Origin of the sequence: Streptomyces sp. NPDC058741 (assembly GCF_042746715.1) — a bacterium.
Lineage (GTDB): Bacteria > Actinomycetota > Actinomycetes > Streptomycetales > Streptomycetaceae > Streptomyces.
The window spans coordinates 1-56,522 of the sequence record NZ_JBHYQH010000008.1; the positions used below are offsets into that span (position 1 = coordinate 1).

51 protein-coding genes and 5 pseudogenes (1 of these 56 running past the window's edge) are annotated in these 56,522 nt (G+C 72.3%); 17 read left to right on the top strand and 39 right to left on the bottom strand.

Features of this window, described 5'->3' with window-relative positions:
• Positions 1–91: 91 nt before the first annotated feature.
• The 3 genes from ACFW6P_RS08810 to ACFW6P_RS08820 all read right to left on the bottom strand — a co-directional run bounded on the left by ACFW6P_RS08810 (position 92) and on the right by ACFW6P_RS08820 (position 1,620).
• Positions 92–655, bottom strand: coding sequence for a two-component system response regulator (locus ACFW6P_RS08810; protein WP_386353700.1), 564 nt, complete (start codon positions 653–655; stop codon positions 92–94).
• Between the two features lie 125 nt (positions 656–780).
• A complete protein-coding gene (locus ACFW6P_RS08815) occupies positions 781–1,131 on the bottom strand; it encodes a chorismate mutase (RefSeq protein ID WP_386353698.1) in 351 nt (116 codons plus the stop codon).
• Positions 1,132–1,176: 45 nt separating this feature from the next.
• On the bottom strand, positions 1,177–1,620 hold the full coding sequence (locus ACFW6P_RS08820) for a GNAT family N-acetyltransferase (protein ID WP_386423260.1): 444 nt from the start codon (positions 1,618–1,620) through the stop codon (positions 1,177–1,179).
• A 129-nt stretch (positions 1,621–1,749) separates the two neighbouring features.
• Between ACFW6P_RS08820 and ACFW6P_RS08825 the strand changes: the two genes are divergently transcribed.
• Entirely contained in the window at positions 1,750–2,637 is an 888-nt protein-coding gene (locus ACFW6P_RS08825; protein ID WP_386353694.1) for a hypothetical protein, read from the top strand.
• Between the two features lie 97 nt (positions 2,638–2,734).
• Here ACFW6P_RS08825 and ACFW6P_RS08830 read toward each other — a convergent pair whose 3' ends face one another.
• From ACFW6P_RS08830 to ACFW6P_RS08840, 3 genes and pseudogenes are all read right to left on the bottom strand, one after another.
• Entirely contained in the window at positions 2,735–4,390 is a 1,656-nt protein-coding gene (locus ACFW6P_RS08830; protein WP_386353692.1) for a cytochrome bc complex cytochrome b subunit, read from the bottom strand.
• Between the two features lie 119 nt (positions 4,391–4,509).
• Positions 4,510–5,244: a vWA domain-containing protein gene (locus ACFW6P_RS08835; protein WP_386353690.1), complete on the bottom strand. Its 735-nt coding sequence runs from the start codon at positions 5,242–5,244 to the stop codon at positions 4,510–4,512.
• 13 nt (positions 5,245–5,257) lie between these two features.
• Positions 5,258–5,520: pseudogene (locus ACFW6P_RS08840) on the bottom strand (ATP-binding cassette domain-containing protein); the annotation flags it as partial.
• Positions 5,521–5,539: 19 nt separating this feature from the next.
• On the opposite strand from ACFW6P_RS08840, the pseudogene ACFW6P_RS08845 reads away from it, so the two are divergent.
• Positions 5,540–5,968, top strand: a pseudogene (locus ACFW6P_RS08845) (ABC transporter ATP-binding protein); the annotation flags it as partial.
• Positions 5,969–6,085: 117 nt separating this feature from the next.
• Here the strand turns inward: ACFW6P_RS08845 and ACFW6P_RS08850 are convergent.
• The 3 genes from ACFW6P_RS08850 to ACFW6P_RS08860 form a co-directional block, all read right to left on the bottom strand.
• Positions 6,086–7,549: a glutamate synthase subunit beta gene (locus ACFW6P_RS08850; RefSeq protein ID WP_386353688.1), complete on the bottom strand. Its 1,464-nt coding sequence runs from the start codon at positions 7,547–7,549 to the stop codon at positions 6,086–6,088.
• Positions 7,542–12,149 (bottom strand): glutamate synthase large subunit, encoded by a 4,608-nt coding sequence (gene gltB / locus ACFW6P_RS08855; protein ID WP_386353686.1) that lies wholly within the window; start codon positions 12,147–12,149, stop codon positions 7,542–7,544. The genes ACFW6P_RS08850 and gltB overlap by 8 nt, the downstream gene beginning before the upstream one ends.
• 412 nt (positions 12,150–12,561) lie before the next feature.
• Complete coding sequence (locus ACFW6P_RS08860) at positions 12,562–13,293, bottom strand: VIT1/CCC1 transporter family protein (RefSeq protein ID WP_386353684.1); 732 nt, start codon at positions 13,291–13,293, stop codon at positions 12,562–12,564.
• Positions 13,294–13,521: 228 nt separating this feature from the next.
• Between ACFW6P_RS08860 and ACFW6P_RS08865 the strand changes: the two genes are divergently transcribed.
• The 3 genes and pseudogenes from ACFW6P_RS08865 to ACFW6P_RS08875 form a co-directional block, all read left to right on the top strand.
• Positions 13,522–14,568 carry an ADP-ribosylglycohydrolase family protein gene (locus ACFW6P_RS08865; RefSeq protein ID WP_386423262.1) on the top strand — a complete coding sequence of 349 codons (1,047 nt, stop codon included), beginning with the start codon at positions 13,522–13,524 and terminating at the stop codon, positions 14,566–14,568.
• 94 nt (positions 14,569–14,662) lie between these two features.
• Positions 14,663–15,880: pseudogene (locus ACFW6P_RS08870) on the top strand (ADP-ribosylglycohydrolase family protein); the annotation flags it as partial.
• Positions 15,861–16,292, top strand: a pseudogene (locus ACFW6P_RS08875) (aldolase/citrate lyase family protein); the annotation flags it as partial. The pseudogenes ACFW6P_RS08870 and ACFW6P_RS08875, both read left to right, overlap by 20 nt.
• Before the next feature lie 63 nt (positions 16,293–16,355).
• On the opposite strand, the gene lgt reads toward ACFW6P_RS08875, so the two are convergent.
• From lgt to hisI, 11 genes are all read right to left on the bottom strand, one after another.
• Positions 16,356–17,339 carry a prolipoprotein diacylglyceryl transferase gene (gene lgt / locus ACFW6P_RS08880; protein ID WP_386423264.1) on the bottom strand — a complete coding sequence of 328 codons (984 nt, stop codon included), beginning with the start codon at positions 17,337–17,339 and terminating at the stop codon, positions 16,356–16,358.
• A gap of 84 nt (positions 17,340–17,423) precedes the next feature.
• Positions 17,424–18,200: a DsbA family protein gene (locus tag ACFW6P_RS08885; protein WP_386423266.1), complete on the bottom strand. Its 777-nt coding sequence runs from the start codon at positions 18,198–18,200 to the stop codon at positions 17,424–17,426.
• 86 nt (positions 18,201–18,286) lie between these two features.
• Positions 18,287–19,105, bottom strand: coding sequence for a tryptophan synthase subunit alpha (gene trpA / locus ACFW6P_RS08890; RefSeq protein ID WP_386353676.1), 819 nt, complete (start codon positions 19,103–19,105; stop codon positions 18,287–18,289).
• On the bottom strand, positions 19,102–20,388 hold the full coding sequence (gene trpB, locus ACFW6P_RS08895) for a tryptophan synthase subunit beta (RefSeq protein WP_386353674.1): 1,287 nt from the start codon (positions 20,386–20,388) through the stop codon (positions 19,102–19,104). Before trpB ends, trpA begins: the two co-directional genes overlap by 4 nt.
• Positions 20,389–20,444: 56 nt before the next feature.
• Positions 20,445–20,660, bottom strand: a complete 216-nt coding sequence (trpM, locus tag ACFW6P_RS08900; RefSeq protein ID WP_386353672.1) for a tryptophan biosynthesis modulator TrpM — start codon at positions 20,658–20,660, stop codon at positions 20,445–20,447.
• Between the two features lie 21 nt (positions 20,661–20,681).
• On the bottom strand, positions 20,682–21,491 hold the full coding sequence (trpC, locus tag ACFW6P_RS08905) for an indole-3-glycerol phosphate synthase TrpC (protein ID WP_386353670.1): 810 nt from the start codon (positions 21,489–21,491) through the stop codon (positions 20,682–20,684).
• 139 nt (positions 21,492–21,630) lie between these two features.
• Positions 21,631–22,065: a DUF2752 domain-containing protein gene (locus tag ACFW6P_RS08910; protein ID WP_386353668.1), complete on the bottom strand. Its 435-nt coding sequence runs from the start codon at positions 22,063–22,065 to the stop codon at positions 21,631–21,633.
• Positions 22,066–22,144: 79 nt separating this feature from the next.
• Positions 22,145–22,396: an HGxxPAAW family protein gene (locus ACFW6P_RS08915; RefSeq protein ID WP_386353666.1), complete on the bottom strand. Its 252-nt coding sequence runs from the start codon at positions 22,394–22,396 to the stop codon at positions 22,145–22,147.
• Positions 22,397–22,503: 107 nt separating this feature from the next.
• Entirely contained in the window at positions 22,504–23,145 is a 642-nt protein-coding gene (locus tag ACFW6P_RS08920; protein ID WP_386353664.1) for a TIGR02234 family membrane protein, read from the bottom strand.
• A 41-nt stretch (positions 23,146–23,186) separates the two neighbouring features.
• Complete coding sequence (locus ACFW6P_RS08925) at positions 23,187–24,668, bottom strand: anthranilate synthase component I (RefSeq protein WP_386353662.1); 1,482 nt, start codon at positions 24,666–24,668, stop codon at positions 23,187–23,189.
• A gap of 11 nt (positions 24,669–24,679) precedes the next feature.
• Positions 24,680–25,072: a phosphoribosyl-AMP cyclohydrolase gene (hisI, locus tag ACFW6P_RS08930; protein ID WP_386353660.1), complete on the bottom strand. Its 393-nt coding sequence runs from the start codon at positions 25,070–25,072 to the stop codon at positions 24,680–24,682.
• A 121-nt stretch (positions 25,073–25,193) separates the two neighbouring features.
• Here hisI and ACFW6P_RS08935 point away from each other — a divergent pair, with 121 nt between their 5' ends.
• Entirely contained in the window at positions 25,194–25,829 is a 636-nt protein-coding gene (locus tag ACFW6P_RS08935; RefSeq protein WP_386353658.1) for a TIGR03085 family metal-binding protein, read from the top strand.
• Between the two features lie 47 nt (positions 25,830–25,876).
• Here the strand turns inward: ACFW6P_RS08935 and hisF are convergent, their stop codons facing one another.
• The 8 genes from hisF to hisD are packed head-to-tail and all read right to left on the bottom strand — an operon-like array spanning position 25,877 to position 31,572.
• On the bottom strand, positions 25,877–26,632 hold the full coding sequence (gene hisF, locus ACFW6P_RS08940) for an imidazole glycerol phosphate synthase subunit HisF (protein WP_386353656.1): 756 nt from the start codon (positions 26,630–26,632) through the stop codon (positions 25,877–25,879).
• A complete protein-coding gene (locus tag ACFW6P_RS08945) occupies positions 26,629–27,033 on the bottom strand; it encodes a RidA family protein (protein WP_386353654.1) in 405 nt (134 codons plus the stop codon). The genes hisF and ACFW6P_RS08945 overlap by 4 nt, the downstream gene beginning before the upstream one ends.
• Entirely contained in the window at positions 27,030–27,755 is a 726-nt protein-coding gene (priA, locus tag ACFW6P_RS08950) for a bifunctional 1-(5-phosphoribosyl)-5-((5-phosphoribosylamino)methylideneamino)imidazole-4-carboxamide isomerase/phosphoribosylanthranilate isomerase PriA (RefSeq protein WP_386353652.1), read from the bottom strand. The genes ACFW6P_RS08945 and priA overlap by 4 nt, the downstream gene beginning before the upstream one ends.
• Entirely contained in the window at positions 27,752–28,396 is a 645-nt protein-coding gene (gene hisH / locus ACFW6P_RS08955) for an imidazole glycerol phosphate synthase subunit HisH (RefSeq protein ID WP_386353650.1), read from the bottom strand. Before hisH ends, priA begins: the two co-directional genes overlap by 4 nt.
• Positions 28,393–28,557, bottom strand: a complete 165-nt coding sequence (locus ACFW6P_RS08960; protein WP_386353648.1) for a hypothetical protein — start codon at positions 28,555–28,557, stop codon at positions 28,393–28,395. Before ACFW6P_RS08960 ends, hisH begins: the two co-directional genes overlap by 4 nt.
• Entirely contained in the window at positions 28,554–29,147 is a 594-nt protein-coding gene (gene hisB, locus ACFW6P_RS08965; RefSeq protein WP_030248649.1) for an imidazoleglycerol-phosphate dehydratase HisB, read from the bottom strand. The genes ACFW6P_RS08960 and hisB overlap by 4 nt, the downstream gene beginning before the upstream one ends.
• A complete protein-coding gene (locus tag ACFW6P_RS08970; RefSeq protein ID WP_386353646.1) occupies positions 29,144–30,250 on the bottom strand; it encodes a histidinol-phosphate transaminase in 1,107 nt (368 codons plus the stop codon). Before ACFW6P_RS08970 ends, hisB begins: the two co-directional genes overlap by 4 nt.
• Positions 30,247–31,572 (bottom strand): histidinol dehydrogenase, encoded by a 1,326-nt coding sequence (gene hisD, locus ACFW6P_RS08975; protein ID WP_386353644.1) that lies wholly within the window; start codon positions 31,570–31,572, stop codon positions 30,247–30,249. Before hisD ends, ACFW6P_RS08970 begins: the two co-directional genes overlap by 4 nt.
• 177 nt (positions 31,573–31,749) lie before the next feature.
• Here hisD and ACFW6P_RS08980 point away from each other — a divergent pair, with 177 nt between their 5' ends.
• The 4 genes from ACFW6P_RS08980 (at position 31,750) to ybaK (ending at position 35,744) form a co-directional block, all read left to right on the top strand.
• Positions 31,750–33,327 (top strand): oxidoreductase, encoded by a 1,578-nt coding sequence (locus ACFW6P_RS08980; RefSeq protein WP_386423268.1) that lies wholly within the window; start codon positions 31,750–31,752, stop codon positions 33,325–33,327.
• 121 nt (positions 33,328–33,448) lie between these two features.
• On the top strand, positions 33,449–34,483 hold the full coding sequence (locus ACFW6P_RS08985; protein WP_386353640.1) for a hypothetical protein: 1,035 nt from the start codon (positions 33,449–33,451) through the stop codon (positions 34,481–34,483).
• A gap of 11 nt (positions 34,484–34,494) precedes the next feature.
• Positions 34,495–35,235 (top strand): LON peptidase substrate-binding domain-containing protein, encoded by a 741-nt coding sequence (locus tag ACFW6P_RS08990; protein WP_386423270.1) that lies wholly within the window; start codon positions 34,495–34,497, stop codon positions 35,233–35,235.
• Positions 35,236–35,243: 8 nt separating this feature from the next.
• Positions 35,244–35,744 (top strand): Cys-tRNA(Pro) deacylase, encoded by a 501-nt coding sequence (ybaK, locus tag ACFW6P_RS08995; RefSeq protein ID WP_386353636.1) that lies wholly within the window; start codon positions 35,244–35,246, stop codon positions 35,742–35,744.
• Positions 35,745–35,777: 33 nt separating this feature from the next.
• Here the strand turns inward: ybaK and ACFW6P_RS09000 are convergent, their stop codons facing one another.
• From ACFW6P_RS09000 to ACFW6P_RS09015, 4 genes are all read right to left on the bottom strand, one after another.
• Entirely contained in the window at positions 35,778–36,479 is a 702-nt protein-coding gene (locus ACFW6P_RS09000; RefSeq protein WP_386353634.1) for an AAA family ATPase, read from the bottom strand.
• A gap of 56 nt (positions 36,480–36,535) precedes the next feature.
• Positions 36,536–37,357 (bottom strand): ABC transporter permease, encoded by an 822-nt coding sequence (locus ACFW6P_RS09005; RefSeq protein ID WP_386353632.1) that lies wholly within the window; start codon positions 37,355–37,357, stop codon positions 36,536–36,538.
• Between the two features lie 92 nt (positions 37,358–37,449).
• On the bottom strand, positions 37,450–38,424 hold the full coding sequence (locus ACFW6P_RS09010) for an ABC transporter ATP-binding protein (RefSeq protein WP_386353741.1): 975 nt from the start codon (positions 38,422–38,424) through the stop codon (positions 37,450–37,452).
• Between the two features lie 122 nt (positions 38,425–38,546).
• Entirely contained in the window at positions 38,547–39,749 is a 1,203-nt protein-coding gene (locus tag ACFW6P_RS09015; RefSeq protein ID WP_386353630.1) for an NYN domain-containing protein, read from the bottom strand.
• A 221-nt stretch (positions 39,750–39,970) separates the two neighbouring features.
• Between ACFW6P_RS09015 and ACFW6P_RS09020 the strand changes: the two genes are divergently transcribed.
• Positions 39,971–40,135: a hypothetical protein gene (locus tag ACFW6P_RS09020; protein ID WP_386353628.1), complete on the top strand. Its 165-nt coding sequence runs from the start codon at positions 39,971–39,973 to the stop codon at positions 40,133–40,135.
• Positions 40,136–40,239: 104 nt separating this feature from the next.
• Here ACFW6P_RS09020 and dnaE read toward each other — a convergent pair whose 3' ends face one another.
• Positions 40,240–43,779, bottom strand: coding sequence for a DNA polymerase III subunit alpha (gene dnaE / locus ACFW6P_RS09025; RefSeq protein ID WP_386353626.1), 3,540 nt, complete (start codon positions 43,777–43,779; stop codon positions 40,240–40,242).
• Between the two features lie 268 nt (positions 43,780–44,047).
• Between dnaE and ACFW6P_RS09030 the strand changes: the two genes are divergently transcribed.
• The 4 genes from ACFW6P_RS09030 to ACFW6P_RS09045 all read left to right on the top strand — a co-directional run bounded on the left by ACFW6P_RS09030 (position 44,048) and on the right by ACFW6P_RS09045 (position 48,830).
• Complete coding sequence (locus ACFW6P_RS09030) at positions 44,048–45,376, top strand: DUF2252 domain-containing protein (protein WP_386353624.1); 1,329 nt, start codon at positions 44,048–44,050, stop codon at positions 45,374–45,376.
• A gap of 69 nt (positions 45,377–45,445) precedes the next feature.
• The gene (locus tag ACFW6P_RS09035; protein ID WP_386353739.1) at positions 45,446–46,141 is read left to right on the top strand and encodes a hypothetical protein; all 696 of its coding nucleotides are present in this window, start codon (positions 45,446–45,448) and stop codon (positions 46,139–46,141) included.
• 96 nt (positions 46,142–46,237) lie between these two features.
• Positions 46,238–47,062 carry a thioredoxin domain-containing protein gene (locus tag ACFW6P_RS09040; RefSeq protein WP_386353622.1) on the top strand — a complete coding sequence of 275 codons (825 nt, stop codon included), beginning with the start codon at positions 46,238–46,240 and terminating at the stop codon, positions 47,060–47,062.
• 97 nt (positions 47,063–47,159) lie between these two features.
• Complete coding sequence (locus ACFW6P_RS09045; RefSeq protein WP_386353620.1) at positions 47,160–48,830, top strand: alkaline phosphatase D family protein; 1,671 nt, start codon at positions 47,160–47,162, stop codon at positions 48,828–48,830.
• Between the two features lie 33 nt (positions 48,831–48,863).
• On the opposite strand, the gene ACFW6P_RS09050 is transcribed toward ACFW6P_RS09045, so the two are convergent.
• On the bottom strand, positions 48,864–49,433 hold the full coding sequence (locus tag ACFW6P_RS09050) for a dienelactone hydrolase family protein (RefSeq protein WP_386353618.1): 570 nt from the start codon (positions 49,431–49,433) through the stop codon (positions 48,864–48,866).
• A gap of 107 nt (positions 49,434–49,540) precedes the next feature.
• On the opposite strand from ACFW6P_RS09050, the gene ACFW6P_RS09055 reads away from it, so the two are divergent.
• Entirely contained in the window at positions 49,541–50,713 is a 1,173-nt protein-coding gene (locus tag ACFW6P_RS09055; protein WP_386353616.1) for a mechanosensitive ion channel family protein, read from the top strand.
• A gap of 64 nt (positions 50,714–50,777) precedes the next feature.
• On the opposite strand, the pseudogene ACFW6P_RS09060 reads toward ACFW6P_RS09055, so the two are convergent.
• The 5 genes and pseudogenes from ACFW6P_RS09060 to ACFW6P_RS09080 form a co-directional block, all read right to left on the bottom strand.
• Positions 50,778–51,353: pseudogene (locus tag ACFW6P_RS09060) on the bottom strand (cation:proton antiporter); the annotation flags it as partial.
• 18 nt (positions 51,354–51,371) lie between these two features.
• The gene (locus ACFW6P_RS09065; protein WP_386353614.1) at positions 51,372–51,842 is read right to left on the bottom strand and encodes a GNAT family N-acetyltransferase; all 471 of its coding nucleotides are present in this window, start codon (positions 51,840–51,842) and stop codon (positions 51,372–51,374) included.
• Positions 51,839–52,783: an RluA family pseudouridine synthase gene (locus ACFW6P_RS09070; RefSeq protein WP_386353612.1), complete on the bottom strand. Its 945-nt coding sequence runs from the start codon at positions 52,781–52,783 to the stop codon at positions 51,839–51,841. The genes ACFW6P_RS09065 and ACFW6P_RS09070 overlap by 4 nt, the downstream gene beginning before the upstream one ends.
• A gap of 85 nt (positions 52,784–52,868) precedes the next feature.
• Positions 52,869–53,495, bottom strand: coding sequence for a signal peptidase II (lspA, locus tag ACFW6P_RS09075; protein ID WP_386353610.1), 627 nt, complete (start codon positions 53,493–53,495; stop codon positions 52,869–52,871).
• Between the two features lie 89 nt (positions 53,496–53,584).
• Positions 53,585–54,805: a TraR/DksA C4-type zinc finger protein gene (locus tag ACFW6P_RS09080; RefSeq protein ID WP_386423272.1), complete on the bottom strand. Its 1,221-nt coding sequence runs from the start codon at positions 54,803–54,805 to the stop codon at positions 53,585–53,587.
• Between the two features lie 606 nt (positions 54,806–55,411).
• Here ACFW6P_RS09080 and ileS point away from each other — a divergent pair.
• Positions 55,412–56,522 carry the 5' end (the start) of an isoleucine--tRNA ligase gene (gene ileS / locus ACFW6P_RS09085; protein ID WP_386423274.1) on the top strand. It continues 2,033 nt past the right edge of the window, so 1,111 of the gene's 3,144 nt are visible here — the first part of the coding sequence; the start codon lies at positions 55,412–55,414; its stop codon lies off the right edge, out of view.

Below are 56,522 nucleotides of genomic sequence, written 5' to 3' on the forward strand. Positions count from 1 at the left end.
TCAAGAGGGTGTTCAGGTCTTGCGTCACAACATGATCTTGAACGCCCTCTCTTCATGCCCGCGCACCAGCCCAGACATAGGACTCACTCGTCTAGGTGCGGTCCTTTTCGAACTCCCCGGCGTGCGCTCCGGCGGGGCGCTGGGGCGGCACGCGCGCGTCCGGGTGCGGCAGCGCGGGGCGCGGGGGGTGTGCGGTGGTCTCGGCGTGCTCCCGCTCCTGTTCCCGGACGAGTGTGCGCAGCCGGCGTATCTCCTCCTGCAGGGCGAGGTGGCGGCGGTGGCTGTCGTACAGGTAGCGGACCTTGGTGCGCAGGGCCCAGGGGTCCACGGGTTTGATGAGGAGGTCGGCGACGCCGAGGCCGAGGGCGGCGGTGGTCAGTTCGTGGTCGGCGCCGAAACCGGTCAGCAGGATGACCGGAATGTGCTGGGTCTGCTCGACGCGCCGCATGTAGCGCACGACCTCCAGGCCGCTGATGCCCGGCATGCACACGTCGAGCAGCACCAGGCCCACCTGCCCGCGCAGGACCTGTTTGAGCGCCTGGTCGCCGCTGGTGGCCCGGTCGAGCCGGTGGCCCAGCGGGGCCAGGGCGCTCTCCAGTGCGTACAGCGTGTCCTCACGGTCGTCGACGATGAGGATCCTGGTATCCGACGGCATGGCCCGACGCCCCTCCCTCGTGGAGGACCAGAGTAGTCCGGGACACTGACGCGCAGTGCTCGTCAGCTGACATGCTGTGCACAGCGCAGCATGCCGCGCGCGGGCCGCCTTGTCACGCCCCCTGGTCAGCCGCCGGCCGTCGTGGAGCCGTTGAGCGTCTCGTCGGCGATGCGCTCGTGGTGGCGGATGACCTCGGCGACGATGAAGTTGAGGAACTTCTCGGCGAACGCCGGGTCGAGCTTGGCGTCCTCGGCGAGTGCGCGCAGCCGGGCGATCTGGCGGGCCTCGCGGGCCGGGTCGGCGGGCGGCAGGTGGTGCTCGGCCTTGAGGTGGCCGACCTGCTGGGTGCACTTGAAGCGCTCGGCGAGCATGTGGACGACGGCCGCGTCGATGTTGTCGATGCTGTCGCGCAGCCGGGCGAGCTCCGCGCGGACGGCGGGGTCGACGTCGCCGGTACCGGTGTCGCTGGTGGTCATGGGTCGTCAGCCTAAGGGGATCACGGCGGCCGGCAGCGGGCCGTCTCACACCTCGGCCGGGCCGAGCCGCTCGTCGAAGTACGCGTCCTCGTGCCCGCCGGGTACCCCCTGGATCCGGGCGTTCTCCCGGTAGCCGGGCCGCGGGCAGAAGCCGGGCACCTGGAAGGTGTACGTGGAGACGATCATGTCGGTGCAGCCGCACCGGACGGCCTCGTCCTCGGCGGCGCGCATCAGGCGGCTCCCCCAGTCGGCGTGCCGCTGGTCGCCGCGCACCCACGGCATGTCGACCGAGCACGGGGTGCCCCAGGTCCAGGCGGTGAGCCCGCCCAGCAGCTCGACGGCCGCGTCGGTGACGCGCACCGAGAGGGGCTCGGTGGTGGCGCCGTCGGCGGCGGCGGTGTTGTACGCGGTCAGCTCGTCGTCGAGCCGCCGGTCGAGGTCGTCGTCCCCGGCCGCCCACCCGCAGGGAGGCGGCGGCCTCCGGCTCACCGTTCACGGCCCGGACTGTGCCGGTGCCCGCGGGCAGCGGCGACCGGTTTCGGCCGCGTCCGGGGCCGCCCGCCGCGGGCCCGGCGCTCGTACAGTGGAACCGGGTTCTGGGCGTCCTGGGGGTGACGCGTGACGAACGACGGGCCGGTCGAGCACGGCTACCCGCATCTGGAGACGGTGCGGGCGGCCATCACGGCGCTGTACAGGCGTCTGTCGTACGACACGATCCACACGTTCTCGACGAGTGTGCTCCCCGCCGACGTGGCGTTCTGCGACACGGACGACCTGTATCTGGGGGCGCAGCGGGTGGCGCGCGAGCTGGTGCGGCACTACCGGCTTCCCGAGGCCCGCCTGATCGTGAGCTTCCGGGAGATGCGGCACGCGGCGAACGTCGAGCTCGCGGCCGGCCCGGAGTACTTCGTGGAGCTGAACGACCGGTTCCGTACGCATCGGCGGGACATCGGGGCGGCGCTGGCCCACGAGGTGATGCACGTGTACCTGCACCGTCTGGACCTGTCGTTCCCGGGCGTGCGGGACAACGAGGTCCTCACCGACACGGCGACGACGTACCTGGGCGCGGGGTGGCTGCTGCTGGACGCCTTCCGCCAGGACGCGACGTCGTCGCAGAAGCTGGGGTATCTGACCCCGGAGGAGTTCGGGTACGTGCTGGCCAAGCGGGCGCTGCGGTTCGGGGAGGACCCGTCGGTGTGGTTCACCAGCCCGCAGGCGTACACGGCGTACGTCAAGGGCCGGGAGCTGGCCCGGCGGGACGGGGAGCAGCCGCCGCTGACCGCGGCCGGATGGGCGGGGCGGCGCCGGTACGCCCGGGACCGGCGGCACGCGCCGTCGGGGCCGCCGCAGCCGGGGGTGCGGTACGCGTTCTCGCCGGACGGGGTCGGGCGGCTGCGGGTGTCGTTCCCCTGCCCCACGTGCCAGCAGCGGATCAGGGTGCCGGTGCGCGGCAGGGTGCGGGCGCGGTGCGCGCTGTGCCGGAGCGTGCTGGAGTGCGACACGTAGGGGGGCGCCGGACCGCGTGCCGGTCGGGCTGCCGGTGGGGCCTCAGTGGGGCTGGAGGAGCGCCGCACCACACACCGGCCCGGCTGCCCGCCGGCCATCAGGGGGGGTGGTCGCCGCCGGTGATCTCCCGGTACTCCTCCACCGTCGGTTTCCCGATACGTGCGTCGGGTCCGTACATGGCGTGCGCGAGGCGGGCGCGCAGCCGTTCGGACAGCTTGGTCCTGCGGCGGACGCCCCGCGCGTCGGTCTCGGGCCCGATCTCGTACGGCGGGGGCTGCTCGTGCTGGGTGAGGGTGAACAGCTGCGCCTGGGAGAGGGGCTCGTACACCTCGATGTACTCGCCCTGCGGCAGCCGTGTGACGGTGCCCGTCTCCCTGCCGTGCAGCACCTTGGCCTTGTCGCGGCGCTGGAGGCCCATGCAGGCCTTCTTGGTGACGATGAAGGCGGCGACCGGCAGCACGAACACGCCGATCCGCACGCACCAGGTGATCACGTTGATGGACAGGTGCAGGTGGGTGGCGATGATGTCGTTGCCGCCGCCGATCAGCAGGACCGCGTACAGGGCCAGCCATGCCACGCCGAGGCCGGTGCGCACGGGTGCGTTGCGCGGCCGGTCGAGGAGGTGGTGCTCGCGTTCGTCGCCGGTGATCCACGCCTCGATGAAGGGGTAGACGCCGAGGGCGAGCAGGACCAGCGGGAAGAGGGCGAAGGGGATGAACACCCCGAGGACCAGGGTGTGGCCCCACAGGTTGATCTCCCATCCCGGCATCACCCGGATCAGGCCCTCGGAGAATCCGAGGTACCAGTCGGGCTGGGCCCCGGTGGTGACCAGGTCGGGGCGGTAGGGGCCGAAGGCCCACACGGGGTTGATCTGGGCGATGCCGCCCATGATCGCCAGGAGGCCGAAGACGAGGAAGAAGAACCCGCCTGCCTTCGCCATGTAGACCGGCAGGAAGGGCATCCCGACCACCGAGCGCTCCTTGCGGCCGGGGCCCGGGAACTGGGTGTGCTTGTGGTAGAAGACCAGGATCAGGTGGACGGTGACCAGGCCCAGCATGATCCCGGGCAGCAGCAGCACGTGGACCGGGAAGAACCGCGAGACGATGTCCTCGCCCGGGAACTCCCCGCCGAAGAGGAAGAACGCCACGTACGTCCCGACGAGGGGGATCGACAGGATCGCGCCGTGCGCGAAGCGGACGCCGGTGCCGGACAGCAGGTCGTCGGGGAGGGAGTAGCCGGTCAGGCCGGTGATGATGCCGAGCAGCAGCAGGGTCCAGCCGACCACCCAGTTCAGCTCGCGCGGCTTGCGGAAGGCGCCCGTGAAGAACACCCGCATCATGTGCACCAGCATGCCGGCGATGAAGACCAGCGCCGCCCAGTGGTGGATCTGCCGGATGAGCAGCCCGCCGCGCACGTCGAAACTGATGTCCAGGGTGGATGCGAACGCCCTGGACATGCGCACGCCGTTGAGTTCGGTGTAGGAGCCGTTGTAGACGACTTCCTGCATGCTCGGCTCGAAGAACAGGGTGAGGTAGACGCCGGTGAGGATCAGGACGACGAAGCTGTAGAGCGTGACCTCGCCCAGCATGAAGGACCAGTGGTCCGGGAAGACCTTGCGCAGGTTGGCCCTGGCCAGGGTGTAGAGCCCGAGCCGGCCGTCCGCCCAGTCGGCGAGCCGCTCGCCCTTGCCCGGGGCCGGCTCCCCGCGTGCGGAGGCCGTCCCGTACACCCGTCGTGCGCCGTCGTCGCCCATGCGTCGTCACCTCCCCGTCGGATTCCTCCCCAGCGTGGCACGGTGCGGCGGCCGTGCAAGCGGGGCGTGCCGCCGTCCGGGCCAAGGGGCGGGGTGGCCGGGTCGGGGGAGCCGGCGGCTCAGCGGCCGCCGCCGTCCCGGACGATCCCTTCGGCCCTGGCGGCCGCGAGCCACTGCGGGAACTCCCCCACCAGCCGGTCGTACAGCTCGGCGTCGGAGACCTTCCGCGGGTCCTCACCCGCGTGGAAGAACCCGGCGTTGTCGACGACCCGCTTGCCGGGCACGGCCAGCTCGTCGAGCGTGCGCAGGAAGTCGAACTGCTTGCTGTGGGGGTCGCCGAAGCCGACGAACTGCCAGAACAGGGGGAGCCGGGCCGCCTTGCAGAGGTAGCGTTCCGCGGCGAGCTTGTTGATCGGGCCGCCGTCGGTCTGGAACACGACCAGGGCGGGCTCGGCCGTCCCGCTGTCGAGGTAGTGGTCGATGACGGCGTCCATGGCCAGGTGGTAGCTGGTCCTGCCCATGTGCCCGAGCCCGGCGACGATCCGCTCGATCCGCCCCTGGTGGCCGGCGAGCGCGATGTCGGTGACGGCGTCGACGTCGGTGGAGAAGAACACCACCGGCACGGTGCCGTCGTCGTCGAGGTGCGCCGACAGCCCGAGCACCCGGTCGGCGAGCGCCTGCACGCTGCCGTCCTTGTAGTAGGGCTTCATCGAACCGGAGTGGTCGACCACGAGGTAGACCGCGGCCCGTGTTCCGTGGAGGCCGTGCTTCGTGAGGGAGACGCCGGCGGTCTTGTAGAGGTTCACCAGGGCGGGGGCGGTCTCTTCAACTTTGCGCAGACTGATCGCGGTCATGGCCCCCACCCTCTCACCCCTCGACGGCCACTCCGTCACTCAGTTCCAGCACCCGGTCGGCCAGAGTGAGGAACTGGGGGTCGTGGGCGGCGACGAGGGCCGTGACGCCCTCGCTGCGGACGACCGCCCGCAGCAGCTCCGTCACGGCCGGGCCGGTGGCGGCGTCGAGCTGCCCGGTCGGCTCGTCGGCGGGCAGCAGCGCCGGGCGGTTGGCCGGGGACGGGCGATGGCGACCCGCTGCTGCTGCCCGCCGGACAGCTCGGCGGGCCGTCGCGCCTCGTGTCCGGTCAGACCACAGCGCGTCGCGATCGCCGTCGCCCTCGCCAACTCCCGCGCGGTGCTGCTCGCCGACGAGCCGACCGGCGGACTGGACTCGGCGACGGGGCAGCAGCTCTTCGCGGCGTTCCGCCGGGCCGACGAGGAACTGGGCACCACGACCGTCATCGTGACGCACGACCAGGCGGTCGCCGGCGAGGTCCGCCGTACGGTCGCCCTCCGCGACGGCCGCACCTCGACGGAGGTGCTGCGCCGCACGGAGGTGGACGGCACGGGACAGGAGTCCCTGATGGCGCGTGAGTTCGCGATGCTCGACCGTGCGGGCCGCCTCCAGCTGCCGTCCGAGTACACGGCCGCCCTGGACACGGCGGACCGGGTGCTGCCGGAGCTGGCGGAGGACCGCATCCAGGTGTGGCCGGACGCCGGACGCCGGGACGCGGGCGGCTGAGCGGAGGACGGCCGCGGACGTGCGACAGCGCCTGCCCGGTCGTCCGGTCGGGGACAGTGGGGCAGACGCTGCCTGTGTTCCGTACGCCTTTGTACGGGACGTCTTCTCGCCGGGCCGTCAGACCGCCAGGGCGCGGTCCGTCGGACGGATCGGCGCCGGCAGCTCGCTGACGCCGGTGAGGTGGCGGTCCACCCCGCGGGCGGCCGAGCGGCCCTCGGCGATCGCCCAGACGATGAGCGACTGGCCGCGGCCGGCGTCACCGGCGACGAACACGCCCGGCACGTTGGTCTGGAAGTCGGCGTCGCGGGCGATGTTGCCGCGCTCGTCGAGCTCGAGGCCGAACTGCTCGACCAGGCCGTTGTCGCGGTCGGTGCCGGTGAAGCCCATGGCGAGGGTGACCAGCTGGGCGGGGATCTTGCGCTCCGTGCCCGGCTTCTGGGTCAGCTTGCCGTCGACGAACTCCACCTCGGTGAGGTGCAGCCACTGCACGTTGCCGTCCGCGTCGCCCTCGAAGTGGGTCGTCGAGACCGAGTAGACGCGCTCGCCGCCCTCCTCGTGGGCCGAGGTGACCTTGTACAGCAAGGGGAAGGTCGGCCAGGGCTGGCTGACGGGGTGCCGCTCGTCGTTCGGGCGGGGCATGATCTCCAGCTGCGTCACGGAGGCCGCGCCCTGGCGGTGGGCGGTACCCACGCAGTCCGCTCCGGTGTCGCCGCCGCCGATGACCACGACGTGCTTGCCCTCGGCCGAGATCGGGGGCGCCACGAAGTCGCCCTCCTGCACCTTGTTGGCCAGCGGCAGGTACTCCATGGCCTGGTAGATGCCCTTGAGCTCGCGGCCGGGCACCGGCAGGTCGCGGGCCGTGGTCGCGCCGACGGCCAGGACGACCGCGTCGTAGCGCTTCTTCAGGTCCGTGGCCTTCAGGTCGCGGCCGATCTCGACACCCGTGCGGAAGCGGGTGCCCTCCGCGCGCATCTGCTCGATACGGCGGTTGATGTGCCGCTTCTCCATCTTGAACTCGGGGATGCCGTACCGGAGGAGGCCCCCGACGCGGTCCGCGCGCTCGTAGACGGCGACGGTGTGGCCGGCCCGGGTCAGCTGCTGGGCGGCGGCCAGGCCCGCCGGGCCCGAGCCGACGACGGCGACGGTCTTGCCCGACAGGCGCTCCGGGATCTGCGGGGCGACGTCCCCGGTCTCCCACGCCTTGTCGATGATCGAGACCTCGACGTTCTTGATGGTGACCGGCGGCTGGTTGATGCCGAGCACGCACGCCGACTCGCACGGAGCGGGGCACAGGCGGCCGGTGAACTCCGGGAAGTTGTTCGTCGCGTGCAGGCGCTCGGAGGCCGCCGCCCAGTCCTCGCGGTAGGCGTAGTCGTTCCACTCGGGGATGAGGTTCCCCAGCGGGCAGCCGTTGTGGCAGAACGGGATGCCGCAGTCCATGCAGCGGCTGGCCTGCTTGCTGATGATCGGCAGCAGCGAGCCGGGGACGTAGACCTCGTTCCAGTCCCGGACGCGCTCCTCGACGGGGCGGGACGTGGCGACCTCGCGCCCGTGGTTCAGGAAGCCCTTCGGGTCAGCCATTGATCGCCGCCTCCATCATCTTCTCGTGGGTCTCGGTCTCGGAGAGACCGGCTCGCTCGGCGGCGTCCTTGGCGGCGAGCACTGCCTGGTACGTGCTGGGGATGATCTTGCTGAAGCGCTCGACGGCGGTGTCCCAATCGGCCAGGAGCTTCTCGGCCACGGTGGAGCCCGTCTCCTCCTGGTGGCGGCGGACCACGTCGTGCAGCCACTGCTTGTCGGTGTCGTCCAGCGCCTGGACGGCGTCCAGGTTGCCGGCGTTGACGCTGTCCCGGTCGAGGTCGACGACGTAGGCGATGCCGCCGGACATGCCGGCCGCGAAGTTGCGGCCGGTCTCGCCGAGCACCACCGCGTGACCGCCGGTCATGTACTCGCAGCCGTGGTCGCCCACGCCCTCGGAGACGACCGTCGCGCCGGAGTTGCGGACGCAGAACCGCTCACCGGTCTTGCCGCGCAGGAACATCTCGCCGCCGGTGGCGCCGTAGCCGATGGTGTTGCCGGCGATGACGCTGTACTCGGCGAGGTGGTCGGCCGCTCGGTCCGGGCGGACGACGATCCGGCCGCCCGAGAGGCCCTTGCCGACGTAGTCGTTGGCGTCGCCCTCCAGGCGCAGCGTGACGCCGCGCGGCACGAACGCGCCGAAGGACTGGCCGGCGGAGCCGGTGAAGGTGATGTCGATGGTGTCGTCGGGCAGGCCCGCGCCACCGAACTTCTTGGTCACCTCGTGGCCGAGCATGGTGCCGACCGTGCGGTTGATGTTGCGGATCTGCACCTGGGCGCGCACCGGCTGGGCCTCGGTGGCGTCCGAGGCGGCCAGGGCGTCCGCGGCGAGCTTGATCAGCTCGTTGTCGAGCGCCTTCTCCAGGCCGTGGTCCTGCGCGACGACCTGGTGGCGCACGGCGCCCTCGGGCAGCGCGGGCACGTGGAACAGCGGCTCCAGGTTCAGGCCCTGCGCCTTCCAGTGGTTCACCGCGCGGGTGACGTCGAGGGCCTCGGCGTGGCCGACGGCCTCCTCGATGGAGCGGAAGCCCAGCTCGGCCAGGATCTCGCGGACCTCCTGGGCGATGTACTGGAAGAAGTTGACGACGTACTCGGCCTTGCCGGAGTAGCGCTCGCGCAGCACCGGGTTCTGGGTGGCGATGCCGACCGGGCAGGTGTCGAGGTGGCAGACGCGCATCATGACGCAGCCGGAGACGACGAGCGGCGCGGTCGCGAAACCGAACTCCTCGGCGCCGAGCAGCGCGGCGATGACCACGTCGCGGCCGGTCTTCAGCTGGCCGTCGGTCTGCACGACGATGCGGTCGCGCAGGCCGTTGAGGAGCAGCGTCTGCTGGGTCTCGGCCAGGCCCAGCTCCCAGGGGCCGCCCGCGTGCTTCAGCGAGGTGAGCGGGGAGGCGCCGGTGCCGCCGTCGTGGCCGGAGATGAGCACCACGTCCGCGTGCGCCTTGGAGACACCCGCGGCGACCGTGCCGACGCCGACCTCGGAGACCAGCTTGACGTGAATACGCGCCTGGGGGTTGGCGTTCTTCAGGTCGTGGATCAGCTGGGCCAGGTCCTCGATGGAGTAGATGTCGTGGTGCGGCGGCGGCGAGATCAGGCCGACGCCGGGCGTCGAGTGCCGCGTCTTGGCGACCCACGGGTAGACCTTGTGGCCGGGCAGCTGCCCGCCCTCGCCGGGCTTGGCGCCCTGGGCCATCTTGATCTGGATGTCGTCGGAGTTGACGAGGTACTCGCTCGTCACGCCGAACCGGCCGGACGCCACCTGCTTGATGCTGGAGCGGCGCGCCGGGTCGTAGAGGCGCTCCGGGTCCTCGCCGCCCTCACCGGTGTTGGACTTGCCGCCCAGCTGGTTCATGGCGATGGCGAGGGTCTCGTGCGCCTCCTGCGAGATGGAGCCGTACGACATGGCGCCCGTGGAGAAGCGCTTGACGATCTCGGAGACCGGCTCGACCTCCTCGATGGAGATGGGCTTCCGGTCGGACTTGAAGCCGAACAGGCCGCGCAGCGTCATCAGGCGCTCGGACTGCTCGTTCACGCGCTCGGTGTACTTCTTGAAGATGTCGTAGCGGCCGGAGCGCGTGGAGTGCTGGAGGCGGAAGACCGTCTCCGGGTCGAACAGGTGCGGCTCGCCCTCGCGGCGCCACTGGTACTCGCCGCCTATGTCGAGCGCGCGGTGCGCCGGGGCGATGCCGGAGGCCGGGTAGGCCTTGGCGTGCCGGGCGGCGACCTCCTTGGCGATGACGTCGATGCCGACGCCGCCGATCTTGGTGGCCGTGCCGTTGAAGTACTTCGCGACGAAGGCGTCGTCGAGACCGACGGCCTCGAAGACCTGGGCGCCGCGGTAGGAGGCGACGGTCGAGATGCCCATCTTGGACATGACCTTCAGCACGCCCTTGCCGAGGGCGTGGATGAGGTTGCGGATGGCCTGCTCGGGCTCGATGCCGGGCAGGAAGGTGCCGGCGCGGACCAGGTCCTCGACGGACTCCATCGCCAGGTACGGGTTGACCGCGGCGGCGCCGTAGCCGATGAGCAGGGCGACGTGGTGGACCTCGCGGACGTCGCCGGCCTCGACCAGCAGGCCCACCTGGGTCCGCTGCTTGGTGCGGATGAGGTGGTGGTGGACGGCCGCGGTGAGCAGCAGCGACGGGATCGGCGCGTGCTCGGCGTCGGAGTGCCGGTCCGACAGGACGATCAGGCGGGCGCCGTTCTCGATGACGGCGTCGGCCTCGGCGCAGATCTCCGCGATCCGCGCGGCCAGCGCGTCCCCGCCGCCGTGCACCCGGTACAGGCCGGACAGGGTCGCGGCCTTGAAGCCGGGCATGTCGCCGTCGGCGTTGATGTGGATGAGCTTGGCCAGCTCGTCGTTGTCGATGACCGGGAAGGGCAGCAGGACGCTGCGGCAGGAGGCCGCGTTCGGGTCGAGCAGGTTGCCCTGCGGGCCCAGCGACGAGCGCAGGGAGGTGACCAGCTCCTCGCGGATCGCGTCCAGCGGCGGGTTGGTGACCTGTGCGAACAGCTGCGTGAAGTAGTCGAAGAGCAGCCGGGGGCGGTCCGACAGGGCGGCGATCGGCGAGTCGGTGCCCATCGAGCCGATCGGCTCGGCGCCGGCCTTGGCCATCGGGGCGAGGAGGACGCGCAGCTCCTCCTCGGTGTAGCCGAAGGTCTGCTGGCGGCGGGTGACCGAGGCGTGGCTGTGGACGATGTGCTCGCGCTCGGGCAGGTCGGACAGCTCGATCTCGCCGGCTTCCACCCACTCCTGGTAGGGGTTCTCGGCGGCGAGCTCGGCCTTGATCTCGTCGTCCTCGATGATGCGGTGCTCGGCGGTGTCCACGAGGAACATGCGGCCGGGCTGCAGGCGGCCCTTGCGGACGACCGTGGAGGGGTCGATGTCCAGCACGCCGACCTCGGAGCCGAGGACGACGAGGCCGTCGTCGGTGACCCAGTAGCGGCCGGGGCGCAGGCCGTTGCGGTCGAGGACCGCGCCGACCTGGGTGCCGTCGGTGAAGGTGACGCAGGCCGGGCCGTCCCAGGGCTCCATCATCGTGGAGTGGAACTGGTAGAAGGCACGCCGGGCCGGGTCCATGGAGTCGTGGTTCTCCCACGCCTCCGGGATCATCATCAGCACCGAGTGGGGCAGGGAGCGGCCGCCGAGGTGGAGCAGCTCCAGGACCTCGTCGAAGGAGGCGGAGTCGGAGGCGTCCGGGGTGCAGACCGGGAAGATCCGCTCGATGGCCTTGCCGTCGGAGCCGAACAGGTCGGAGACGAGCTGCGACTCGCGGGCCACCATCCAGTTGCGGTTGCCCTTGACGGTGTTGATCTCACCGTTGTGCGCGACGAAGCGGTAGGGGTGTGCCAGCGGCCAGGACGGGAAGGTGTTCGTCGAGAACCGGGAGTGCACGAGCGCGATCGCGGAGGCGAAGCGGCGGTCGGACAGGTCCGGGAAGAAGGGCTCCAGCTGGCCGGTGGTCAGCATGCCCTTGTAGACGATGGTCCGCGCGGACAGCGACGGGAAGTAGACGCCGGCCTCGCGCTCGGCGCGCTTGCGCAGCACGAAGGCCTTGCGGTCGAGGGCGATGCCCGTGGCGGGCGCCGCGGCGGGGTCGGCGACGAAGAGCTGCCGGAAGGCGGGCATGGTCGAACGGGCGGTGGCGCCCAGCAGCTGGGGGGCGACCGGCACCTCGCGCCAGCCGAGGACGGTCAGGCCCTCGTCGGAGGCGATCGTCTCGATCCGCGAGACGGCCTCGGCGGCGGAGTCCTCCGGCAGGAAGGCGATGCCGACGGCGTAGGCGCCGGCCGTGGGCAGTTCGAATCCGGCCACGTCGCGGAAGAAGGCGTCCGGGACCTGCGACAGGATGCCGGCGCCGTCGCCGGAGTCGGGTTCGGAGCCGGTCGCACCGCGGTGTTCGAGGTTGCGCAGAACGGTCAGAGCCTGTTCGACCAGCGTGTGGGACGCCTCGCCGGTAAGGGTGGCGACGAAGCCGACGCCGCAGGCGTCGTGCTCGTTGCGGGGGTCGTACATACCCTGCGCAGCAGGGCGAGCATCCATGAAGGACCAGTTCCGGCCATTCGCGGAGTGCTGGGACGGCTGGCGCGGCGTACGCATCGGCTCTCCCGTCGTCGTCAGGTGGCTGGGGGCACCTCCCAGGCCGTTGAGGCGCTGGGGGAGCAAGTGCCGAGGGACGACGTTGGCCCTCGCGTGATCGCAAAATTTCGTGCAGGTTACATGATGGAGCGGTTCTCGGAAACCAAGATAATCCGTTCCAGCATGCGGACACTGCGGGTTCGCGGTGGGGGTTCCGCGCCAGCACTGGAAGCTGTGGAGGGACCGCCCGGAGTGATCGGTCGGATCTCTTTCCGTCGGCCCTGGGGGCGGGAGGGGCGCCTTCGCCCACCCCGCCGAGGTGCACGGTGAGCCTCGTTGCCCACAGTGCTTACGGCTCATGCCCGGTGGTCACGCGTCTGAAACCAGCGGGTAACGTCCGTTCGTACGGCTCAACGCAGGAGTGCGAGCCGCGCTATCCTACGGCCGTTCCGAACAGGCCGCCCAGGGCGTACGTCACACCGGCCGCCGCGCCTCCCAGCAGAAGCTGCCGCAGACCGCTGTACCACCAGCTGCGCGCGGTCACCCTCGCCACCAGCGCACCGCACAGGAACAGCCCGAGCAGCGCCATCAGCACGGCGGGCCACAGACTGCTCCCGCCCAGCAGGTAGGGCAGCACCGGGACCAGCGCGCCCAGCGCGAAGGAGCCGAAGCTGGACACCGCGGCGACGGTGGGCGAGGGCAGGTCTCCGGGGTCGATGCCCAGTTCCTCCCGGGCGTGGATCTCCAGGGCCTGCTCGGGGTCCTTCGACAGCTGCCGGGCGACCTCCCGGGCCAGCCGCGGCTCGACGCCCCGCGCCTCGTAGAGCGCGGCCAGCTCGGCCTCCTCGTCCTTGGGGTGCTTGCGCAGCTCGCGCCGCTCCACGGCCAGCTCGGCCTCGACGAGCTCGCGCTGCGAGGCGACGGAGGTGTATTCTCCGGCGGCCATGGAGAAGGCGCCGGCGGCCAGGCCGGCCAGTCCGCTGAGGACGACGGTCTGCTGACCGACCGCGCCGCCCGCGACACCGGTCATCAGGGCCAGGTTGGAGACCAGGCCGTCCATCGCCCCGAACACCGCGGGACGCAGCCAGCCGCCGTTCACGTCCCGGTGGGTGTGGTTGTCCCGGTGCGCCTCGTGCAGCGTCGCCTCGGTGTCGATGATGGCCATGAAAGATCCCCACTCCCCGCCGCCGGACACGGCACTTTGGACAAGTTCCAGTTTTTTATAACTCTCAAACTACGCCGCTGATTCCCGGGCCGCCAGCAAGGAAAGGCTGCGCTAAGCTGGGGTTTTACCGTTGTCCGCTCAATTGATCATTATGCTGCCCAGATGTCGACCGGGTGATGCTGGGGCCCGTGAGGCTCGGGGCCGTCGCCGGGGTGGGACACATGCCGTATGGCATCGACCGCCCGCATCTCCTCCGTACCGGCGCCCGGCGGCGCCACCGGACTGCGCGCCCGGGGGCGGGGCGCCCTGCTGGGCCTGGCCGTCGGCGACGCCCTCGGGGCCCCGGCCGAGAACCTGAAGCCCTCCGAGATCCGCGCCCGCTGGGGGCGCATCACCGGGTACGTGGCGCAGGAGCCCGCGGGCACGGACGACACCGAGTACGCGATCTTCTCCGGCCTGCTGCTGGCCCGCCACGGCTCCGCCCTCACCCCGGCCCATGTGGAAGCGGCCTGGCACGAGTGGATCGCCGACCGCGACGAGGGTCCCTTCCGCGGGGCCGGCTTCAGTGAGCGCGGCACGCTGGAGAACCTCCGCCGGGGCCTGGCCGCGCCGATCTCCGCCCAGCACCGGCACGCCTGGAGCGACGGGCTGGCCATGCGCGCGGCCCCCTTCGGGGTGTTCGCGGCGGGCCGCCCCGCCGAAGCGGCCCGGCTCGCCGCGATCGACGGCTCGGTGAGCCACGACGGCGAGGGCATCTACGGCGGTCAGGCGGTCGCGGCGGCGATGGCGGGCGTCCCGACCGTCGCGGTGGTGGCCGCGGCCCTCGCGGCCGTCCCCGACGACTCCTGGACGGCCCGCAGCCTGCGCCGCGCGGTGACGGCCGCCCACCGCGGCGAACGCGCGGTGCGCTCGGCGGCCGTCATCGGCGGCTACCCCTGGACCGACCTGGCCCCCGAGGCGGTCGCCCTGGCGTTCGGCGCCTACGCGGCGGCCGACGGCGACTTCGCGCAGTCCGTGCTGACCGCGGTGAACATGGGCCGCGACGCGGACACGACGGCGGCGGTGGCGGGGGCCCTGGCCGGCGCGACCCGGGGCGTCTCGGCGATCCCGCCGGCCTGGGCCGCCCCCATCGGCCCGGTCCGCGGCCGCTGCCTGCCGGCGATGGCGGGCTACCACGTCCTGGACGTGGCGGACCTCCTGACGCCGGCCGAGGACGCGTGCCCGTCCCCGGCGGACTTCGTCCTGGCGCCCGACGGAACGGAGACGGCGGGATGACGGCACACGAACCGGCGGCCGCCAGCGGCGAGAACCCTCCCCGGGAGAGCAGGCCCCCTCGGGCCACGGTCACGGGCAGAACGGACACTCCTCCATGACGGCACACGAACCGGCGGCCGCCGACGGCGAGGTCGCCCCACGGGAGACCAGGACCTCTCGGGTGACAGTCACCGGCGGTGCGCGGGTGGGAGACCCGGCGGCCGAAGGCGAAGCCGGGGCCGGTGGACGGACCGAAGGCCTCCTGCTCGGCCTGGCCGCAGGCGACGCCGCCGGCTGGCCCGCCGCCCGCCACCGGGCCGCCCGCATGCCCGACTGGACGCGCCGCCTCACCCGCGAACTCGACACCTTCGCCGAACACAACGCGACCACCACGCTCCCCGTCCCCATCGCCCTGAACCAGCCCCCCGAACCCCTCCGCCTCGGCCCCTCCGACGACGCCGAGTGGGCCGCCTTCGCCGCGGAGGCCCTCCTCCTCGCCGGCGGCGACTCGGTCCTGGACGACCGGGACCGCCGCACCCGGGCCGCCCTCGACCTCACCTGGAACGCCGTCGCCGGTGAGGTGGCCGCCGCGGCGGACCGCGCCCCGGAGGTCGAGTCCGCCGTCCTCCCCCTGCGCGCCCGCATCTCCGTCCGCGCCGGCCTCGGCAACCTCGCCGCCGGTCTGCGCCCGCCCGCCACCGGCCACGACAACCCGCACTACTTCGACGACGCGGCCTGCGTACGCGCCTGCGTCCTGGCCGTGGCCCACCCCGGCGACCCCCACCGCGCCGCCGGGCTCGCCGAGTTCGACGCCCGCTACACCCAGGACGGCGACGGCGTCCACGGCGCCCGCGCCATGGCGGCGGCCCTCGCCCTCGCCCTGGCCGGCGCGGACGTCGGCGCCCGCGTCACCGCCGCCCTCGGCGAACTCCCCGAGGAGACGGAGATCGGCCGCAACGCCCGCCACGCCCTGCGCCTGGCCGCCGACGCGGACAGCGCCTTCGCCCTGGTCCCGCCCCTGGAACACCAGATCGTCGACCACGTCTACAGCTACGGCATCGCCGCCGCCGAAACCGTCCCCGTGGCCCTCGCCCTGGCCGCCGCCGCCCGCGGACGCATCGCGGAGGCGGTCCCGGCCGCGGCCTGCCTGTCCCGCGTCGCGGACTCCGCCCCGGCCCTCACCGGGGCGCTGGGCGGCGGCGCGTCCGTGCCGGGCTCCTGGCGCCGGACCTGCCGCACCCTCTCAGGCTGCGTCCTCCCCCGCCTCACCGGCACCGACCTCGTGGAACTCGCCGGACTCCTGGAAGCCGCGCATCCCCACCGCCCACCCGGGCCTCCGGGGCATCTCCCTCGGCGAGACGGACCTCCGCAACGACCTGGGCGCGGGCGAGGACTCGGGCCTCCACTGGTCGCGCTCCCGGGTGATCGTGGCCGCCCGGGCCGCCGGCCTGCCCCCGCCGCCGCAGTCGGTCCACCCCGACGTCCACGACCTGGACGGGCTGGCCGCCGGCTGCGCCCGGGGACGCGCCCTGGGCTTCCTCGGCCGCGCCGCGATCCACCCCCGCCAGCTCCCGGTCATCGAGCGCGCCTACCTGCCGACCGGGCAGGAGGTCGAACAGGCCGAGACGGTGCTCAAGGCGGCCGCCGCGCAGCCGGGGGCCCAGGCCCTTCCCGACGGCCGTCTCGTGGACGCGGCGGTGGTGGCGGCGGCCCGGCGCACCCTGCTTCTGGCCCGCCGCCCGTGACACGCCGAAGGCGCCCGGAGCATCTCCGGGCGCCTTCGGCGTGTCACGTGATCCGGCGGGCCGTCAGGGCTTCTTCCCCGACCCGGCCCCGTTCTTCGCCTCGTCCCTCAGGCCCGCCTCGGCGTCGGCCCCGCTCCCGGGCTCGTCGGCCCCGGTCCCGTGCGCGGGCCCGCCGTCCTCGCCGGCGGCGTCGGCCTTCTCGGTGCCGTCGGCCTCACCGCCGGTGGCGGCCGCACCCGGCTCCACCACGTCCTCCCGGCCCGGGCGCATCCGGGACGAGACCACGAGGTAGGTGACCGCGAGCAGGAACACCAGGATCGCGGTCCACACGTTCAGCCGCAGGCCCAGCACGTGGTGGGCGTCGTCGACGCGCATGTACTCGATCCAGCCCCGGCCCGCGCAGTACGCGGCGACGTACAGCGCGAACGCCCGCCCGTGGCCCAGCCGGAAGCGGCGGTCGGCCCAGATGACCAGGACCGCGACACCGATGCACCACAGGGACTCGTAGAGGAACGTCGGGTGGTACGTGCCCGGGATCCGCCCGTCCGACGAGGAGGTGATCTCCAGGGCCCACGGCAGGTCGGTGGGCTTGCCGTACAGCTCCTGGTTGAACCAGTTGCCCCACCGGCCGACCGCCTGCGCGAGGGCGATGCCCGGCGCGACGGCGTCCGCGTAGGCGGGCAGGGCGATGCCCCGGCGGCGGCAGCCGATCCAGGCGCCGAGCGCGCCGAACGCGATCGCGCCCCAGATGCCGAGACCGCCCTCCCAGATCTTGAAGGCGTCCACCCAGTCACAGCCCTCGCTGAAGTACAGCTGGTAGTCCGTGATCACGTGGTAGAGCCGGCCGCCGATCAGACCGAACGGCACGGCCCAGACGGCGATGTCGGCCACCGTGCCGACCCGCCCGCCCCGGGCGACCCACCGCCTGTTGCCGAGCCAGACGGCGACGAAGACGCCGATGATGATGCAGAACGCGTAGCCGCGCAGCGGAACGGGGCCGAGGTACAGCACCCCGCGCGACGGGCTGGGAATGAAGGCAAGTTCCATGGCAAGGTCGACGCTACCGTGCCGGACCGGGCCCGGGGCGGGCGGCCCGGCTACGGGTCCATAACAGGGGGGTGAGAATCCCCCTTACCCCTGATTCGCCTCCTGGACCATCTGCTTCAGCTTCGCCGGGGTCATCGTGCGGTCCTGGTAGATGTTCTTGCCGTCGAGCAGCACGGTGGGCGTGCCGGAGAAGCCGCCCTTGCTGAAGGCCTGGTGGGACTTGGCCACCCAGGCGTTGTGCGTGCCGTCCTCGACGCAGGCGCGGAAGGCCGGGGTGTCCAGGCCGTCGACCTTCCCGGCCAGCTGGATCAGCTTGTCGTTGTCGGCGTAGGCGTCGTCGACCTCGGGGGGCTGGTTGTCGAAGAGCACGTCGTGGTACGCGGGGAACATGCCGGCGTCCTGGGCGCAGGCGGCGGCGTTGGCCGAATTGCGGGAGCCGCTGCCGCGCATGTTGCCGTCGATGAGGGTGACGAGGTGGTACTCGACCTTCAACTGGCCGGCGTTCGTCAGCTCCTGGATCACCGGCCGGTACGCCGTCTCGAAGGACTTGCAGGCGGGGCAGCGGAAGTCCTCCCACACCGTGAGCGTGGACTTGGCGCTGTCCTTGCCGACCGGAATGGCCAGGCCGTCCTTGCCCTGGGCTCCCGAGGGGGCCACCACCGGACCCGACGCCTCGCTGTCGTCCTCCTTGCCGGCGTTGGCCGCGACGACGCCGATCACCGCCGCGAGTCCCAGGACGGCGACGACGGCGCCGCCCACGATCAGCGCGCGCCGGCGCTTCTCCGCGGACTTCTGCTTCTCGCGCTCCTCCGCCAGCCGCTGGCGGGCGGTGCGCTTTCCCTCACGGTTCTTGTCGCTCACACCCCGGAAACGAACCGGGGAGGCGCACCGCGCCTCCCCGGTCCCAGGTCCACCCGTACGAGGGACCTGTATGACTTCCGGCTTTCCTACGCCCGTCCGCGCACGCCCTGGGCCAGGTCACCCGCGAGCGCGCGCACGGCCTCGACCCCGGCCGCCTCGTCCGGGGCGTCCAGCATCGCCTTGACGAACGCCGAGCCGACGATCACGCCGTCGGCGAAGCCCGCGACCTCGGCGGCCTGGGCGGGCGTGGAGACTCCGAGCCCGACGCAGACCGGCAGGTCCGTGCCCGTGGCCCGGGTGCGTTCCACCAGGTCCCGGGCCTGTGAGCTGACGCTGGCGCGGGTGCCGGTGACGCCCATGAGGGAGGCCGCGTAGACGAATCCGCTGCCGGCCGCGGTGATCCGCGCGAGCCGCTCGTCCTTGCTGCTGGGGGCGACGACGAAGACGGTGGCGAGGCCGTGCTTGTCCGCGTGCTCCCTCCACAGCGCCGACTCCTGCACGGGCAGGTCGGGCAGGATGCAGCCCGCGCCGCCCGCCTCGGCCAGCTCGGCGGTGAACCGCTCGACGCCGTAGCGGTCGATGGGGTTCCAGTAGGTCATCACGAGGATCGGCTTGCCGGTGGCGGCGTGCGCCTCGCGGACCGTGCGCATCACGTCGGCGATCTTGACGCCGCCACGCAGGGCGATGTCGTCGGCGGTCTGGATGACGGGGCCGTCGAGGACCGGGTCGCTGTGCGGCAGGCCCACCTCGACGACGTCGGCGCCGCCGTCGACGACGGCCTTGATCGCCTCGATGCCCCCGTCCACGGTCGGGAAGCCGGCCGGGAGGTAGGCGATGAGCGCCGAGCGCCCTTCGGACCTGGCCGCGGCGAGGGTGTCGCCCAACAGCTCGATGTTGCCGCTCACTTGGCGTCCCCCTCGATCTCGGCGGTGTCGGTGTCCGCGTCGGCGGCGACCTCGGCGTCGGTGTCGTAGAGGCCGAAGTAGCGGGCGGCGGTGTCCATGTCCTTGTCGCCGCGGCCGGACAGGTTGACCACGATCAGCCCGTCCGCGCCCAGCTCCCTGCCGACCTCCAGGGCGCCGGCGAGGGCGTGGGCGCTCTCGATGGCCGGGATGATGCCCTCGGTACGGGACAGCAGGCGCAGGGCCTGCATGGCCGCGTCGTCGGTGACCGCGCGGTACTCGCCGCGGCCGGAGTCCTTCAGGTAGGAGTGCTCGGGGCCGATGCCCGGGTAGTCCAGACCCGCCGAGATGGAGTACGGCTCGGTGATCTGGCCCTCGTCGTCCTGCAGGACGTAGGAGCGGGAGCCGTGCAGGATGCCGGGTTCACCCGCGGTCAGGGTCGCGGCGTGCTCGCCGGTCTCGACGCCGTGCCCGGCGGGCTCGCAGCCGATGAGGCGGACGCCCTCGTCGGGGATGAAGGCGTGGAACAGGCCGATGGCGTTGGAGCCGCCGCCGACGCAGGCGATCGCGGCGTCGGGCAGGCGCCCGGCGCGCTCCAGGAGCTGGCGGCGGGCCTCGACGCCGATGACCCGGTGGAAGTCGCGGACCATCGCCGGGAACGGGTGGGGCCCGGCGACCGTCCCGAAGAGGTAGTGCGTGCGGTCGACGTTGGCGACCCAGTCGCGGAAGGCCTCGTTGATGGCGTCCTTCAGCGTGCGGCTGCCGCTCTTCACGGCGATGACCTCGGCGCCGAGCATGCGCATGCGGGCGACGTTGAGGGCCTGGCGCTGCGTGTCGATCTCGCCCATGTAGATCGTGCACTCGAGGCCGAAGAGCGCGCAGGCGGTGGCGGTGGCGACGCCGTGCTGGCCGGCGCCGGTCTCGGCGATGACCCGGGTCTTGCCCATGCGCTTGGTGAGCAGGGCCTGGCCGAGCACGTTGTTGATCTTGTGGGAGCCGGTGTGGTTGAGGTCCTCGCGCTTGAGGAACACACGGGCGCCACCGGCGTGCTCGGCGAAGCGCGGCACCTCGGTCAGTGCCGAGGGGCGGCCGGTGTAGTTGGTCAGGAGGTCGTCGAGTTCCCTGGCGAACTCGGGGTCGTGCTTGGCCTTGTCGTACTCGACGGCCACCTCGTCGACGGCGGCGACGAGGGCCTCGGGGATGAACTTGCCGCCGAAGGCCCCGAAGTAGCCTTCGGGGTTCGGGGTGTGACCCTCGGGGTCGGGGACGAAGAACTGGCTGGGCATGCGGAACCTCACGGTGAGTGGGTGTGGATCACTGATCGCCGTGGGGGCGGGGAGGGTCAGTGGGCTGCGGGCCCGTCCGGGCCGGTCGCGCAGTTCCCCGCGCCCCTGAGGGGGCGCTGCCATCGCATGCCGTTCACCTGGCCCGGCTCGTCACCGATGACGTAGCGGACGCGGCGGCCGTGGACCCGGCGTGCGGGCGCGCGGCAGCCGCGGGGGCGGCAGCCGCGCGCGAGGCGGGCGTACCGGTCCACGGTCGTCAGGGTGGCAGTCATCGGGTCAAGCCTAGCGGGTGGTCAGCTCCGGCCGTGCCGGAGTGCCGGGTGCTCGCCCGCCGCCACCAGGTCGGCCACCGCCGTCTTGGGGTCCTTGCCGGTGACGAGGGACTCGCCGACCAGGACGGCGTCGGCGCCGGCGTTGGCGTACGCGATGAGGTCGTGCGGGCCGCGGACGCCGGACTCGGCGATCCTGACGATGTGGCCGGGGATCTCGGGCGCCACACGCTCGAAGGTGTTGCGGTCGACCTCGAGGGTCTTGAGGTTGCGGGCGTTGACGCCGATGACGCGGGCGCCGGCGTCGACCGCGCGCTCCACCTCGTCCTCGTCGTGCACCTCGACCAGGGGGGTGAGCCCGATGGACTCGGCGCGCTCGATGAGCGACTCCAGCGCGGCCTGGTCCAGGGCGGCGACGATCAGCAGGGCGAGGTCGGCGCCGTAGGCCCGGGCCTCCCACAGCTGGTACGAGGTGACGATGAAGTCCTTGCGCAGGACCGGGATGTCCACCCGGGAGCGGACCGCCTCCAGGTCGGCGAGCGAGCCGCCGAAGCGACGCTGCTCGGTGAGGACGGAGATGACGGCCGCGCCGCCCGCCTCGTAGTCCGCGGCGAGGCCGGCCGGGTCGGCGATCGCGGCCAGCGCGCCCTTGGAGGGGCTGGAGCGTTTGACCTCGCAGATGACCTTCACGCCGTCGCCGCGCAGGGCGGCGGCGCCGTCCTTGGCCGCGGGAGCCTTCGCCGCGCGCTCCTTGAGCTCGTCGAGGCTGACGCGCGCCTGCCGCTCCGCGAGGTCGGCACGGACTCCGTCGATGATCTCGTCGAGCACACTCACGCGAGCGGCCCCCTTCCAGATTCTTGACGATGGCGGCGACCGATCGGAAACCGATGGTCACTGCGATGGTATCCGCAGCGGGGCGCAGGCCCCGCATCCGGCTGACGCCGTGCCCATTACCTGGACGTCCACGCCTTGATCAAGGGTGCAGCCAGCCCCCGAAGGGCAGGTTCCGGACAACCGAGAAGACCAGCAGCAACGCGCCCAGGCTCCACACCAGCCCCGGCCGCGGGTCGATCCGCAGGGGGCGCCCGCGGACGGCGTGGACCACCCATACGGTCCACAGCACGGCGAAGGCGAGATAACCCAGGACGGCAGGGGCGTTGGCCTGCAGGGCCAACGCGAGGTCGCCGTGGACGAACGCGTGCGCGCTGCGCAGTCCGCCGCAGCCGGGGCAGTACAGGCCGGTGTGGAGCAGCAGCGGGCAGGCGGGGTAGTGGCCGGGTTCGTTCGGGTCCACGGCGCCCACGTAGGCGAAGGCGGCGGCGGTGGCCGCGAGCACCCCGGCCGGGACGGCCAGGCGGGCCGGGAGGCTGGTCGTCACCGTTCGGCTGTCGGCGTTCACGGTGTGCATTGTGCCCCGGACGCGGGCGAGGGGCGTCCCGGCACCCCCCGGTGCCGCGGACCGCCCCTCGTACGGCTGTCCCCGGGGATCAGCGCTCGGCGGCCGCCGGCTCCCGGTCGCCGGTCAGCTGGTGCGGCTGGTGCAGGTCCTTGGGCTGGCCCATGCCCATCATGCGCATGACGCCTCCGACGACACCACCGAGCAGCACGATCACCATGCCCGCCCAGAAGCCCGCCGGCTGGTTCATCACCATGAAGGCGCCCGCGACGCAGAACCCGATGAAGGCGATCATGACACCGGTCCAGGCGGCCGGGGTGTGACCGTGGCTGCTGCCCGCCATTGCTTGCTCCTCGTTGCTGTGTGCGTGTCTGAGCAGGACGCTCGGGCCCATTGTCCCGCACCCGTGCGGGTGAGGTGACCGGGGGTGCGTCCCGGCGTCCGCCGGGCTCAGGCGCCGGTCGGGTCCTCGCCGCGGTCGAGTGCCTTCCACAGGTCCTCGGGCCGGTCGGGGTCGGCGGCGGGGACCTTGCGGCGCGGCCGGGGCGTGCCGCCGCGCTCGTAGCGGCCGGACATCGCGGGCCACAGCCGGCCGTAGCGCAGGGCGAGCAGCCCGGCCAGGAGGATCAGGATCCCGCCGGCGACCGCGACGTACGGCCAGGCGGTGTGGCTGAGGGCGGAGACGGAGGCGGAGGTGTCGCCGGAGGCCTGGGCGGCCTGCTTCTCGAGCGCGGAGCTGTCGGAGGCGCCGAGCAGGGCGGCGGTGACGGTGCCCGCGCCGGAGAGCGCCAGCAGCCCGGCCACGACGACGCGGCCGGCGCGGCGGACGGCGAAGACGGCGACGAGCGCGGCGAGGCTCATGACGGCGAGCGCCGCGGGTACGCCCGTGACGTCGCTGCCCCTGGCGGTCAGGGGGAAGGAGCCGCCGGCCACCGTCGTGGTGCCCTCCGACCACTGCTGCCGGGTGGCGAGCAGGGTCAGGGCCGCGCCGAGCGCGCCGCACAGCAGCGCGGCGGCGAGGCTCAGGCGGCCGGCCCGGGCGGGGCGGGCGGCTTCGGAACGGGGGTGAGGTGCGGCAGTCACGTACCCCACTATCGCCCGAACCCCGGGCGAACCGTCACCCGGGGTTCGTCTCAGGCCTCGCCCAGCCTGTTCGCCGTGTGCACGGCCCGCAGGACCGCCGCCGCCTTGTTGCGGCACTCGGTGTCCTCGGCGACCGGGTCGGAGTCGGCGACGACGCCCGCACCGGCCTGCACGTACGCCGTGCCGTCGCGCAGCAGGGCCGTGCGGATGGCGATGGCGGTGTCGGAGTCGCCCGCGAAGTCGAGGTAGCCGACGCAGCCGCCGTACAGGCCGCGCCGGGACGGTTCGAGCTCGTCGATGATCTGCATCGCGCGGGGCTTGGGGGCGCCGGAGAGGGTGCCGGCGGGGAAGCAGGCGGTGAGGACGTCGAAGGCCGAGCGCCCCGCGGCCACGCGGCCGGTCACCGTCGAGACGATGTGCATCACGTGCGAGTACCGCTCGATGGACATGAAGTCGACGACCTCGACCGAGCCGGGCTCGCAGACCCGCCCCAGGTCGTTGCGGCCGAGGTCGACGAGCATGAGGTGCTCGGCGCGTTCCTTGGGGTCGGCGAGCAGTTCGTCGGCGAGGGCCTGGTCCTCCTGCGGGGTGGCGCCGCGCCGGCGGGTGCCGGCGATGGGGTGGACCATCGCCCGGCCGTCCTCGACCTTGACCAGGGCCTCGGGCGAGGAGCCGACGATGTCGAAGCCGTCGAAGCGGAACAGGTACATGTACGGCGACGGGTTGGTCGCCCTGAGGACCCGGTAGACGTCCAGCGCGCTCGCGGTGCAGGGCGTCTCGAAGCGCTGGGAGGGGACGACCTGGAAGGCCTCGCCCGCGCGGATGCGCTCCTTGATGTCCTCGACGGCCTCCTGGAAGTCGGGGCCGCCCCACAGCGCGGTGTACCCGGGCAGCTCGGAGGGCGGGAGCACGGCGGGGGGCTGGGCGACGGGCCGGGTCAGGTCCGCCTGCATGGCGTCGAGGCGGGCGACGGCGTCGGCGTGCGCCTCGTCGACGCCGGTCTCCAGGTCGTTGTGGTTGATCGCGTTGGCGATCAGCAGGACCGAGCCCTCCCAGTGGTCCATGACGGCGAGGTCGCTGGTGAGGAGCATGGTCAGCTCGGGCAGCCTCAGGTCGTCGCGCTCGCCGGGGCCGATCCTCTCCAGGCGGCGGACGATGTCGTAGCCGAGGTAGCCGACCATGCCGCCGGTGAAGGGCGGCATGCCCTCCTGGTGGGGGGTGTGCAGGGCCTCGATGGTGGCGCGGAGCGCGGCGAGCGGGTCGCCGTCGGCGGGGACGCCGACGGGCGGGGCGCCGAGCCAGTGGGCCTGCCCGTCGCGCTCGGTCAGCGTGGCGGCGCTGCGGACGCCGACGAACGAGTACCGGGACCAGGAGCGGCCGTTCTCCGCGGACTCCAGCAGGAAGGTGCCGGGGCGTTCGGCGGCGAGCTTGCGGTAGAGCGCGACCGGCGTGTCGCCGTCGGCGAGGAGCTTGCGGGTGACCGGGATGACCCGCCGGTCGGTGGCGAGCTTGCGGAACGTCTCGAGGTCCATGGCGGCTGACCTCACTGATCCGTGGCGGGGGTGCCGGAGCCGTCCGCGAGGAGCACGTCCTCGTCGAAGCAGGTGCGGGCGCCGGTGTGGCAGGCGGCGCCGACCTGGTCGACGGTGACCAGGATCGTGTCGGCGTCGCAGTCCAGCGCGACGGACCTCACCCGCTGGACGTGGCCGGAGGTGTCGCCCTTGACCCAGTACTCCTGGCGGCTGCGGGACCAGTAGGTGCAGCGGCCGGTGGTCAGGGTGCGGTGCAGCGCCTCGTCGTCCATCCAGCCGAGCATGAGCACCTCTTTGGTGTCGTACTGCTGGGCGATGGCGGGCAGGAGGCCGTCGGCGCTGCGCCTGAGGCGGGCGGCGATCTCCGGGGCGAGGCGGCTGGGCCGGGGGGACGTGCTGGTCATGACGACCATTGTGCCGCGCGGCACCGGCAGGCCCGGTACGCGTCCACGGGGCGGACCCGCGGGGCGGCGGGGGACGGCACGTCCGCTGGGCGGACCGGCGGGGCGGCCGTAGGCTGGCGGCATGTCGACCCATGCCAAGCGTGAACGACTTCTTCTCGCCGACCTGTTGGAGACCGCGGGCCCGGACGCGCCCACCCTGTGCGAGGGCTGGTCCACCCGGGACCTGGCCGCGCACGTGGTGGTCCGCGAGCGCCGCCCCGACGCCGCCGGCGGCATACTGATCAAGCAGCTCGCGCCACGCCTGGACCGGGTGATGGCGGAGTACGCGGACAAGCCGTACGAGGAGCTGATCCAGCTGATCCGTACCGGCCCTCCGCGCTTCTCCCCCTTCTCGCTCAAGCCGGTCGACGAGGCGTCGAACATCATCGAGTTCTACGTCCACACGGAGGACGTCCGCCGCGCCCAGCCCGACTGGTCCCCGCGCGAGCTCGACCCGGTCTTCCAGGACGCCCTGTGGTCCCGTCTGGAACGCACGGCCCGCCTGATCGGCCGCGGCGTCCCCACGGGCCTGGTCCTGCGCCGCCCCGACGGCCAGACGGTCGTCGCCCACCGCGGCACCCCCGTCGTCACCGTGACGGGCGAACCCTCCGAACTGGTCCTGTTCTCCTACGGCCGCCAGAGCGCCTCCAAGGTCGACCTCTCCGGCGACGAGGAGGCGATCGCGAAGCTGCACGAGTCGAAGCAGCTGGGGATCTGAGAAGGCCCCGGCCGCGTCACCCGGCCGGGGCTCTCACGCGAGGGGCGTCACCGCACCGGGTGGCCCGCCTCGCGCAGGGTCTGCTTGACCTCGCCGATGCGCAGGTCCCCGAAGTGGAAGACCGACGCGGCCAGGACCGCGTCCGCGCCCGCCTCGACGGCCGGGGGGAAGTCCGCCAGCTTGCCGGCGCCGCCGGAGGCGATGACCGGGACCGTGACGTGCTTGCGGACGGCCCGGATCATCTCCAGGTCGTAGCCGTCCTTGGTGCCGTCCGCGTCCATCGAGTTGAGCAGGATCTCGCCCGCGCCCAGTTCGGCCGCCCGGTGGGCCCATTCGACGGCGTCGATGCCGGTGCCGCGGCGGCCGCCGTGCGTGGTCACCTCGAACGAGCCCGAGTCGGTGCGGCGGGCGTCGACCGACAGGACCAGGACCTGGCGGCCGAAGCGCTCGGCGATCTCGCGGATCAGCTCGGGGCGGGCGATCGCGGCGGTGTTGACGCCGACCTTGTCCGCTCCGGCCCGCAGCAGCTTGTCGACGTCCTCGGCGGCGCGGACGCCGCCGCCGACCGTGAGCGGGATGAACACCTGCTCGGCCGTGCGGCGCACCACGTCGTAGGTGGTCTCGCGGTCGCCCGACGAGGCGGTGATGTCCAGGAACGTCAACTCGTCGGCGCCCTCGGCGTCGTACACCTTGGCCATCTCGACGGGGTCGCCCGCGTCGCGCAGGTTCTGGAAGTTGACGCCCTTGACGACCCGGCCGTTGTCCACGTCCAGGCAGGGGATGACTCGGACCGCCAGGGTCATGAATCCACGGCTCCTCTGAATGCTTCCATCTCCACGGACACCAGTACGCGCGGGTCGATGAAACCGTCCACGACCAGGAAGGTCGCGGCCGGGCGCACGGTGTCGAACAGCTCCTTGTGGGCGCGGCCCACCTCTTCGAGGTCACGCGCGTGCGCCAGGTGCACCCGCGTGCGGACCACCGACCCGACGCCGAGCCCGAACTCGGCGATCGCCTCGAACGCGCTGCTGAAGGCCACCTTCGCCTGCTCGTACGGGTCACCCTCCCCGTACAGCACGCTGCCCTTGAAGGACGTGGTGCCCGCCACCAGCACGGTGTCGCCCGCCGCCACGGCACGCGCGAAACCGAAGGACTCTTCCCAGGGACTTCCGCTCTGCACTCGCCGCACGGCTTCGGACGTCATGACGACACAGCCTCCAAGGCTTCTTCCAGGGTGAACGCCTTCGCGTAGAGCGCCTTCCCTACGATCGCGCCCTCGACACCGAGCGGGACGAGGCCGGCGAGGGCGCGCAGGTCGTCCAGCGAGGAGACGCCGCCGGATGCCACGACCGGGCGGTCGGTGGCCGCGCAGACGTTCTTCAGCAGCTCCAGGTTGGGGCCCTGGAGCGTGCCGTCCTTGGCGATGTCGGTGACGACGTAGCGGGCGCAGCCCTCCTTGTCGAGCCGCTCCAGCGTCTCGTAGAGGTCGCCGCCGTCGCGGGTCCAGCCGCGGCCGCGCAGGGTGGTGCCGCGGACGTCCAGGCCCACCGCGATCCTGTCGCCGTGCTCGGCGATGACCTTGGCGACCCACTCCGGGGTCTCCAGGGCGGCGGTGCCCAGGTTGACGCGCCGGCAGCCGGTGGCGAGGGCGGCGGCGAGGGTGTCGTCGTCGCGGATGCCGCCGGACAACTCGACCTTGATGTCCATCGCCCTGGCGACCTCGGCGATCAGCTCGCGGTTGTCCCCGGTGCCGAACGCGGCGTCCAGGTCGACCAGGTGCAGCCACTCGGCGCCGGAGCGCTGCCAGGCCAGGGCCGCCTCCAGCGGGGAGCCGTAGGACGTCTCGGTGCCGGACTCGCCGTGCACCAGGCGAACGGCCTGGCCGTCGCGGACGTCGACGGCGGGGAGGAGTTCGAGCTTGCTCACAGTGTTCCGATCCAGTTGGTGAGGAGCTGGGCTCCGGCGTCGCCGGACTTCTCGGGGTGGAACTGCGTGGCCCACAGGGCGCCGTTCTCGACGGCGGCGACGAACGGCTTGCCGTGGGTGGACCAGGTGACCTTGGGGGCCTCCATCGCGGGGTTGTGCGTCTCCAGCGACCAGTCGTGGACGGCGTAGGAGTGCACGAAGTAGAAGCGCGCGTCCGCGTCGAGGCCGGCGAACAGGCGTGAACCGGGCGCCGCCTCCACGGTGTTCCAGCCCATGTGGGGGACGACCTCGGCCTGGAGCGGCTCGACCGAGCCGGGCCACTCGTCGAGGCCCTCGGTCTCCACGCCGTGCTCGATGCCGCGCGCGAAGAGGATCTGCATGCCGACGCAGATGCCCATGACCGGGCGCCCGCCGGAGAGCCGGCGGTCCACGATCCAGTCGCCGCGCGCCTCACGCAGGCCCGCCATGCACGAGGCGAAGGCGCCGACGCCGGGCACGAGCAGCCCGTCGGCGTTCATGGCCCTGTCGTAGTCACGGGTGATCTCGACGTCCGCACCGGCGCGGGCGAGGGCGCGCTCGGCGGAACGGACGTTGCCGAAGCCGTAGTCGAAGACGACCACGCTCTTGCGGGGGGCGCTCAATTCCACACCTCCAGCCTCAGGACACCGGCCGTCAGGCACATCGCGGCGCCGATCGACAGCAGCACGATCAGTCCCTTGGGCATCTGCTGCTTCACGAAGGAGTAGATGCCGCCGACGAGGAACAGGCCGACGACGATCAGCAGGGTCGAGATGCCGTTCACAGCGCGCCCTTCGTGGACGGGAGGATGCCGGCCGCGCGCGGGTCGCGCTCGGAGGCGTAGCGCAGGGCCCGGGCCAGTGCCTTGAACTGGCACTCCACGATGTGGTGCGCGTTGCGCCCGTAGGGCACGTGCACGTGCAGCGCGATCTGCGCCTGGGCCACGAAGGACTCCAGGATGTGCCGCGTCATGGTGGTGTCGTACTCGCCGATCATCGGCGCCATCTTCTCGGGCTCGGTGTGCACGAGGTAGGGGCGGCCCGACAGGTCGACGGTGACCTGGGCGAGCGACTCGTCCAGCGGGACCGTGCAGTTGCCGAAGCGGTAGATGCCGACCTTGTCGCCGAGGGCCTGCTTGAAGGCGGCGCCGAGGGCGAGGGCGGTGTCCTCGATGGTGTGGTGGGAGTCGATGTGCAGATCGCCCTCGGTCTTCACGGTCAGGTCGAACAGACCGTGCCGGCCGAGCTGGTCGAGCATGTGGTCGTAGAAGCCGACGCCGGTGGAGATCTCCGTCTTGCCCGTGCCGTCGAGGTCTATCTCGACGAGGACCGTGGTCTCCTTGGTCGTCCGCTCCACGCGTCCGGTGCGGCTCATGAACTCTGCTCCTTCTTCAGTGCACGTACCGCGTCGAGGAACGCGTCGTTCTCTTCGGGGGTGCCGGCGGACACCCGCAGCCACCCGGGGATGCCGTTGTCCCGGACCAGGACGCCCCGGTCGAGGATCTTCCGCCAGGCCGTGTGCGCGTCCTCGAACCGGCCGAACTGCACGAAGTTGGCGTCGGACTCGACGACCTCGAGGCCGGTCGCGCGCAGCTCGGTGACCAGGCGGTCCCGCTCGGCCTTGAGCTGCTCGACGTAGCCGAGCAGGGTGTCGGTGTGCTCCAGCGCGGCCAGGGCGGTCGCCTGGGTGACGGCCGACAGGTGGTACGGCAGCCGGACCAGCTGGACGGCGTCGACGACGGCCGGGTCCGCGGCGAGGTAGCCCAGGCGCAGGCCCGCCGCGCCGAACGCCTTCGACATCGTGCGGGAGACGACGAGGTGGGGGCGCCCCTCGAGCAGCGGCAGCAGCGAGTCGCCGTGGCTGAACTCGATGTAGGCCTCGTCGACGATCACCATCGACGGCTTGGCCGCCTGCGCGGCCTCGTACAGCGCGAGGACCGTCTCCCGCGGGACCGTGTTGCCGGTGGGGTTGTTGGGGGTGGTGATGAAGACGACGTCCGGCCGGTGCCCGGCTACGGCCTTCTCGGCCGCCGCGAGGTCGATGGTGAAGTCGTCGCCCCGGGGGCCGGAGATCCAGCCCGTGCCCGTGCCGCGGGCGATGAGGCCGTGCATCGAGTACGACGGCTCGAAGCCGATCGCGGTGCGGCCCGGCCCGCCGAAGGTCTGCAGCAGCTGCTGGATGACCTCGTTGGAGCCGTTGGCGGCCCAGACGCCGGCGGGTCCGACCTCGTACCCGGTCGTGGTCGTCAGGTACTCGGCGAGCCTGGTGCGCAGCTCGACGGCGTCCCGGTCGGGGTAGCGGTTGAGGGTGCGGGCCGCCTCGCGGACCCGCTCGGCGATGCGCTCCACCAGGGGCTCGGGCAGCGGGTAGGGGTTCTCGTTGGTGTTCAGCCGTACGGGAACGTCCAGCTGCGGTGCGCCGTACGGGGACTTGCCGCGCAGCTCGTCCCGTACGGGGAGATCGTCGATGCCTGTCACTTGCCCTGGGGAACCTTCCAGTCGAACCGTGCCTTGATCGCCGCGCCGTGCGCGGGCAGGTCCTCCGCCTCGGCCAGCGTGACCACGTGGTGCGCGACCTCGGCCAGCGCGTCCTTGGTGTAGTCGACGATGTGGATGCCGCGCAGGAAGGACTGGACGGACAGGCCGGAGGAGTGGCAGGCGCAGCCGCCGGTGGGCAGGACGTGGTTGGAGCCGGCCGCGTAGTCGCCGAGGGAGACCGGGGCCCAGGGGCCGATGAAGATCGCGCCCGCGTTCCTGACGCGGTCGGCCACGGCGACGGCGTCGGCCGTCTGGATCTCCAGGTGCTCGGCGCCGTAGGCGTCGACCACCCTGAGGCCCTCCTCGACGCCGTCGACCAGGACGATCGCGGACTGCTTGCCGGACAGGGCCGGGACGATCCGGTCGTCGACGTGCTTGCTCGCCGCGACCTGCGGCTGCAGCTCCTTCTCCACGGCCTGCGCGAGGTCCTCGGAGTCGGTGACCAGGACGGCGGCGGCCAGCGGGTCGTGCTCGGCCTGGCTGATCAGGTCGGAGGCGACGTGCACCGGGTCGGCCGTGCCGTCGGCCAGGATCGCGATCTCGGTCGGGCCTGCCTCGGAGTCGATGCCGATCCTGCCGGTGAAGTAGCGCTTGGCGGCGGCGACCCAGATGTTGCCGGGGCCGGTGACCATGTCGGCGGGCGGGCAGGACTCGGTGCCGTGGGCGAACATCGCGACGGCCGAGGCGCCGCCGGCGGCGTACACCTCGTCGACGCCGAGCAGCGCGCAGGCGGCCAGGATCGTGGGGTGCGGCAGTCCGGCGAAGTCGGCCTGGGCGGGCGAGGCCAGTGCGATGGACTCGACGCCGGCCTCCTGCGCGGGCACCACGTTCATGATCACGGAGGACGGGTAGACGGACCGGCCGCCGGGCGCGTACAGCCCGACGCGCTCGACCGGAACCCACTTCTCGGTCACGGTGCCGCCGGGCACGACCTGGGTGGTGTGGGTGGCGCGGCGCTGCTCACGGTGGACGATCCGGGCGCGCCGGATGGACTCCTCCAGCGCGGCGCGCACGGCCGGGTCGAGCTCCCGCAGCGCGCGGGTGAGCGCGGCGGCCGGCACCCGCACCTGGTCCAGCCGGACCCCGTCGAACCGCTCCGCGGCGTCGATCAGCGCCGCGTCGCCCCGATGATGCACGTCCTCGCAGAGGGGACGCACCTTCTCCAGGGCGGCCGATACGTCGAAGTCGGCTCGGGGCAGCAGGTCACGCAGGGTGCGGCCCTCGGGAAGGGCGTCGCCGCGCAGATCGATTCGGGAGATCACGTGCTCAATTCTCTCAGACCCGCGTGACGCGCCGTCCGCACGTATCAATGGCTGATACAGAGTGTCGCGTAGCCCGGCAGATCGCCGTCACTTCCTGCTTTCATCCCGTCACGCAGCGGGCATGAACGGTTGTACGAAGGAACCAACCGGCGAGTACCCGGGGAGGAAGGAAGAGCTGTGACCGAGGGGGCCGGCCTGCGTGCCGGGGAAGTGCCCGACGACCTGACCGCGGCCGAGGCCGGTATGTGGCAGGCCTTCCGCAACGGCACCGTGTACGACCTGAGCAGCGGCGATCCCCTGGTGGACGATCCGCACGGCGGCCACCCCTGGGGCGAGGAGCGCACCGTCCGGGCCCGGATCGTGTGCTGGCTCCTCCTGGACGGCCCGCCCGCCCTGGCCGGCCGGGTGTCGTCGCTGAAGCTGGCCGGGGTGCTGGTCAGCGGCTCCCTGGACCTCGCGGGCGGCACGGTGACGCCGTACGTCGAGATGCGTCAGTGCCGTTTCGAGCAGGACGTGCTGCTGCCGGAGGCCCGCTTCACGACCGTACGGCTGGTGGACTGCTCGGTTCCGCGGCTGGAGGCGGCCCGGCTGCAGACCGAGGGTGATCTGCACCTGCCGCGCTGCCGGTTCCACCGCGGCATCCGGCTGACGGACGCGCAGATAGGCACGGACCTGATGCTCAACCAGGCCGTCGTGCACGGCGACCGCAGCGGCCGGTCGCTGGCGGCGGACGGCCTGACCGTCGGTCAGGACCTCCAGGCGGAGCTGCTGGAGTCGCGCGGCGAGCTCAGCCTGCGGGCCGCGACCATCGGCGTGTCGCTGAGCCTGCGCGGGGCGCGGCTGGCCCATCCCTTCGCCCGGCTCGCGCTGAACGCCCCGCAGCTGACAGTCGAGCGCAGCCTGTACCTGACGCCGGCGGGGGTCGGCGCCCAGGCGGTGAGCGGCATGACCCCGGCCGAGGGGACGCGGATCCGGCGGTTCGAGTGCGAGGGCGGGATCCGCCTGGACGACGGCCGGTTCGGCGACGCCGTCGACCTCGAGCTGGCCCGGTTCACCCTGACGGACGAGCAGGAGCTGTCGCTGCGCCGGATGCAGACCCCGGAGCTGCGCTTCCTCGGGGAGCGGCCGGCCCGCGGACGGGTGGTGCTGTCGGGGGCGAAGGTCGTGAACCTGATGGACCGGGCGGACGCCTGGCCCGGTCCGGGGCGGCTGCACATGGGAGGTTTCACCTACGAGAACCTGGTGCCCCGCGGGCCGTTCCCGCTGGACGAACGGCTGGACTGGGTGGCGGCGGCGACCGCCGAGTACAACCCGGAGCCGTACGAACGGCTGGCGGCCGTGCTGCGGGCCGGCGGGGAGGACGAGGCGGCCCGCGAGGTGCTGCTCGCCAAGCAGCGCCGGCACCGCGAGAGCCTGCCGCTCGCCGCCAAGCTGTGGGGCTACGCGCAGGACTGGACGGTCGCCTACGGGTACCGGCCGGGCCGGGCCACGGTGTGGATGGCGGTGCTGTGGGCGGCGGGCACGCTCGCCTTCGCGCAGGCCGGCCATCCGCCGATGAAGCAGGGCGAGCACCCCGAGTGGAACCCGGCGCTCTTCACCCTCGACCTGCTGCTGCCGGTCATCGACCTGGGGCAGGTGGGCTTCTGGCAGTTGCGCGGGGGCTGGCAGTGGCTGGCCTCGGCGCTGATCCTGCTGGGCTGGGTCCTGGCCACGACGGTGGCGGCGGGGGCCACCCGGCTGCTGCGGCGCAACTGATGGTGCCCACGTGACCGCAGTTGCCGGACTTTCCTGTCTTTGCTCTCTCTTGGACGACCGGCGTACAACTTTCCGCGAGTTCCCGGAACGATCTGGCGCCGCTGTGACCAGCGGACTTTCAATGGTCGGCACCATGGCCATGCAGCTGCCGTTCCTCCGCGCGAGCCGGACGACGAGGACCGCCCCCCACCCCGCCCCCAGGGACCCCGGCACCGACGACGAGGTGCTGCTCGACGCGCCCGACGCGCGGCTGAGCCCGGCGCTGGTCGCCGCTGCCAGGGGCGATCACGGCCCGTCCGCTGCGCTGCTCCTCGCCACACGCGCGGCCGCCGAGTGGGAACGCCGCGACCGGTACGTGACCCGGCTGGCCGCCTTCGCCCGCTCGCGGCCCGAGTGGCTGGACGCCTGGCTCGCCACCGCCCCGCGGGATCCGGACGCGCTGCTGGTGGGCGCCCAGCTGGCAGTGGACCGCGCCTGGCGGTCACCGGCCCGGGCCGAGCTGCTGCGCGAAGTGAGCCCGCTGATCACGGCGGCGGCCCGGGGCGACCAGCGCGACCCGGTGCCCTGGCGGCTCGCGCTCGACCATGCCCGGGGCGCGCGGGCCGGGCACACGTACGTCGAGGAACTGTGGGCGGCGGCGGTGCGCCGGGCCCCGCACCACCACGGCTGCCACGTGGCGGCCCTGCGCTACCTGGCCGCGTCCTGGCACGGCTCCCACCACGAGTGCTTCGACTTCGCCGACCGGGCGGCGCAGGACGCGCCCGCCGGCGCACTCGTCCAGGCCCTGCCCCTGCGGGCGGCCTTCGGCTACCTCACCGACGGCTGCGGTCCCGAGGTGCCGCGCGTCCGGCTGGAAGCGGCCGTCGACCGGGCGATCGCCCTCTCCCCCCGTCTCCCGGCGGCCGACCCCTGGCCCGCCCGGATGCGCAACCTGCTGCTCTTCGTGCTGGTGCGCCTGGAGCGCTGGGAGGACGCCCGGGAGCAGCTGCGGCTGAACGGCCCGTACGCCACCTCGTTCCCCTGGGACCAGGTGTCGGACGACCCGCTCGGGCACTTCCTGGACGTACGCGATCGGGTCCGGGCCGCGGCGGCCGGGGACCCCTCCCGGCATCCACCAGGTGAACGGGGCGGACGGGACCGCACCGGCGACCATTAGGCTTTTGCGTCGTGACCACCGTCCGGCTCCCCCTCTTCCCCCTGAACTCGGTGCTGTTCCCGGGGCTCGTGCTCCCGCTCAACGTCTTCGAGGAGCGGTACCGCGCCATGATGCGCGAGCTGCTGAAGACGCCCGAGGACGCATCGCGCCGGTTCGCCGTCGTGGCGATCCGCGACGGCCACGAGGTGGCCCCCAGCCTGCCCGGCCTGCCCGACCCGACAGCCGTGCCCGAGAAAGGGCCCGCGGCCGGCTTCGGCACGGACCCGGCCAAGGCGTTCCACAAGATCGGCTGCATCGCGGACGCGGCGACCGTCCGGGAGCGCACCGACGGCTCCTTCGAGGTGCTGGCGACGGGCACCACCCGGGTGAGGCTGCTGTCGGTGGAGTCATCCGGTCCGTTCCTGACGGCCGAACTGGAGCCGCTGGCGGAGGAACCGGGCGACGAGGCGGCCCCTCTCGCGGACGGGGTGCTGCGGTCCTTCCGCCAGTACCAGAAGCGCCTGGCGGGGGCCCGGGAACGCTCCCTGACGTCCGGCGCGGACCTGCCGGACGAGCCGGGCGTGGTGTCGTACCTCGTCGCGGCGGCGATGATGCTGGACACCCCGACCAAGCAGCGCCTGCTCCAGGCCCCCGACACCGCCTCCCGCCTGCGGGACGAGCTGAAACTCCTTCGCTCCGAGACGGCGATCATCCGTAGTCTGCCGTCGTTGCCGTCGTCGGACCTGACGCGCGGCCCGACGAGCCTCAACTGAGCGGATCCATGGCGAAGAAGTCCAAGAAGCAGCAGGGTGGCACGCCCGCGACGGTGGCCCTGACGGCGGCCGGAGCGGCGTACACGGTCCACGCCTACGACCACGACCCCTCGCACCCCTCCTACGGCGAGGAGGCCGCCGAGGCGATGGGCGTCTCGCCGGACCGCGTCTTCAAGACCCTGGTCGCGGACGTCGACGGCGCGCTGACCGTCGCGGTGGTCCCGGTGGCGGGCCAGCTGGACCTGAAGGCCCTGGCCGCGGCGGTGGGCGGCAAGCGGGCCACGATGGCCGACCCGGCCCTCGCGGAGCGCACGACCGGATACGTCCGGGGCGGCATCTCCCCGCTGGGCCAGCGCAGGAAGCTGCCGACGGTCCTCGACGCCTCGGCGTCGGGGCACGCGACGATCTGCGTGTCGGCGGGGCGCAGGGGCCTGGAGGTGGAGCTGGCTCCGGACGTCCTGCGGGAGCTGACGGACGCGGTCCTGGCCCCGATCGGCCGCCCCGGGTAGCCGCCCGGCCTCGCGGAGCCCTCGAACCGGGGGCTACCGCGCCGCGGACGGCCCCTGGTACGGCCCGCCCGGGAACTCCGGCTCGGGGTCGCGGGGCCCGAACAGCGCGGTGAGCCCCAGGTGCAGCACGAGCGCGGCGAGCGGCCAGGCCAGCAGCGCCCCCTTCGCCCCCAGCTTCAGCGGAGCGGAGAACGTCACGCCCCGGCCGACCTCACGCGCCTGTGCGATCACGTCCTCGGCGGGTCCGAGCCACACCCCGACCCGCCAGGCGAGCAGCGCCCCGAGCAGTCCCCCGACGGCCAGCCCGGCCACCAGCGGCACCCCGCCGCGCCGCCGCAGCAGGAAGACGACCAGCGCGCTCACCGCGCCGAAGCCCAGGCCGAGCAGGGTGAACGTTCCGTCCACGCCCACGGCCTGCTCGCCCTCGGTGTCCTTGAGGTAGACGACCCACTTCCCGTTCGTCACGTCGCCGACCAGCGGCACGTGCGGCGCGAGCCACCACCACAGCACGCCGAGCAGCACCCCCGCGAGCGCCACGGCCAGGGCGAGCAGGCCCGCCTCGCGCACTTCCGTCCTCATCCCGGGCCCGTCCTGTCCGTACCAGCCGTTCCCGTCCCGGTCGGCGTACCCGGCGTGCGGGGACCCGGGCGCCGCGGACCCCGCGGCCGGATGCTGCCACGAGCCCTGTGCGGAACGTCCGTGCGGTGGCGGGGGCGGAGTCAATGGAGCGGTCACCCTGCCATCGTGCCAGGCGCGCCTGTGCGCCGCGTCACCGGACGACCCCTCCCCGCTCACCGGACGGCCGCCCTGCGGTACGCCCAGGTCGCCGCGGCCAGCGAGACGAGGCCCACGCCCCCGCACACCGCGAGGTCACCGAGCACGAAGGCCCAGTCGGGGTGCGGCCCGAACGTGCGCGCGAAGGCCTCCACGCCGTAGGTCGACGGCAGCAGGTCCCGCGCGAAGCGCACGGCCTCGGGCATCCGGTCCGCGGGCAGCACGCCCAGCAGCAGCGCCGCCGACATGCCCAGCTGCCCGAGCAGCGTGGCGAGCTCCGGCCGCGGCGCGAGCAGCCCGAGCGCCGCTCCCAGCCCGGCGAGCGCGGCGCCCGCGAGCGGGATCACGGCCAGCAGGATCCACAGATGGGCCAGCGGCAGCCCGAACAGCACGCACCCGAAGACCGCCGTCACGATCGTCCCCGGCACGGTGAAGGACGCGTACGCGCCCGCCGCGCCCAGCACCACCGCGGCGGGCGGCACCGGAAGGGTCGCGTAGTGGTCGAGTCCGCCGCTGGCCCGCAGCTGCCCGAAGTACTGGGCGAGCAGGTTCAGCGCGACGAAGGCGACCACCAGGACGGACGATCCCGCGACGACCGCCTGTGCCTCGGCCCCGTCGTCCACGACCCCGCGCATCAGGACCATGATCCCGATCGACTGGAAGGTCGCCACGAACAGCAGCGGGATGCGGGCGACCCGGGCCCGGGACAGCTGCGCCCGGTACACGGCCGCCAGCGACGGCCACAACCGCGCCCGGGGGCCGAGCTCGGCCGCGCCCGGGGCGGTCCCCTCCGCGGCCAGGGCACCGCCCGGCAGGACATCGGCGGGTACGACACTCACGTCGCGCTGCTCCCCCTTGGCTCGGTTCTCTGCGGCGGTCGCCCCGTTCGATACGGACGCGGCGGCCGGCGTACTCAGGGCACCGGTGTCCCTCACGCCTTCACCAGCCCTTGCCGCACGACGCCGCCCAGCGCGAGGTAGACGTCCTCCAGGCTCGGCGTGGCCAGCGTGAAGTCGTCAAGGGCGGCGAAGGCGGCCCCTCCGGTCACGGTGGCCACCACCGCCCGGGCCTCCTCGGGCCCGAGCCGGAGCGTCCAGCGGCGGCCCGACTCCACGGCCCGGTCCCGCAGCACGGCCACCTCCGGCACGTGCAGGGGCGCCGCGTCACGCCACATCAGCTCCACCCGCACCTCGCCCGCGACCCGCTCCTTCAGCCCGCCGGGCGTGTCGCAGGCGATCACCCGGCCCCGGTCGAGGACGGCCACCCGGTCCAGCACGGTCTCCGCCTCGATGACGTTGTGGGTGACGAGCAGCACGGTCGTCGCGCGCTCGGCCCGCCGCCGGTCGACGGCGGACCACACCGCCCGCCGGGCCACGGGGTCCATGCCGGTGGTCGGCTCGTCGAGCACGAGCAGCGGCCGCTCCCCCACGAGCGCCGCGGCGAAGCACGCCAGGCGCCGCTGGCCCCCGGAGAGCTTCTTCAGCGGCCGTCCGGCGAGCGGCGTGAGCCCGAGCTCCTCGAGGACCTCGTCCCGCTCGGCCCGCGCCCGCCGTACGTCCAGGCCGCGCAGCCGCCCGGTGGTCTCGGCGGCGAGCGACACGGTCAGTTCGTCGAGGGCGGTCGACTCCTGCCCCAGGTAGGCCAGGATGCGCGCGGCCCGCTCGGGGTGGCGCACGATGTCGTGCCCGAGGATCTCCACGCTGCCGCGGTCGGGCCGCATCAGCCCGGTGAGCTGCCGTACGAGGGTGGACTTGCCGGCGCCGTTCGGCCCGAGCAGGCCGAAGATCTCGCCGCGGCGGATGTCCAGCGTCACCTCGTCCGTGGCCCGGGTCTCGGGTGCCGCGGGGGTGCCGCGCCGGCCCCGTACCGCCGGATAGGTCTTGGTCAGCCCGCGCACCGCGCACACGACGTCACCGTCGTGCCGACATGCCTGTGCCGCGTGCTCACTCACAAGGAACGAGCCTACGGGGTCGACCGCCCCGGTCCGCTCCCGGGGCGGTGCACGACGGGAATCCGCCGGCGGCGTCCTCAGTCGCCGACGGGCGCGTGCTCCACGCCCGTACGGACGCCGATCTCCTTCCAGAAGCCGGCCCGGATGGCGTAACGGTCCCGCTCGTCGATCTGGTCGTCCTTGTGGGCGAGCAGGCCGAAGCGGGCGGCGTAGCGCAGCAGCTCGCCGTCGACGCGGTGCGGGATGCGCGGGTACATCCCGGAGAGTTTCTGCAGGTGGGTCTGGTCGCCGAGGCGTTCGACCCAGCGCCGTGCGAAGACCTGCCCCACCTCGAAGGGGTCGCCGCCGACCGTGGTGATGTCCTCCTCGCGGTCGGCCCAGCGCTGCTCGGCGGTGGTCAGCTGGGCGAGCGTCGGCATCGAGGCGGCCTCGGGGGGCTCGGCCGCGGGCCGGTCGACCCAGCCCTTGTCGGAGGACCAGCGCAGGGTGGCGGAGGCGGGGGGCTGGGCGGGCTGGGGGCCGGGGGCGCGCAGGGCGGCCAGGTCTTTGGGCGTGGGGACCCCTTTGGGCGCGGGCACCCGGTCCGCGGTGCCGTTCTGCCCGGGGGCGGGCACCGGGTGCGGGGGCTGCGGGGCGGGCCGTTCGGCGGGGGCGGAGTCGGGCAGCGGCGCGGAGAGGATCGCGGCGATCTCGGGCCGGGGCGCGGACTGCGGGGCGCACACACCGGTGAACTCCTTGGCGCGGACGGCCTTGGTGATCCACGCGCGGTCCAGGACGCGTCGCTCGTCGGCCTCGGCGACCAGGTCCTCGGACTGGTTGTAGTCGCCGTCGGCGGCCTGGACGGCCCACAGGTGGACGGCGACGCCGTGCTCCTTGGCGGCCATCATGCCGGGCAGCAGATCGCCGTCGCCGGTGACGAGGACGACGTCGGAGCAGGCGCGGTTGCGGGCCAGTTCCGTGAGCTCGGCGTGCATGGCGGCGTCCACGCCCTTCTGCGCCCAGCGGCCGTCGCTGCGGGTCAGGGCGCCGAGCCGGACGGTGACCCGGGGCATCACGCGCAGTCGGCGGTGCTCGGGCTGCGGGACGCGGTCGGGCGCGCCGTCGAACCAGTAGATGCGCAGCAGGGGCTGCTGCGTGTCGGACTCGGCTCGCTCGCGCAACCCCTGGATGAGGGCTGTGTGGTCGACGGTGATGCGGGACCGCGAAGGCTCCCCGGCGAGGAGACTCGCCGCGGCTCCCAGCAGATACCCGGCGTCCACCAGGACGATGCAGCGGTCCACGCGACTCACCCTCTTCCCGGGAGGTTTGTTTCGGGCTTGCTTCGAGTCTGCCCGACGGCGCGGAGGTTAACGGCCGGAACTCGATCTTCGGCGTGGCGTTTCGCCGCGCCCCGCTCCGACTCCCCCGTCACGCAGGGTAATTGCCCGACATGCGATCGTTGTCGGGCTGTGTGAATCTGGTCCCGGCCCTGGCCCCTAGATCCCCCACAGGAGGCATCACCATGGCCAAGAACAAGAACCGTGACCGTAAGCAGCAGCGTCCCACCGAGCGCGGCCAGCGGGCGGACCGCCACCCCGCGGCGGAGACGGAGCCCCAGGCCGAGGTCGAGATGACCCCCGGTGACGTGGCGACCCGCAAGCGGAAGCGCAGCTTCGGCCACAACTGACGTCTGTGCCGCGGGTCGTCGAGGCCCACGCACACGCGGTGAGGGGCGTACCCAGGTACCGGGTACGCCCCTCACGCGCGTCGAGAGACCTGTGCGGCCCCGTCTCACCCCGCCAGGCAGGACGGGCCGAGCAGCACCTTCAGGTCCCCGAAGAGCGCCGGGTCGGGCTTGACCCGGTGCCGGTCCAGGCGCAGCACGGTCGTCTTGGTCGGCCCCTGGAGCCTGATCCGGACCTCGCTGTCGCCCTTGTGGTGGCTGAGCACCTCGCCGAGGCGGCTGACCAGGGGCGGGGTGACCCGGGTGGCCGGGATGGTGAGGACCACGGGCGCGTTGGCGCCCGCGTTGGACAGGTCGGGGACCATCAGCTCCATCGCGACGAGCCGCGGCACGTCCTCGCGCTTGTCGAGGCGGCCCTTGACGAACACCACGGCGTCCTCGACGAGTTGGGTCGAGACGAGCTGGTACGTCGCGGGGAAGAACATGCACTCGATCGAGCCCGCGAGGTCCTCGACGGTGGCGATGGCCCAGGCGTTGCCCTGCTTGGTCATCTTGCGCTGCAGGCCCGAGATGATGCCGCCGATGGTGACGACCGCGCCGTCGGCGTGCTCGCCCCCGGTCAGCTGGGAGATTCCGGCGTCGGCCTTGTCGGACAGGATGTGCTCCAGGCCGAACAGCGGGTGGTCGGAGACGTACAGACCGAGCATCTCCCGCTCCTGGGCGAGCAGATAGGTCTTGTCCCACTCGTCGGTGGGGAACTCCACGTCGAGCCCGAAGCCCGGCTCGCTGGTCTCGGCCTCGCCCATGCCGCCGAAGAGGTCGAACTGCCCCTCGGCCTCCTTGCGCTTGACCGCGACCACGTTGTCGATCATCGGCTCGTACTGGGCGGTGAGGCCCTTGCGGGTGTGGCCCATGGAGTCGAAGGCGCCGGCCTTGATCAGCGACTCGGTGGTGCGCTTGTTGCAGACCACCGCCTCCACCTTGTCGAGGTAGTCCGGGAAGGACGTGTACTTCCCCTTGGCCTTGCGGCACCGGATGATCGACTCGACCACGTTGGTGCCGACGTTGCGCACGGCGGAGAGGCCGAAGAGGATCACGTCGTCGCCCTGGGCCGCGAAGTTGGACATCGACTCGTTGACGTTCGGCGGGAGCACCTTGATGCCCATGCGGCGGCACTCGTTGAGGTAGACGGCCGACTTGTCCTTGTCGTCCTTCACGGACGTCAGCAGCGCGGCCATGTACTCGGCGGGGTGGTTGGCCTTGAGGTAGGCCGTCCAGTACGAGACGAGGCCGTAGGCGGCGGAGTGCGCCTTGTTGAAGGCGTAGCCGGCGAAGGGGACCAGCACGTCCCACAGCCCCTGGATCGCCTCGTCGCTGTAGCCGTTCTTGCGGGCGCCGGCCTGGAAGATGGTGAAGTTCTTCGCCAGCTCCTCGGGCTTCTTCTTGCCCATCACACGGCGCAGGATGTCGGCCTCGCCGAGCGAGTAGCCGGCGATGATCTGGGCGGCCTTCTGCACCTGCTCCTGGTAGACGATCAGGCCGTAGGTGACGTCCAGGACCTCCTTGAGCGGCGCCTCCAGCTCGGGGTGGATGGGCGTGATCTCCTGCTGGCCGTTCTTGCGCAGCGCGTAGTTCGTGTGGGAGTTCATGCCCATCGGGCCCGGGCGGTACAGGGCCGAGACGGCGGAGATGTCCTCGAAGTTGTCCGGCTTCATCAGCCGGAGCAGGGAGCGCATGGGGCCGCCGTCGAACTGGAAGACGCCGAGCGTGTCGCCGCGCTGGAGCAGTTCGAAGGTCGTGGGGTCGTCGAGCGGGAGGCTGAGGAGATCGATGTCGATCCCCTTGTTGGACTTCACCATCTTGACGGCGTCGTCCATGATCGTGAGGTTGCGCAGGCCCAGGAAGTCCATCTTCAGCAGGCCGAGCGACTCACAGCTCGGGTAGTCCCACTGCGTGATGGTCACGCCGTCGGTGTGCCGGACCCAGACCGGGACGTGGTCGGTGATGGTCTCGCTGGACATGATCACGCCGGCGGCGTGCACGCCCATCTGCCGGACCAGGCCCTCGACGCCCTTGGCGGTGTCGATGACCTTCTTCACGTCCGGCTCGTTCTCGTACATCGCCCGGATCTCGCCCGCCTCCGAGTAGCGGGGGTGCTCGGGGTTGGTGATGCCGTCGAGGTTGATGCCCTTGCCGAGGACGTCGGCGGGCATGGCCTTGGTGAGGCGGTCGCCCATCGCGTACGGGTAGCCCAGCACGCGCGCGGAGTCCTTGATCGCGTTCTTGGCCTTGATGGTGCCGTACGTGCCGATCATGGCGACCTTGTCGGCGCCGTACTTCTCCGTCACGTAGCGGATCACCTCGACGCGCCGGCGCTCGTCGAAGTCGATGTCGACGTCGGGCATGGAGATGCGCTCGGGGTTGAGGAACCGCTCGAAGATCAGGCCGTGCGGGATGGGGTCGAGGTCGGTGATGCCGAGGGCGTAGGCGACGATCGAGCCGGCCGCGGAGCCTCGGCCGGGGCCGACCGCGATGCCCTGCTTCTTGGCCCACATGATGAAGTCGGCGACCACGAGGAAGTAGCCCGGGAAGCCCATCGAGATGATGGTGTCCATCTCGTACTCGACCTGCTTCATGCGGTCGTCCGGAATGCCGTCCGGAAAGCGGCGGTGCATGCCCCGCATGGTCTCCTCGCGGAACCAGCTGACCTCCGTGTACCCCTCCGGGATGTCGAACTTCGGCATGAGGTCGCGCTTCTGGAACATGTCCGTGGTGTCGACCATCTCGGCGATCAGCCGCGTGTTGGCGCAGCCCTCCTGCCAGGCGTCCGAGGAGTCGATGGCGTACATCTCGTCCGTGGACTTCAGGTAGTAGCCGGTGCCGTCGAACCTGAAGCGGTCGGGGTCCGAGAGGTTCTTGCCGGTCTGGATGCACAGCAGCGCGTCGTGGGCCCCCGCCTCGTGGGCGTACGTGTAGTGCGAGTCGTTCGTGACCAGCGGGGGGATGCCGAGCTTCCTGCCGATCTCCAGCAGGCCTTTGCGGACCCGGTGCTCGATCTCGATGCCGTGGTCCATCAGCTCCAGGAAGTAGCGGTCCTTGCCGAAGATGTCCTGGTAGTCGGCGGCGGCCTTGAGGGCCTCGTCCTCCTGGCCGAGGCGCAGCCGCGTCTGGACCTCGCCGGAGGGGCAGCCGGTGGAGGCGACGATGCCCTCGGACCACTGGGAGATGGTCTCCTTGTCCATCCGGGGCCACTTCTGCAGCCAGCCCTCCGCGTAGGCGTCGGAGGACAGCCGGAAGAGGTTGTGCAGGCCGGTCTTGTTCACCGCCCACATCGTCTTGTGGGTGTAACCACCGGAACCGGAGACGTCGTCCCGCTTCTGGTGCGGCTGGCCCCACTGGATCTTGCGCTTGTTGCGGCGCGACTCGGGCGCGACATACGCCTCGATCCCGATGATCGGGGTGACCCCGGCCTTCTGCGCGGATTGGAAGAAGTCGTACGCGCCGTGGAGGTTGCCGTGGTCGGACATGGCGATGTGCGTCATGCCCATCTCGTTGCAGGCGTTGAACATGTCCTTCAGCCGCGCGGCACCGTCCAGCAGCGAGTACTGGGTGTGGACGTGCAGGTGCGTGAACGGCGGCTTCGACATGCGGCGGCCTCCAGGGGCGTATCTGCGGCGCGAAGCGCCTCGTTCAGGGGTGGTCGTCGGGTGACGGGTGCGCGCAGGGCGAGCGGGGTCCGACAGGCTGAGGGCAGTCTGGGGGGACAGCGTCGAAGTCTATGCCTCGGCACCGACACTCCGGGGGCTGACCCACGTACCTTCGGGGGAGGGTCGCGGGCACTCGCGTGAACCCTCGCACGTTGGTCCGGTGGCGGACCCGCCGCCCCGAAAAGCACGTACCAGGAGGCACCCAGCGATGTCGTTCCCGCAGCTCGACGACGAGCACCGCGGCGAGGAGATCCTCGCCGTCTTCGACACCGCCTTCGGCGAACTGCTGGCCGCCGACCCGGCCGCGTTCCGCGTGAAGTTCCGGAAGATGGCGGCCTCGGCCTTCGCCTTCTACCGGGGCACCGCGTGCCTCTTCTACCACGACATGGAGCGCGGGGGCGTGCTCAGCGGCCCGTACCTGGACGAGCGCACCTCGCGCGTGTGGATCCACGGCGACCTGCACGCGGAGAACTTCGGCACGTACATGGACGCCAACGGCCGCCTGATCTTCAACGTCAACGACTTCGACGAGGCCTACGTCGGCCCCTTCACCTGGGACCTGCAGCGCTTCGCCGCGTCCATCGCGCTGATCGGGTACGCCAAGGCGCTCGGCGACGAGCAGATCAGCGAGCTGGTGCGGACCTACGCGCTCGCCTACCGCGAGCGGATCCACGCCCTGGCGACGGGGGCCAAGAGCGACGAGGTGCCGCCGTTCACCCTGGACACGGCGCAGGGCCCGCTGCTGGACGCGCTGCGGGACGCCCGCTCGCTGACCCGGTTCGGGCTGCTGGACTCGATGACGGAGATCCGCGACTTCGAGCGTCGCTTCGCGCCGGGCGGCGGCTCGGTCGAGCTGGACGCTGCCACCCGCTACAAGGTCCTCGCGGCCTTCGACGGCTATCTGGAGACCCTGCCGGAGGCGTCTCTGTCCCGCCCGGACTCCTACCGCGTCAAGGACGTCGTCGGCCGGCGCGGGATCGGCATCGGCTCGGCCGGCCTGCCGTCGTACAACATCCTGCTGGAGGGCCACACCGACGCGCTCGAGAACGACGTGGTGATCTACATCAAGCAGGCCCAGACCCCGGCCGTCTCCCGGCACGTCACCGACCAGGCGATCCGCGACTACTTCCAGCACGAGGGCCACCGCACGGTGATCTCGCAGCGGGCCCTGCAGCAGCACGCCGACCCGTGGCTGGGCTGGACCGAGCTGGACGGCTCGGGCCAGCTGGTGGCGGAGGTCTCGCCGTACGCGGTGGACCTCGACTGGGGCGACATCGACGACGCGGAGGAGATCGCCCAGGTGGTGGCCGACCTCGGCCGGGCGACGGCCACGATGCACTCGGCCGCCGACGACCAGTCCGGCGAGTCGCTGGTGCCGTTCTCCACGGAGCGGGCCATCGACGCGGCGATCGCCGCCGACGAGGAGGGCTTCGCACCGCTGCTGATCGACTTCGCACACGCCTACGGCGCACGGGCGCGTGCGGATCACCAGACCTTCGTGGACCTGTTCCGCAACGGCAGGATTCCGGGTCTGTGACGGAAGCGGCTCGCACAGGCATCCTTTAGGGCTCCCTTACGGGACCGCATGACAGACTCTTCTCTCGCTATGGACATGTCCGGGATCCCCCTCAGGGCCGTGCGCGCGGCGCTGTTCACGGCCGTGGTCGTGACGCTCAGCACCGCGTCGCACGTGCTGCTGTCCGGGGCCCCGCTCCCGGTGGGCACGGTGGCCGCGGTCGCCGCCGCCGTGTTCGCCCTCGCGTACGCAATGGCGGGCCGCGAGCGGTCCTTCGGGCGGATCGCGGCCCTGCTGATCCCGCTGGAGCTGGCCGCCGACACGGTGTTCACCACCGGGCAGCACACCTGCTACGGCCCTGCGGGCGGCCCGGTCACCGGGCCCCTGCGCGCGGTCGGCCTGGACGTGCTCTGCGGCGGCGGCGAGGTCGGCACGCCCCTGGCCCGGATGGCCGGGGCCACCGGCACCGAGCGGCTCGCGGCCGCGGTCGCACACGCCGACCCGGCCACGGCCTGGCTGCTGCTCGGCGCGCACCTCGGCGTCGGCCTGGCCGCCGCCGTCTGGCTCCGCCGCGGCGAGCGGGCCCTGGCCCAGCTGCTGCGCGCCGTGACGGCGACCACCTTCCGGCCGCTGCTGCTGGCCGTGGCGGCGGTGACGGTGGAGCGGTGCCCGGCCGCGCGCCGGCTGCCGGCGCGCGCCGCGGACCGTACGCCCACCGCGCGCGACCTGGTCCTCGCGTACTCCCTGGGACGGCGTGGCCCGCCGTGCTCACCCGCCCTCGTCTGAGGTCCACGCCGCCCCGCGCGGCACCTGCGAGCACGAGCAGTCCCCCGTACGCATCCCGCACACCACGTGTGCGCGTCCCCCACGGAGAACACCACCATGAGCAAGCGGAACAGCCAGGCGGCGAAGACGGCGGCCCGCGAGCGGCTGCGCGCCGAGCGCGAGCGCGAGGCCAAGCGCGCGAAGGCCAGGCGGCAGATCGTCGTCGCCTGCTCCGTCGTCGGCGTGCTGGCGATAGCCGGCGGCATCGGCTACGCGGTCGTCCAGGCCAACGAGCCCGACGGCTGGGAGGCCGCGGCCAAGAGCAAGCTCGTCAAGCCGGCCAACACGTCGGGCAAGGACGGCACCACCGTCGTCATCGGCAAGGACACCGCCGAGAAGACCCTCGTCATGTACGAGGACCCGCGCTGCCCGGCCTGCGCCCAGTTCGAGCAGACCGTCGGCTCGACGGTCGACAAGGGCGTCGAGGACGGCACGTACAAGATCCAGTTCGTCGGTGCGACGTTCATCGACAAGAACGTCCCCGGTGTGGGCTCGAAGAACGCCCTCAGCGCGCTGGGCGCGGCCTTGAACGTCAGCCCCGAGGCGTTCCTCGACTACAAGGCGGCGCTCTACTCGACGAAGTACCACCCCACGGAGACCGAGGACAAGTTCAAGGACGACGACTACCTGATCGAGGTGGCGGACTCGGTCGACGGCCTGAAGGGCAACAAGCAGTTCCAGAAAGCCGTGAAGGACGGCACCTACGACAAGTGGGCGCTGCTCATGAGCGAGAAGTTCGACAGCGACGGCAAGAAGTACGACTTCCAGGGCACGCCGACGCTGCTCATGGACGGCAAGAAGGTCACCGGCAGCGACGGCAAGAGCGCCCCGATGACCGTCGACGAGTTCAACACGGCCATCACCGCCGCGCTCAAGGGGTAGCCGTGCCGCCGCGGTGACCGCGGCCGACCGTCACAGAGCGGGCGGACTTTCCCCGTTCACCCGCTCCCGTTCATACCGATCAGTAACCTGATCGGTCGTGACCAGTCGACACAGATCATCGAACACGACCGAGGGCCTCGACTCCCGCACGCCCCGGCGCCGTACGGTCGTCAGGGCCGCGGCGGCGACCGCTGTCCTGGCCGGACCGCTGGCCGCGACCGTGCCCGCGCGCGCCGCCGCCCAGGCGCCCGCCTTCCTGCACGGCGTGGCCTCCGGCGATCCGCTCCCGGACGGCGTCCTGCTGTGGACCCGTGTGACGCCCGTCCCGGAGGCCGTGCCGGGCTCCGGGCTCGGCCCGGACATCGAGGTGAGCTGGGTCGTCGCCCGGGACAAGGCGTTCACGTCCGTCGTCGCCCAGGGGTCCACCACCGCCGGCGCCGCCTCCGACCACACCGTGAAGGCCGACATCCGCGGCCTGGAACCGGCCACCGACTACTGGTTCCGCTTCTCCGCCGGCGGCACCGCGTCCCCCGCCGCCCGCACCCGCACCGCCCCGGCGCCCGGCGCTGCCGTGCCCAGCCTCCGCTTCGGCGTGGTCTCCTGCGCCAACTGGGAGGCCGGGTACTTCTCCCCGTACCGCCATCTCGCCTCCCGGGGCGACCTGGACGCCTGGCTGCACCTGGGCGACTACGTCTACGAGTACGGCACCGGCGAGTACGGCACCCGCGGCACGGTCGTCCGCCCGCACACCCCGGCGCACGAGATCGTCACGCTCGCCGACTACCGCATGCGGCACGCCCGGTACAAGACCGACCCGGACCTGCAGGCCCTGCACGCCGCGACCCCGGTGGTGGCCGTCTGGGACGACCACGAGTTCGCCAACGACTCCTGGTCGGGCGGCGCCGAGAACCACACGGAGGGCACCGAGGGCGCCTGGTCCGCCCGTCAGGCCGCCGCCAAGCAGGCCTACTTCGAGTGGATGCCGGTCCGGCCGGCGCTCGCGGGCACCACCTACCGCCGGCTGCGCTTCGGCAAGCTGGCCGACCTCTCGTTGCTGGACCTGCGCTCCTTCCGCTCCCAGCAGGTCGAGGTGGGTGACGGGGAGGTCGACGACGCGGACCGCACGCTCACCGGCCGCGCCCAGCTCGACTGGCTCAAGGCGGGCCTGGCGGCGTCCGACACCACCTGGCGGCTGGTCGGCAACTCCGTGATGATCTCGCCGTTCGCCATAGGCTCGCTCTCCGCCGACCTGCTGAAGCCCCTCGCCAAGCTGCTCGGCCTGCCGCAGGAGGGTCTCGCCCTGAACACCGACCAGTGGGACGGCTACACGGACGACCGCCGCGAGATCCTGGCGCACCTGCGCACCAACGCGATCCGCAACACGGTCTTCCTCACGGGCGACATCCACATGGCGTGGGCGAACGACGTGCCGGTGGACGCGGGAACGTATCCGCTGTCGCCGTCCGCCGCCACGGAGTTCGTCGTCACCTCCGTCACCTCCGACAACCTCGACGACCTCGTCAAGGTCCCCGAGGGCACGGTCTCCACGGTCGCCGCGCCGGTCATCCGCGCCGCCAACCGGCACGTGCACTGGGTCGACACCGACCGCCACGGCTTCGGCGTGCTGGACATCACGGCCGAGCGCGCGCAGATGGACTACTACGTCGTCTCCGACCGCGCCCGCCGCGACGCGACCGCCACATGGGCCCGCTCGTACCGCACCCGCAGCGGCACGCAGAAGGTGGAACGGTCCTACCACCCGGTGTAGACCGCGGCCGACCGGGTCGTGCCGACCGGCCGGCTAGAGGCTGTCGAGGAAGCCGAGCGCCACCCGCCAGGTGGCCTCGGCGGCCTCCTCGTCGTAGTCGGGCAGCTCCGGGTCGGTGTAGAGGTGGCCCGCTCCGGCGTACCGGTACACCTCGACGTCGGCGCCGGTGCGGCGCATCTGGAGGTACCAGGCGCTGAGCCAGTCGTCCGTCTCGAAGGGGTCCGGCTCCGCCACGTGCAGCTGGACGGGCAGGTCCTCGGCCGTGACACCCGGCGCGATGTCGGAGGTGCCGTGCAGGAGCAGCAGGCCGCGTGCCTTGTCGTCGCCGAGGGCGAGGGTCTGGGCGACGGAGGCGCCGAGCGAGAACCCGGCGTACACGAGCCCGCGGTCCGAGTAGGGGGCGGCGGCCAGCACCGCCCGCTTCAGCAGCTCCTCCTTGCCGGTCTTCTCCTTGTGCTCCATGCCCTCCTCGACGGTTTCGAACGTACGTCCCTCGTAGAGGTCGGGCGTCCACACCTCGTGACCGGCCGAGCGCAGCCGGTCGGCGGCCCGGTGCACGGCGGGCCTCAGCCCGAAGGCCGAGTGAAAGAGCATGATGTTCATGAGGCCATGGTGCCAGCCGGGTGTGACCTCCCGACTTCGCGGCACTACCCAGGACGCAACGGAAGTCACATGTTCATGCCCGCCGCGAGCCGGTTAGGTTCGGGGGCATGGAGAACCTGCTACGACCGCTGATCGTGGTCGGTGGCTCGGTCGTGCTCACGCTGGTGATCGGCTGGGCCACCGACTTCCTGCTGCGCAAGGCCGACGAACGGCACCACGAGACCCCGCTGTGGGGTCGGCTCCGACGTGCCCGTATCCCCTACCAGCTCGTCCTCTTGGCGGCGCTGCTCAGAGGCTCCTACGACGAGGCACAGCTGCTGGAGGAACGCCGTGAGGGCATCGGCCAGGCGCTGACGCTGCTGCTGATCGGATCGGCCGCCTGGCTGGTCATCCGGATCGCGGCCGCGATCGTCGAGAGCTCGTACAGCCGCTACGCCAACGCCCACGCCCAGCGCGACCCGGCGCGGGTGCGCCGGGTGCGCACCCAGGTGACGCTCATCATGCGGGTCGTCTCCGCGATCGTCTGCGTGGTCGCCGTGGCCTCGATGCTGCTGACGTTCCCCGCGTTCAAGGCGGCGGGCGCCTCGCTGCTGGCCTCGGCCGGCATCCTCGGCATCGTCGCCGGTGTCGCCGCGCAGTCCACTCTGGGCAACATGTTCGCCGGGCTGCAGATCGCCTTCGGCGACATGGTGCGCATCGGGGACACGGTGGTCGTGGACGGCGAGTGGGGCACGGTGGAGGAGATCACACTGACCTTCCTGACCGTGCGCACCTGGGACGAGCGGCGGATCACCATGCCCGTGTCCTACTTCACGTCCAAGGCGTTCGAGAACTGGTCGCGCGGCACCCCGCAGATGACGGGCACCGTCTTCTGGCACGTGGACCACTCGGCGCCCGTGGAGGCGATGCGCGAGAAGCTCCGCGACATCCTGCGCGAGTGCCCGGCCTGGGACGGCCGCGCCTACAACCTGACGGTGACGGACACCACCCCGAGCACCATGGAGGTGCGGGCCCTGGTGACGGCGAAGGACGCGGACGACATCTGGACCGTGCGGGTCGAGGTCCGCGAGCGGATGATCCGCTGGCTGGCCGACGAGCACCCGTACGCCCTGCCGCGGGTCAACACGGCGGACGCGGTCCTGCCGCCGTCCCCGGGCGGCCGCCGCCCGTCCCTCGACGGCGACCGTCCGTCCTGGACCGGGGAGCGCCCGCACGCGGACAGCGTCGCGGCCCAGCACCGCCGCTACCACGGCCACAGTTCCGCCCGGCCGGACCGCTGAAGAAAGGACGGCTGCCCGCGACGCGGGCAGCCGTCCCGTGCGAGCCTCCCGTACGAGGAACGGCTCACCGCAGACTGCGCACGTCGAGGTGGCGCAGCACCCGGTCCACCGCCTCCGGATCCGCCCCGGGCTCGCTGCGCGCCGCCAGCACCTCGCGCCGTGCGGCGCTCAGCATCTCCTGCTGGATACGCCGCACCCGCTTCGCCCGTCGCGCGATCTGCCCGTAGGCGTCCCGCCGCTCGTCCTCGGCCAGTTCGGGGCTGATGCGCACCCCGATGTCCACCGCGCGCCGCAGCATCTTCTCGGACAGTTCCTCGGACAGGTCCTCGCTCTGCTCGATCTCCCGCAGACGTCGCTTGGCCGCCTTCGACGCCCGGACGGCAAGGCCCTTCGCCAGCTCCTTCTCGCGGTCCGTGTCGGCCTTCACGCCGAGCCACCGCACCAGCCACGGCAGGGTCAGGCCCTGCACCACCAGTGTGGCCATGATCACCCCGAAGGCGATGAAGATGATCACGTCCCGGCCGGGGAACGGATCCCCCGCGTCCGTCTCAAGCGGAATGGCCAGCACCAGCGCGACCGAGGCCACGCCGCGCATGCCCGACCACCACATCACCACGGTCTCGCGCCAGCTCACCGGGATGGCACCTGCCAGGACGGACTAAAGGGAACGCCTCATCCCCTGGTGCGGAATGCCCGCCTCCAGGTACTCCGGCCCGTAGGCCGCGTAGCCGAGGCGCTCGTAGAAGCCCAGCGCGTGCGTCTGCGCGTGCAGGTCCACGGCCGTGAGGCCTCGCGCGCGTGCCGCGTCCTCGAGGGCCCGCACCAGGGCGGCCCCCACACCGAGCCCGCGTGCGTCCGCGGTCACGGCGAGCCGGCCCAGGGAGCCCACGGACGGATCGGCGCCGGTCTGTGCCACGGCCGCCTCCCCCGCCAGCAGCCGCCCGGTCCCGAGGGGCACGCCGTCCTCCCGGACCGCCAGCACATGGACGGCCGCGGCGTCGTACGCGTCGTACTCCAGGTCCTCCGGCACGCCCTGCTCGCCGACGAAGACCTCCTTGCGCACCGCGAAGCACGCCTCGCGGTCGGCCGGCTCCTCGGCGAGCCGCACCGCATAGCCCGGGCCGCTCACGCGTACGTCTCCTCCCGGACCTGGTCCAGCGCCTTCTGCAGGTCCTCCGGGTAGTCGCAGGAGAACTCAACCCACCGCCCGTCCCCGGGGTGCTCGAAGCCGAGCCGCACCGCGTGCAGCCACTGGCGGGTCAGGTGCAGGCGCTTGGCGAGCGTCGGGTCGGCCCCGTACGTCAGGTCGCCGACGCAGGGGTGCCGGTGCGCGGCCATGTGGACGCGGATCTGGTGGGTGCGGCCGGTCTCCAGCTTCACGTCGAGCAGCGACGCCGCGCGGAAGGCCTCGATGAGGTCGTAGTGCGTGACGGAGGGCTTGCCCTCGGCCGTGACGGCCCACTTGTAGTCGTGGTGCGGGTGCCGGCCGATGGGCGCGTCGATGGTGCCGCTGGTCGGGTCGGGGTGGCCCTGGACGAGTGTGTGGTAGCGCTTGTCGACCGTGCGCTCCTTGAACTGGCGCTTGAGCGACGTGTACGCGTACTCCGACTTGGCGACCACCATCAGCCCGGACGTGCCCACGTCGAGGCGGTGGACGATGCCCTGGCGCTCGGCGGCGCCGGAGGTGGAGATCCGGTACCCGGCGGCGGCGAGGCCTCCGATGACGGTCGGGCCGCTCCAGCCCGGCGAGGGGTGCGCGGCCACACCGACCGGCTTGACGATCACGACCACGTCGTCGTCGTCGTGCACGATCTCCATGCCCTCGACCGGCTCGGCCACCACCTGCACCGGCGCGGGCGCCTGCGGCATCTCGACCTCCAGCCAGGCGCCGCCGTGCACGCGCTCCGACTTGCCGACCACCGATCCGTCGACCGTGACCTTCCCGGCGGCGGCCAGCTCGGCCGCCTTGGTGCGGGAGAAGCCGAACATGCGGGAGATGGCGGCGTCGACGCGCTCGCCCTCCAGTCCGTCGGGCACGGGCAGGGTACGGATCTCGGGAATCGTGCTCACCCGTCGAGTATGCCGGACGGGCGGACCGCCCCGTACAGGCCTGTGGACAACCCCCCGCCGGGCTGCCGGCGGGGGACCCGGCGGCTCAGTCCTTGTGGACGGTCCCGTCCGGGTCGAGCCCCTTGAAGGACAGCAGCACGATCAGGATGCCGCCGCACACGATGGCCGAGTCGGCCAGGTTGAAGACCGCGAAGTGCTTGGGCGCGATGAAGTCGACGACCGCGCCCTCGAAGACACCGGGCGCCCGGAAGATCCGGTCGGTGAGGTTGCCCAGAGCACCGCCGAGCAGCAGGCCGAGCGCGATCGCCCAGGGCAGGCTGTAGAGCTTGCGGGCCAGCCGGGCGATCACCACGATCACCGCCGCCGCGATCACGGTGAAGATCACGGTGAACGCCTCGCCGAAGCCGAAGGCCGCCCCGGCGTTCCGGATCGCCTCGAACTTCAGCCAGTCCCCGACGATCTCGATCGGCGGGTGGTGCTCCAGCTCGGCGACGACGATCAGCTTGCTGATCAGGTCGAGGGCGTAGGCGAAGGCGGCCACCGTGAACAGCACCGCGATCCTGCGCCTGCCCCGGGGCCGCGCGGCGGCGTCCTCCGGCTCGCCGGTGCCGGACACCCCGGCGGCCGCCGCGTCCTCACCGGGCCCGTCCTGCCCGCTCCGGGCCGCGTCCGGTGTGTCCGGCGTACCGATGATGCGCTCCGCCTCTGCCACGTGAGTCCCTCAACCTAGGTGCCTGACTGAGGACGAGGGTACGACACGCCCCGCGCGACGCACGTGCTCAGGAGGCATTCGGCCGCCGGTCAGTACCGGCGTTCCTGCTTCTGCTTGCACTCGACGCAGAGCGTGGCCCTCGGGAAGGCCTGCATCCGGGCCTTCCCGATGGCGTTGCCGCAGTTCTCGCACAGCCCGTAGGTGCCGGAGTCCAGGCGCTCCAGGGCGTGTTCGGTCTGGATGAGCATCTCGCGCGCGTTGGCGGCCAGGGCCAGCTCGTGCTCGCGGGTGATGTTCTTGCTGCCCGTGTCCGCCTCGTCGTGGCCGGCGCCTTCCCCGGAGTCCCGCATCAGACCGGCGAGCGACCGCTCCGACGAGGAGATCTCGTCCCGGAGCCGCGCCTCCTCGGACATCAGCTCGGAACGGGCCTCGTCGACCTCCTCGGCCGTCCAGGGGTCCTCGCCCGGGCGCACCGCGAGCTCACCGGGCTCCGCCGCACCCCGCGCCTTCGGCACGGCGGTCGTGGCCGCCGTCGCCGCGCCAGGAGTCTTCTTCGCACCCACCGTCGTCGCTCCCGTCTGCGTCGCGGCCTCGGCCGCACCCGCCTTCTTGGCCGTGCTGCTCGCGGCCGTGTCCTGTGTGACCGCGCCGGTCCGGGCGGTGCCCTTCCCGACGGTCCCCTTCGTGGTGGTGCCCCTGCCTCCGGCGCCCCGCCCGGCGGCGCCCTCGGCACCCTTCCTCCCGACGACGGCCTCCCCCGCCTTCGCGTCTCCTGCCTTCCCCTTCCCGGCCGCCGCCCTCTTGGCCGGGGCTGTCTTGGCCGCCGTCTTCTTGGCGGCGGCCTTCTTGGCAAAGGCCTTCTTGGCCTCAGCCTTCTTCGCCGACGTCTTCCTCGTAGCCGGTTCGCCGACGGCAGCGGCGGTCCTGGTGGCCGTGCTCTTCGTGGCGGCCGTGCTCTTCGAAGGCGTCTTCTTGGCCGCCGTCTTCGAGGGCGTCTGCTTCGCCGCCGTCTTCTTCACCGGCGTCCTCCTGGCCCCGGCCTCCTCCGCCCCGGTCGCCTCGACCCCGCTGCGCCCGGCTCCGGTCTCCCCGGCGGCGGTCTTCCCCGCCACCTTCCCGACCGCGGCCTTCGTCCTGCGGACAGCCGCCCTAGCCCCCTCGGTGGCCTTCTCCGCCGCGCCCTTCGCCGCCCGCCCCGCCGCGGCACCCTGCGTGGACTTCTTCCCGCTCACGTCCTTGGCCGCACCGCCGGAGGCCTCCGCTGACCTGCCGGACGCCGGCTGCTGTACGGCGGACTTCTTCGCCACCATGGCCGCGGCCCCTTCACATATTGTGATCTTGCTCGTGAATCGTGCTGGGACGATAAATCGACTCGAGTCCCGCGGCAACGGGGCACACCGCCCGATTCGCCCGCCTCGCGGACGCCGCACGGCGAACCTGCATCCGTTGTGCCCAGCTCCCCGCCCGGTAATCCGCCGGACAGGGCACCCCGGGATCCGAACACCCATACCCGCTCCATTCGGGTCATAAAACTCAAACCGCCCGACCTGCGACGCACGGCTCCCACCGGCCCGGAAAAGCGGTCGGCCGCGGTCCGCGCGGCGCCGTACACTGGGCGGAGCGAAAAGCGTGGATGGGGACGAGTAGCGGCGTACGCAGCCCAGAGCGACCCGGGGACGGTGGGAGCCCGGGGGTGAGCGCGGCGTGAAGATCACCCCGGAGCCGCCGGAAGAAACCCCTGCGGGGGCGGTAGAACCGGCATCGCGACCCCAATGAGGGGGCTCACCGGCGCACACCCCGCACCGGAGGGCCAAGGAGGGTGGTACCGCGGGAGCGCGCCGACGGCGGCGCAGGCACAGACAGAGCTCTCGTCCCTCCGGACGGAAGGCAGCAAGTCCGCCGGAGGAAGCCCGCTGATGACATCGCCGACGTATCGCCAGGTACCCGCCCAGGTCGACCTGTCCGCCCTCGAGCACGCGGTGCTCGACTTCTGGCGCGAGCAGAAGATCTTCGCCAAGAGCCTGGAGCAGTCCGAGGGCCGCCCCGAGTGGGTGTTCTACGAGGGCCCGCCCACCGCCAACGGCATGCCCGGCGCCCACCACATCGAGGCCCGCGTCTTCAAGGACGTCTTCCCCCGCTTCCGCACCATGCGCGGCTACCACGTGGCCCGCAAGGCCGGCTGGGACTGCCACGGCCTCCCGGTGGAGCTCGCCGTCGAGAAGGAGCTCGGCTTCTCCGGCAAGCAGGACATCGAGGCCTACGGCATCGCGGAGTTCAACGCGAAGTGCCGCGAGTCGGTGACCCGGCACACCGACGCCTTCGAAGAGCTCACGACCCGCATGGGCTACTGGACCGACCTCAACGACCCGTACCGCACGATGGACCCCGAGTACATCGAATCGGTCTGGTGGTCGCTGAAGGAGATCTTCACCAAGGGCCTGCTGGTCCAGGACCACCGCGTCGCCCCCTGGTGCCCCCGCTGCGGCACGGGCCTGTCGGACCACGAGCTGGCCCAGGGCTACGAGACGGTCGTCGACCCGTCCGTCTACGTCCGCTTCCCGCTCACCTCCGGCCCGCTCGCCGGCGAGGCCGCGCTCCTGGTGTGGACGACGACCCCGTGGACCCTGGTGTCCAACACCGCCGTCGCCGCCCACCCCGAGGTCGCCTACGTCGTCGCCACGAACGGCGAGGAGAAGCTGGTCGTCGCCGAGCCGCTGCTCGCCAAGGCCCTCGGCGAGGGCTGGGAGACCACCGGGCAGACCTTCACGGGCGCCGAGATGGAGCGCTGGACCTACCAGCGCCCCTTCGAGCTGGTGGAGTTCCGCGAGCCGGCGCACTACGTCGTCAACGCCGAGTACGTCACCACCGAGGACGGCACGGGCCTCGTCCACCAGTCCCCCGCCTTCGGTGAGGACGACCTCAGGGTCTGCCGCGCCTACGGCCTGCCGGTCGTGAACCCGGTCCGCCCCGACGGCACCTTCGAGGAGGACGTCCCGCTCGTCGGCGGCGTCTTCTTCAAGAAGGCCG

What these genes read in the sequence shown, in the direction of transcription:
- ACFW6P_RS08810 (WP_386353700.1), bottom strand. Translation starts at nt 655, where the DNA reads ATGCCGTCGGATACCAGGATCCTCATCGTCGACGACCGTGAGGACACG.
- ACFW6P_RS08815 (WP_386353698.1), bottom strand. Translation starts at nt 1,131, where the DNA reads ATGACCACCAGCGACACCGGTACCGGCGACGTCGACCCCGCCGTCCGC.
- ACFW6P_RS08830 (WP_386353692.1), bottom strand. Translation starts at nt 4,390, where the DNA reads ATGGGCGACGACGGCGCACGACGGGTGTACGGGACGGCCTCCGCACGC.
- ACFW6P_RS08835 (WP_386353690.1), bottom strand. Translation starts at nt 5,244, where the DNA reads ATGACCGCGATCAGTCTGCGCAAAGTTGAAGAGACCGCCCCCGCCCTG.
- ACFW6P_RS08850 (WP_386353688.1), bottom strand. Translation starts at nt 7,549, where the DNA reads ATGGCTGACCCGAAGGGCTTCCTGAACCACGGGCGCGAGGTCGCCACG.
- gltB (WP_386353686.1), bottom strand. Translation starts at nt 12,149, where the DNA reads ATGCGTACGCCGCGCCAGCCGTCCCAGCACTCCGCGAATGGCCGGAAC.
- ACFW6P_RS08860 (WP_386353684.1), bottom strand. Translation starts at nt 13,293, where the DNA reads ATGGCCATCATCGACACCGAGGCGACGCTGCACGAGGCGCACCGGGAC.
- ACFW6P_RS08865 (WP_386423262.1), top strand. Translation starts at nt 13,522, where the DNA reads ATGGCATCGACCGCCCGCATCTCCTCCGTACCGGCGCCCGGCGGCGCC.
- lgt (WP_386423264.1), bottom strand. Translation starts at nt 17,339, where the DNA reads ATGGAACTTGCCTTCATTCCCAGCCCGTCGCGCGGGGTGCTGTACCTC.
- trpB (WP_386353674.1), bottom strand. Translation starts at nt 20,388, where the DNA reads ATGCCCAGCCAGTTCTTCGTCCCCGACCCCGAGGGTCACACCCCGAAC.
- trpM (WP_386353672.1), bottom strand. Translation starts at nt 20,660, where the DNA reads ATGACTGCCACCCTGACGACCGTGGACCGGTACGCCCGCCTCGCGCGC.
- ACFW6P_RS08910 (WP_386353668.1), bottom strand. Translation starts at nt 22,065, where the DNA reads ATGCACACCGTGAACGCCGACAGCCGAACGGTGACGACCAGCCTCCCG.
- ACFW6P_RS08915 (WP_386353666.1), bottom strand. Translation starts at nt 22,396, where the DNA reads ATGGCGGGCAGCAGCCACGGTCACACCCCGGCCGCCTGGACCGGTGTC.
- ACFW6P_RS08925 (WP_386353662.1), bottom strand. Translation starts at nt 24,668, where the DNA reads ATGGACCTCGAGACGTTCCGCAAGCTCGCCACCGACCGGCGGGTCATC.
- hisI (WP_386353660.1), bottom strand. Translation starts at nt 25,072, where the DNA reads ATGACCAGCACGTCCCCCCGGCCCAGCCGCCTCGCCCCGGAGATCGCC.
- ACFW6P_RS08935 (WP_386353658.1), top strand. Translation starts at nt 25,194, where the DNA reads ATGTCGACCCATGCCAAGCGTGAACGACTTCTTCTCGCCGACCTGTTG.
- hisF (WP_386353656.1), bottom strand. Translation starts at nt 26,632, where the DNA reads ATGACCCTGGCGGTCCGAGTCATCCCCTGCCTGGACGTGGACAACGGC.
- ACFW6P_RS08945 (WP_386353654.1), bottom strand. Translation starts at nt 27,033, where the DNA reads ATGACGTCCGAAGCCGTGCGGCGAGTGCAGAGCGGAAGTCCCTGGGAA.
- hisB (WP_030248649.1), bottom strand. Translation starts at nt 29,147, where the DNA reads ATGAGCCGCACCGGACGCGTGGAGCGGACGACCAAGGAGACCACGGTC.
- ACFW6P_RS08985 (WP_386353640.1), top strand. Translation starts at nt 33,449, where the DNA reads ATGGTCGGCACCATGGCCATGCAGCTGCCGTTCCTCCGCGCGAGCCGG.
- ybaK (WP_386353636.1), top strand. Translation starts at nt 35,244, where the DNA reads ATGGCGAAGAAGTCCAAGAAGCAGCAGGGTGGCACGCCCGCGACGGTG.
- ACFW6P_RS09020 (WP_386353628.1), top strand. Translation starts at nt 39,971, where the DNA reads ATGGCCAAGAACAAGAACCGTGACCGTAAGCAGCAGCGTCCCACCGAG.
- dnaE (WP_386353626.1), bottom strand. Translation starts at nt 43,779, where the DNA reads ATGTCGAAGCCGCCGTTCACGCACCTGCACGTCCACACCCAGTACTCG.
- ACFW6P_RS09030 (WP_386353624.1), top strand. Translation starts at nt 44,048, where the DNA reads ATGTCGTTCCCGCAGCTCGACGACGAGCACCGCGGCGAGGAGATCCTC.
- ACFW6P_RS09035 (WP_386353739.1), top strand. Translation starts at nt 45,446, where the DNA reads ATGGACATGTCCGGGATCCCCCTCAGGGCCGTGCGCGCGGCGCTGTTC.
- ACFW6P_RS09040 (WP_386353622.1), top strand. Translation starts at nt 46,238, where the DNA reads ATGAGCAAGCGGAACAGCCAGGCGGCGAAGACGGCGGCCCGCGAGCGG.
- ACFW6P_RS09050 (WP_386353618.1), bottom strand. Translation starts at nt 49,433, where the DNA reads ATGAACATCATGCTCTTTCACTCGGCCTTCGGGCTGAGGCCCGCCGTG.
- ACFW6P_RS09055 (WP_386353616.1), top strand. Translation starts at nt 49,541, where the DNA reads ATGGAGAACCTGCTACGACCGCTGATCGTGGTCGGTGGCTCGGTCGTG.
- ACFW6P_RS09080 (WP_386423272.1), bottom strand. Translation starts at nt 54,805, where the DNA reads ATGGTGGCGAAGAAGTCCGCCGTACAGCAGCCGGCGTCCGGCAGGTCA.